At 49.1% G+C, this 56,186-nt stretch carries 58 protein-coding genes (2 of these 58 only partly in view); 28 read left to right on the top strand and 30 right to left on the bottom strand.

Features of this window, described 5'->3' with window-relative positions; genetic code table 11:
* Window positions 1-690 carry the 3' portion of a class I SAM-dependent methyltransferase gene (locus tag KXJ70_RS14000; protein ID WP_219044128.1) on the top strand. The gene continues 384 nt to the left of window position 1, outside the view, so only the last 690 of its 1,074 coding nucleotides appear in the window; its start codon lies off the left edge, out of view; the stop codon is at window positions 688-690.
* A 12-nt stretch (window positions 691-702) separates the two neighbouring features.
* Here KXJ70_RS14000 and KXJ70_RS13995 read toward each other — a convergent pair whose 3' ends face one another.
* Entirely contained in the window at window positions 703-3,390 is a 2,688-nt protein-coding gene (locus KXJ70_RS13995; protein ID WP_219044127.1) for an AsmA family protein, read from the bottom strand.
* 272 nt (window positions 3,391-3,662) lie between these two features.
* On the opposite strand from KXJ70_RS13995, the gene sfsA reads away from it, so the two are divergent.
* On the top strand, window positions 3,663-4,373 hold the full coding sequence (gene sfsA, locus KXJ70_RS13990) for a DNA/RNA nuclease SfsA (RefSeq protein ID WP_219044126.1): 711 nt from the start codon (window positions 3,663-3,665) through the stop codon (window positions 4,371-4,373).
* A gap of 42 nt (window positions 4,374-4,415) precedes the next feature.
* On the opposite strand, the gene KXJ70_RS13985 is transcribed toward sfsA, so the two are convergent.
* Together KXJ70_RS13985 and KXJ70_RS13980 are read right to left on the bottom strand one after the other, a co-directional pair.
* Window positions 4,416-4,742, bottom strand: a complete 327-nt coding sequence (locus tag KXJ70_RS13985; RefSeq protein ID WP_219044125.1) for a Rieske (2Fe-2S) protein — start codon at window positions 4,740-4,742, stop codon at window positions 4,416-4,418.
* Window positions 4,743-4,809: 67 nt separating this feature from the next.
* Entirely contained in the window at window positions 4,810-5,838 is a 1,029-nt protein-coding gene (locus KXJ70_RS13980) for a patatin-like phospholipase family protein (RefSeq protein WP_219044124.1), read from the bottom strand.
* Window positions 5,839-5,934: 96 nt separating this feature from the next.
* On the opposite strand from KXJ70_RS13980, the gene KXJ70_RS13975 reads away from it, so the two are divergent.
* From KXJ70_RS13975 to KXJ70_RS13960, 4 genes are all read left to right on the top strand, one after another.
* Window positions 5,935-6,684 carry a M15 family metallopeptidase gene (locus tag KXJ70_RS13975; RefSeq protein WP_219044123.1) on the top strand — a complete coding sequence of 250 codons (750 nt, stop codon included), beginning with the start codon at window positions 5,935-5,937 and terminating at the stop codon, window positions 6,682-6,684.
* Window positions 6,681-7,472, top strand: coding sequence for a serine O-acetyltransferase (cysE, locus tag KXJ70_RS13970; RefSeq protein ID WP_219044122.1), 792 nt, complete (start codon window positions 6,681-6,683; stop codon window positions 7,470-7,472). The genes KXJ70_RS13975 and cysE overlap by 4 nt, the downstream gene beginning before the upstream one ends.
* Window positions 7,473-7,559: 87 nt before the next feature.
* A complete protein-coding gene (locus KXJ70_RS13965) occupies window positions 7,560-8,036 on the top strand; it encodes a hypothetical protein (RefSeq protein ID WP_219044121.1) in 477 nt (158 codons plus the stop codon).
* Window positions 8,037-8,535: 499 nt separating this feature from the next.
* Window positions 8,536-10,011: a capsule assembly Wzi family protein gene (locus KXJ70_RS13960; RefSeq protein WP_219044120.1), complete on the top strand. Its 1,476-nt coding sequence runs from the start codon at window positions 8,536-8,538 to the stop codon at window positions 10,009-10,011.
* 345 nt (window positions 10,012-10,356) lie between these two features.
* On the opposite strand, the gene ppa is transcribed toward KXJ70_RS13960, so the two are convergent.
* The 6 genes from ppa to KXJ70_RS13935 form a co-directional block, all read right to left on the bottom strand.
* Window positions 10,357-10,884 (bottom strand): inorganic diphosphatase, encoded by a 528-nt coding sequence (ppa, locus tag KXJ70_RS13955; protein ID WP_219044119.1) that lies wholly within the window; start codon window positions 10,882-10,884, stop codon window positions 10,357-10,359.
* A gap of 151 nt (window positions 10,885-11,035) precedes the next feature.
* Complete coding sequence (locus KXJ70_RS13950; RefSeq protein WP_219044118.1) at window positions 11,036-11,356, bottom strand: 2Fe-2S iron-sulfur cluster-binding protein; 321 nt, start codon at window positions 11,354-11,356, stop codon at window positions 11,036-11,038.
* A gap of 23 nt (window positions 11,357-11,379) precedes the next feature.
* Entirely contained in the window at window positions 11,380-12,600 is a 1,221-nt protein-coding gene (locus KXJ70_RS13945) for an NAD(P)/FAD-dependent oxidoreductase (protein WP_219044117.1), read from the bottom strand.
* 118 nt (window positions 12,601-12,718) lie between these two features.
* Window positions 12,719-13,396: an enoyl-CoA hydratase-related protein gene (locus tag KXJ70_RS13940; protein WP_255558466.1), complete on the bottom strand. Its 678-nt coding sequence runs from the start codon at window positions 13,394-13,396 to the stop codon at window positions 12,719-12,721.
* The gene (locus KXJ70_RS19425) at window positions 13,323-13,619 is read right to left on the bottom strand and encodes an enoyl-CoA hydratase-related protein (RefSeq protein ID WP_255558465.1); all 297 of its coding nucleotides are present in this window, start codon (window positions 13,617-13,619) and stop codon (window positions 13,323-13,325) included. Before KXJ70_RS19425 ends, KXJ70_RS13940 begins: the two co-directional genes overlap by 74 nt.
* Window positions 13,620-13,645: 26 nt before the next feature.
* Complete coding sequence (locus KXJ70_RS13935; protein ID WP_219044116.1) at window positions 13,646-14,443, bottom strand: enoyl-CoA hydratase-related protein; 798 nt, start codon at window positions 14,441-14,443, stop codon at window positions 13,646-13,648.
* A 358-nt stretch (window positions 14,444-14,801) separates the two neighbouring features.
* Between KXJ70_RS13935 and KXJ70_RS13930 the strand changes: the two genes are divergently transcribed.
* A complete protein-coding gene (locus tag KXJ70_RS13930) occupies window positions 14,802-17,234 on the top strand; it encodes an ATP-dependent helicase (protein ID WP_219044115.1) in 2,433 nt (810 codons plus the stop codon).
* Window positions 17,235-17,328: 94 nt separating this feature from the next.
* Window positions 17,329-17,721: a DUF6491 family protein gene (locus KXJ70_RS13925; protein WP_219044114.1), complete on the top strand. Its 393-nt coding sequence runs from the start codon at window positions 17,329-17,331 to the stop codon at window positions 17,719-17,721.
* 6 nt (window positions 17,722-17,727) lie between these two features.
* Here KXJ70_RS13925 and mtnC read toward each other — a convergent pair whose 3' ends face one another.
* The 4 genes from mtnC to mtnA are packed head-to-tail and all read right to left on the bottom strand — an operon-like array spanning window position 17,728 to window position 20,678.
* Entirely contained in the window at window positions 17,728-18,414 is a 687-nt protein-coding gene (gene mtnC / locus KXJ70_RS13920; protein WP_219044113.1) for an acireductone synthase, read from the bottom strand.
* Window positions 18,415-18,435: 21 nt separating this feature from the next.
* Window positions 18,436-18,981: a 1,2-dihydroxy-3-keto-5-methylthiopentene dioxygenase gene (locus KXJ70_RS13915; protein ID WP_219044112.1), complete on the bottom strand. Its 546-nt coding sequence runs from the start codon at window positions 18,979-18,981 to the stop codon at window positions 18,436-18,438.
* 9 nt (window positions 18,982-18,990) lie between these two features.
* Window positions 18,991-19,614, bottom strand: coding sequence for a methylthioribulose 1-phosphate dehydratase (locus tag KXJ70_RS13910; RefSeq protein WP_219044111.1), 624 nt, complete (start codon window positions 19,612-19,614; stop codon window positions 18,991-18,993).
* 11 nt (window positions 19,615-19,625) lie between these two features.
* Window positions 19,626-20,678, bottom strand: coding sequence for an S-methyl-5-thioribose-1-phosphate isomerase (mtnA, locus tag KXJ70_RS13905; RefSeq protein ID WP_219044110.1), 1,053 nt, complete (start codon window positions 20,676-20,678; stop codon window positions 19,626-19,628).
* A gap of 224 nt (window positions 20,679-20,902) precedes the next feature.
* On the opposite strand from mtnA, the gene KXJ70_RS13900 reads away from it, so the two are divergent.
* Window positions 20,903-21,355, top strand: a complete 453-nt coding sequence (locus tag KXJ70_RS13900) for a DUF2489 domain-containing protein (protein ID WP_219044109.1) — start codon at window positions 20,903-20,905, stop codon at window positions 21,353-21,355.
* A gap of 26 nt (window positions 21,356-21,381) precedes the next feature.
* Here KXJ70_RS13900 and KXJ70_RS13895 read toward each other — a convergent pair whose 3' ends face one another.
* The 5 genes from KXJ70_RS13895 to KXJ70_RS13875 all read right to left on the bottom strand — a co-directional run bounded on the left by KXJ70_RS13895 (window position 21,382) and on the right by KXJ70_RS13875 (window position 25,859).
* Window positions 21,382-21,987, bottom strand: coding sequence for a TetR/AcrR family transcriptional regulator (locus KXJ70_RS13895; protein ID WP_219044108.1), 606 nt, complete (start codon window positions 21,985-21,987; stop codon window positions 21,382-21,384).
* A gap of 34 nt (window positions 21,988-22,021) precedes the next feature.
* Window positions 22,022-22,894 (bottom strand): GIDE domain-containing protein, encoded by an 873-nt coding sequence (locus KXJ70_RS13890; protein ID WP_219044107.1) that lies wholly within the window; start codon window positions 22,892-22,894, stop codon window positions 22,022-22,024.
* A gap of 17 nt (window positions 22,895-22,911) precedes the next feature.
* A complete protein-coding gene (locus tag KXJ70_RS13885; RefSeq protein WP_219044106.1) occupies window positions 22,912-23,484 on the bottom strand; it encodes a LemA family protein in 573 nt (190 codons plus the stop codon).
* 65 nt (window positions 23,485-23,549) lie between these two features.
* The gene (locus KXJ70_RS13880; protein ID WP_369409789.1) at window positions 23,550-24,728 is read right to left on the bottom strand and encodes a cytochrome P450; all 1,179 of its coding nucleotides are present in this window, start codon (window positions 24,726-24,728) and stop codon (window positions 23,550-23,552) included.
* A 120-nt stretch (window positions 24,729-24,848) separates the two neighbouring features.
* Window positions 24,849-25,859 carry a cysteine synthase A gene (locus tag KXJ70_RS13875; RefSeq protein ID WP_219044104.1) on the bottom strand — a complete coding sequence of 337 codons (1,011 nt, stop codon included), beginning with the start codon at window positions 25,857-25,859 and terminating at the stop codon, window positions 24,849-24,851.
* Between the two features lie 186 nt (window positions 25,860-26,045).
* Here KXJ70_RS13875 and KXJ70_RS13870 point away from each other — a divergent pair, with 186 nt between their 5' ends.
* From KXJ70_RS13870 to KXJ70_RS13860, 3 genes are read left to right on the top strand one after another with little or no spacing between them, the layout of a single operon-like run.
* A complete protein-coding gene (locus KXJ70_RS13870) occupies window positions 26,046-26,450 on the top strand; it encodes a DoxX family protein (protein ID WP_219044103.1) in 405 nt (134 codons plus the stop codon).
* 22 nt (window positions 26,451-26,472) lie between these two features.
* The gene (locus KXJ70_RS13865) at window positions 26,473-27,036 is read left to right on the top strand and encodes a sigma-70 family RNA polymerase sigma factor (RefSeq protein WP_219044102.1); all 564 of its coding nucleotides are present in this window, start codon (window positions 26,473-26,475) and stop codon (window positions 27,034-27,036) included.
* On the top strand, window positions 27,033-27,719 hold the full coding sequence (locus KXJ70_RS13860; protein WP_219044101.1) for a ChrR family anti-sigma-E factor: 687 nt from the start codon (window positions 27,033-27,035) through the stop codon (window positions 27,717-27,719). The genes KXJ70_RS13865 and KXJ70_RS13860 overlap by 4 nt, the downstream gene beginning before the upstream one ends.
* 88 nt (window positions 27,720-27,807) lie before the next feature.
* On the opposite strand, the gene KXJ70_RS13855 is transcribed toward KXJ70_RS13860, so the two are convergent.
* From KXJ70_RS13855 to KXJ70_RS13835, 5 genes are all read right to left on the bottom strand, one after another.
* Window positions 27,808-30,348 (bottom strand): TonB-dependent receptor, encoded by a 2,541-nt coding sequence (locus KXJ70_RS13855; protein ID WP_219044100.1) that lies wholly within the window; start codon window positions 30,346-30,348, stop codon window positions 27,808-27,810.
* Window positions 30,349-30,636: 288 nt separating this feature from the next.
* Window positions 30,637-31,392, bottom strand: a complete 756-nt coding sequence (locus tag KXJ70_RS13850) for an esterase/lipase family protein (RefSeq protein ID WP_219044099.1) — start codon at window positions 31,390-31,392, stop codon at window positions 30,637-30,639.
* Window positions 31,393-31,472: 80 nt separating this feature from the next.
* Window positions 31,473-32,363: a diguanylate cyclase gene (locus tag KXJ70_RS13845; protein WP_219044098.1), complete on the bottom strand. Its 891-nt coding sequence runs from the start codon at window positions 32,361-32,363 to the stop codon at window positions 31,473-31,475.
* 7 nt (window positions 32,364-32,370) lie between these two features.
* On the bottom strand, window positions 32,371-32,721 hold the full coding sequence (locus tag KXJ70_RS13840; RefSeq protein ID WP_219044097.1) for an Hpt domain-containing protein: 351 nt from the start codon (window positions 32,719-32,721) through the stop codon (window positions 32,371-32,373).
* A gap of 199 nt (window positions 32,722-32,920) precedes the next feature.
* Window positions 32,921-33,079: a hypothetical protein gene (locus KXJ70_RS13835; RefSeq protein ID WP_219044096.1), complete on the bottom strand. Its 159-nt coding sequence runs from the start codon at window positions 33,077-33,079 to the stop codon at window positions 32,921-32,923.
* 213 nt (window positions 33,080-33,292) lie between these two features.
* Between KXJ70_RS13835 and KXJ70_RS13830 the strand changes: the two genes are divergently transcribed.
* The 7 genes from KXJ70_RS13830 (at window position 33,293) to cheD (ending at window position 38,740) form a co-directional block, all read left to right on the top strand.
* A complete protein-coding gene (locus KXJ70_RS13830) occupies window positions 33,293-34,075 on the top strand; it encodes a sulfite exporter TauE/SafE family protein (RefSeq protein ID WP_369409788.1) in 783 nt (260 codons plus the stop codon).
* 153 nt (window positions 34,076-34,228) lie between these two features.
* The gene (locus KXJ70_RS13825) at window positions 34,229-34,603 is read left to right on the top strand and encodes a response regulator (protein WP_219044095.1); all 375 of its coding nucleotides are present in this window, start codon (window positions 34,229-34,231) and stop codon (window positions 34,601-34,603) included.
* 1 nt (window position 34,604) lies between these two features.
* Window positions 34,605-36,671, top strand: coding sequence for a chemotaxis protein CheA (locus tag KXJ70_RS13820; protein ID WP_219044094.1), 2,067 nt, complete (start codon window positions 34,605-34,607; stop codon window positions 36,669-36,671).
* Between the two features lie 20 nt (window positions 36,672-36,691).
* Entirely contained in the window at window positions 36,692-37,195 is a 504-nt protein-coding gene (locus KXJ70_RS13815) for a chemotaxis protein CheW (protein ID WP_219044093.1), read from the top strand.
* 50 nt (window positions 37,196-37,245) lie between these two features.
* Window positions 37,246-37,671, top strand: a complete 426-nt coding sequence (locus KXJ70_RS13810) for an STAS domain-containing protein (RefSeq protein ID WP_219044092.1) — start codon at window positions 37,246-37,248, stop codon at window positions 37,669-37,671.
* Window positions 37,672-37,680: 9 nt separating this feature from the next.
* The gene (locus tag KXJ70_RS13805) at window positions 37,681-38,118 is read left to right on the top strand and encodes a hypothetical protein (RefSeq protein ID WP_219044091.1); all 438 of its coding nucleotides are present in this window, start codon (window positions 37,681-37,683) and stop codon (window positions 38,116-38,118) included.
* A 10-nt stretch (window positions 38,119-38,128) separates the two neighbouring features.
* On the top strand, window positions 38,129-38,740 hold the full coding sequence (cheD, locus tag KXJ70_RS13800) for a chemoreceptor glutamine deamidase CheD (RefSeq protein ID WP_219044090.1): 612 nt from the start codon (window positions 38,129-38,131) through the stop codon (window positions 38,738-38,740).
* A 60-nt stretch (window positions 38,741-38,800) separates the two neighbouring features.
* Here the strand turns inward: cheD and KXJ70_RS13795 are convergent, their stop codons facing one another.
* Window positions 38,801-39,652, bottom strand: a complete 852-nt coding sequence (locus KXJ70_RS13795) for an HDOD domain-containing protein (protein ID WP_219044089.1) — start codon at window positions 39,650-39,652, stop codon at window positions 38,801-38,803.
* Between the two features lie 179 nt (window positions 39,653-39,831).
* Here KXJ70_RS13795 and KXJ70_RS13790 point away from each other — a divergent pair, with 179 nt between their 5' ends.
* From KXJ70_RS13790 to KXJ70_RS13765, 6 genes are all read left to right on the top strand, one after another.
* Window positions 39,832-40,191, top strand: a complete 360-nt coding sequence (locus tag KXJ70_RS13790; RefSeq protein ID WP_219044088.1) for a response regulator — start codon at window positions 39,832-39,834, stop codon at window positions 40,189-40,191.
* 14 nt (window positions 40,192-40,205) lie between these two features.
* Window positions 40,206-40,673 (top strand): hypothetical protein, encoded by a 468-nt coding sequence (locus KXJ70_RS13785; RefSeq protein ID WP_219044087.1) that lies wholly within the window; start codon window positions 40,206-40,208, stop codon window positions 40,671-40,673.
* 36 nt (window positions 40,674-40,709) lie between these two features.
* On the top strand, window positions 40,710-41,108 hold the full coding sequence (locus KXJ70_RS19595; protein WP_219044086.1) for a YbaN family protein: 399 nt from the start codon (window positions 40,710-40,712) through the stop codon (window positions 41,106-41,108).
* A gap of 63 nt (window positions 41,109-41,171) precedes the next feature.
* Window positions 41,172-42,014: a CheR family methyltransferase gene (locus KXJ70_RS13775; protein ID WP_219044085.1), complete on the top strand. Its 843-nt coding sequence runs from the start codon at window positions 41,172-41,174 to the stop codon at window positions 42,012-42,014.
* Window positions 42,015-42,077: 63 nt separating this feature from the next.
* A complete protein-coding gene (locus tag KXJ70_RS19475) occupies window positions 42,078-45,080 on the top strand; it encodes a methyl-accepting chemotaxis protein (RefSeq protein ID WP_219044084.1) in 3,003 nt (1,000 codons plus the stop codon).
* 146 nt (window positions 45,081-45,226) lie between these two features.
* Window positions 45,227-46,336, top strand: coding sequence for a protein-glutamate methylesterase/protein-glutamine glutaminase (locus KXJ70_RS13765; protein WP_219044083.1), 1,110 nt, complete (start codon window positions 45,227-45,229; stop codon window positions 46,334-46,336).
* Window positions 46,337-46,417: 81 nt separating this feature from the next.
* Here the strand turns inward: KXJ70_RS13765 and KXJ70_RS13760 are convergent, their stop codons facing one another.
* Window positions 46,418-47,218, bottom strand: a complete 801-nt coding sequence (locus KXJ70_RS13760; RefSeq protein WP_219044082.1) for an SDR family oxidoreductase — start codon at window positions 47,216-47,218, stop codon at window positions 46,418-46,420.
* Window positions 47,219-47,508: 290 nt separating this feature from the next.
* On the opposite strand from KXJ70_RS13760, the gene KXJ70_RS13755 reads away from it, so the two are divergent.
* Complete coding sequence (locus KXJ70_RS13755; protein ID WP_219044081.1) at window positions 47,509-49,644, top strand: acetyl-CoA hydrolase/transferase C-terminal domain-containing protein; 2,136 nt, start codon at window positions 47,509-47,511, stop codon at window positions 49,642-49,644.
* Window positions 49,645-49,926: 282 nt separating this feature from the next.
* Window positions 49,927-50,283, top strand: a complete 357-nt coding sequence (locus KXJ70_RS13750; RefSeq protein ID WP_219044080.1) for a hypothetical protein — start codon at window positions 49,927-49,929, stop codon at window positions 50,281-50,283.
* Between the two features lie 134 nt (window positions 50,284-50,417).
* Here KXJ70_RS13750 and KXJ70_RS13745 read toward each other — a convergent pair whose 3' ends face one another.
* Window positions 50,418-52,220: an acyl-CoA dehydrogenase C-terminal domain-containing protein gene (locus KXJ70_RS13745; protein WP_219044079.1), complete on the bottom strand. Its 1,803-nt coding sequence runs from the start codon at window positions 52,218-52,220 to the stop codon at window positions 50,418-50,420.
* 242 nt (window positions 52,221-52,462) lie between these two features.
* Between KXJ70_RS13745 and KXJ70_RS13740 the strand changes: the two genes are divergently transcribed.
* Entirely contained in the window at window positions 52,463-53,590 is a 1,128-nt protein-coding gene (locus KXJ70_RS13740) for an enoyl-CoA hydratase/isomerase family protein (RefSeq protein ID WP_219044078.1), read from the top strand.
* Here KXJ70_RS13740 and KXJ70_RS13735 read toward each other — a convergent pair.
* The 4 genes in view from KXJ70_RS13735 to KXJ70_RS13720 are tightly spaced (at most 55 nt apart) and all read right to left on the bottom strand, a layout consistent with a single transcriptional unit that may run on beyond the window.
* On the bottom strand, window positions 53,587-54,204 hold the full coding sequence (locus KXJ70_RS13735) for a DUF2238 domain-containing protein (protein WP_219044077.1): 618 nt from the start codon (window positions 54,202-54,204) through the stop codon (window positions 53,587-53,589). The two genes, KXJ70_RS13740 and KXJ70_RS13735, sit on opposite strands and share 4 nt — an antisense overlap.
* 12 nt (window positions 54,205-54,216) lie before the next feature.
* Window positions 54,217-54,438 carry a hypothetical protein gene (locus tag KXJ70_RS13730; protein ID WP_219044076.1) on the bottom strand — a complete coding sequence of 74 codons (222 nt, stop codon included), beginning with the start codon at window positions 54,436-54,438 and terminating at the stop codon, window positions 54,217-54,219.
* Between the two features lie 55 nt (window positions 54,439-54,493).
* Window positions 54,494-55,123 carry a hypothetical protein gene (locus KXJ70_RS13725; RefSeq protein ID WP_219044075.1) on the bottom strand — a complete coding sequence of 210 codons (630 nt, stop codon included), beginning with the start codon at window positions 55,121-55,123 and terminating at the stop codon, window positions 54,494-54,496.
* On the bottom strand, window positions 55,120-56,186 hold the 3' portion of the coding sequence (locus KXJ70_RS13720) for an ammonium transporter (protein WP_219044074.1). 247 nt of this gene lie beyond the right edge of the window; 1,067 of the gene's 1,314 nt are visible here — the last part of the coding sequence; its start codon lies off the right edge, out of view; it ends in the stop codon at window positions 55,120-55,122. The genes KXJ70_RS13725 and KXJ70_RS13720 overlap by 4 nt, the downstream gene beginning before the upstream one ends.

The raw sequence follows: 56,186 nt of genomic DNA, 5'->3' as shown, positions 1-56,186 counted from the left end.
CATAGCTATGCAAAAAAGGCAGCGAGCGTAGTAGGCGCACAGGCACATATTAAAAAGTGGGACGGAGGAGCCTATCTAGCGACTGTCGTGAAATTACAGGAGCCTACTGAGTCGTTGGATGATAGCCAGTACCCGGTAATTCGAGAAATTGCGTCTGCGCCCCAATTATTTAGTAAGCCGGGGGTATTTGGTTGGCAGAAGCAGGATCGCGGTAGTGCATTGCTTATAGAGCATCTGCCCGCATTTTTGAGCTTGTTTAGCACGCCACCCAAGCGAGTTGCCGATATTGGCTGTGGTTATGGCTATATCTCAGTGCGGGCGGCTGAGTTGCTGACGGATGTCGAGTGGCTGTTAACGGATAATAACGCCAGCGCCATCTTGGCTGCGCGGAAAAATTGCGAAGTGCATCAGCTAAAACACGAGCTGGTGCTGGCCGATTGTGCGATGGGCATTTACGGCCCTGTTGACATGGTGCTATGTAATCCTCCTTTTCACCAGGGCTTTGCGGTCGCGGGGTCGTTAACAGATCGCTTTTTGGCTGCGGCTCATCGCTTGCTCGCAAGTCGGGGGAGAGCAATGTTTGTGGTAAACCAGTTTATCCCCCTTGAGCGTAAAGCCCTCGGCTTATTTCGAGAGGCCACCGTACTTGTAGAACAAGATGGTTTTAAACTGGTGGCCTTGCAAAAATAGGCTGGTGGAAATTTAATTTGTCGCAGCTTGAGTTTGTGCGCCACCCTGCTGTGCGCCTTGGGGTTGACTGTCCACGGGTGGCGCTACCGGATTTAGTATTTCTTCAGGTAACTCTTCTACAGTCGGAATTTCATCGATATTACCGTCGCAGGCGCTGCCAGAGTAGATGGCGCGTTTTATCAAACCCTGCGCCAACATAGACAAGCCCCCAGTGTAGATCGCTGCGCCGGTAGATAAGCCAGAGGTAAACATTCCCGCTGGATCGGCAACAATTTTCGGTTTGCTAAAGGTGCCACCTAGGCGCACTAGGCTGGCGGCGGCGCCGACATTAATGCCAACCCCGGTGCGAGCAATGGGCGAAACCCCGAGTAAAAACTCTTCATTGCCGATATCAATGTTGCCGGTGCCGATTATTTTCGTTTGTTTGGTTTCTAAGGCAATACCGTCGTCGCTGATAAATTTGCCATTGCTACCTTTAAAGTGAACGGCAATGCATTCTATTGCCGTGCTGGTTTTCTTTTCGGAAAAGGGATTCAGTTTGTCGATTGTCTCACTTAGCACATCAGAGCCGATGAGGTTCAGAGCATTGCCTTGGGCGACTAGATCAGTGATTTTTATATCTAATTTTGCGTTCATATTGGCGGCTAATTGATGAGGCGTGCTGCCTTTGCTGTCGGCGTCTAAACGAATGCGACCGTTGCCTTGGTTGATACCTGCCGCTTTATCCAGTCCCAGTTTGCCGTAGTCTTCGGCATCGACACTGAGCCGCATATCCAGCTCGGGGATGGTTTTACTGGCATCAAGATTGAGTGCGATTTTCGCCTCACCGCCTTCAAAATTGACGGTAGTGTTTTTTAATTTTAGTAGGCCACCCTGCAGCGTGGGTTTAAGCGTTGCCTTGTTGATAAAATTGTAACCGGTGTCGATGTTTTCGAGTTTAATTTGCAGTTTGGCATTGATAGATTTCAGAGCATCGAGGGGAATTGTGTCGTCATTGATAAGTTTTTTACTCGATGATTTCTTTTGTGGCACGGCATCAGCACTAATTTCGCTTGCGGGTGGGCTTAGAAAGGCAAGATCGATTTTATGCAATGACAGGGTGCCGTTTAGTGAGGGTATGTCTTCTGCTGTGGCAGCCGGTGTAAAACTAAGATCGAGCTCAGTGCTTTGTTCACCTAGTTGACTTGTTCCTTTAACAGCATAGCTGTCTTCGCCGGCGTTAATATTGGCTTTTACCACCAGTTTACCGGCGCCTTGCCAGGGAAGTTGGGCTAGTGTCCAAACGTCCTTGCTGTTATCGGCTTTGGCATTTACTTGTAGCTCAGTTCCCGCTACACCATTTAAATTAAGCTTGCCGGTGGCGTCCGCCTCGATACCTTGTTGCTTGGCTTTTAAGGACAGCTTAACGTCGGCCCCGCTCGTGTTTTTAGATAAAGGCTCTAGGCTGATATCGGCAGAAAAGTCATTTATATCGCGCTGGGTCGCAAGCTCGGATATCTGCGCTGCACTGACGGTGGCCTTTATCGATGATTTAATTTGCACATCAGATTTCAGTTTATTTACTTGCCAACCCATTGCGCTGAGTTTTTCGATATTGAGTTTAAGAGCGACATCTAAGCCCTCGATCCAGGCCCAGTCTATCGCCGCTTCATCATCTTCAGCTGAAATGCTCGGTGCCGTATTGCCCGTGGCGGTATTTTTTTTCTCGATCGTGTCGGCAGAGGGGGGGAGTAAACTATCTATATCTAACGCCGCCGATTGGATACTCGCATTAATTGCAGTGGTTTCGGAATTGATGGTGACCTTGCCTTTGATTTCATTGTCGTTGAGCTGGAGAAGAATATCGCTAAATTCATAGTTTGGTGTCACCGCGATATTTGTCGAAAGTTTGGTCTTTGGTAATTTAGGAATGTCGGTATTTGCTAGTTTCGATAGGGCGCTGGCGCTGCGCAAATCAAGATCAAGCGACAGCGTGCTGCCGTTTAATGTAGGGTTGAGAAACAATTTGCCTTTACTCTTGATATCGATGTCTTGGTGATGAACTGATAAATCGTAGCCGAGTATGCCTTTTTGAGGATCGAATAGTGTAATAGCGCTGTTTAGCTCTACATGTTGATCGAGATAATCAAGACCAATATAGAAGTCACCGTTGCCTGCCTCGATGCGTTCACCACGTACTTCAGGCAAGTAAATTGTATTTTCACCGCCGCGACGATTTCGCCAGGTCAGGGAAACCTCGCTGATTGCGATGCGATTGAAATTGAAATCACCGGGCAGCAGTGGGCCTGTATCGATTTCTTCCGGAGTCGGAACCTCGGGTTCGGCTTTTAATTTACTGCTTATCCAATTAATTTCACCGGCATCATTTTGTTCTACATTGACGTGTAATTTTTGGGCGCTCAGTTCCCAAAATGCCTTATGACTGAATGGACTCTCGGTGAGTGCAATAGTGATGTCACCTAAGGAAAGTAATTCCGAGCGTGGCCATTCTGGATTGCTGATGCGCAAACCGCTGATTTCAAAACGAAGGGGCTTAATATGAGATTGAATGTCTGAAATTTCAACCTCAAGCCCAGCGAAACGTTGCGCGCTACTGCCAATTAGGCCTCGTAAAAGCTGCGGTTGAATTAAGGCTATACTCACCGTGAGTAGGATAAGGACGAGCAGTAGGCCTAGGCCAAGTAAAAATTTCTTAATCACAATAAATACTCTGTTACGGTGTCAATCTGCCGCGACGCTGAAAAGCAGGTTTGCGGCTGGTGCAGAATTTTCGGCGGAAATTCGCTGATTTCCGATGTAGTAGCGCGAATGGCAGTGGGTCTTACATTAACATCGCTGCGCTTTGGATGGTACCTGCACAACTTTGCCGGCTGTGCCTTGGTGGTGTTAAGTCACCTTCGCGTGGCGTATTTGCATGACGAATGTCGCTGCGCCCGTATTATTAATAGAATAGCAATCCAGTGGAGGTTTTGTTGAAGTGGTCTGAAAAGCTGGTGCGCGGTCGTCTGCTTAAACGATATAAGCGTTTTTTGGCTGATGTAGTTCTAGATAGCGGCGAGCACGTTACAGTACATTGCCCAAATACTGGTGCTATGACGGGATGCGCATTAGCCGGTAGTCGAGTTTTTCTGCTCGATAGTCACAATCCCAAGCGGAAATACGCCTATACATGGGAGCTTGTCGAAAGCGAATTCGGCGGTATGATTTGTATTCATTCGGCTAGAGCGAATGGCTTACTTGCGGAGGCTCTGCAGCGGGGGAATATTGAACCCTTGTCCAGCTATTCTCATATACAGCGTGAAAAGACATTGGCATCCGGAAGTCGTATTGATTTCTTTTTGTCGTCTGATGATGTCGAACTGTCTGACTGCTACGTTGAGGTGAAGTCGGTGACTCTTCATTGTGGGGGTGGCATAGGCGCGTTTCCCGACGCAGTCAGTGCGCGAGCCGTGCGCCATATTGAGGAATTGCTTCGCCTGCGGCAAGCGGGCGCGAGGGTGGTATTACTCTTTGCCGTCTTACATGAAGATATTCACAGTGTTAGACCCGCGGAGGAAATCGACCCGCATTACGCTCGAGTTCTCAGTGATGCGGTGCAGCAAGGTCTTGAGGTGCTAGCGTACAAAGCGCGAATAAACGAGGACGAGATCTACTTGGCTGATGCGCTTCCGGTAATTTTATAGTGATACTAGTGTCCTGGTATCGCGGAATTGCCAGTTTGCCCTCTAAGTAAAGTCGTCGTTCAGAACGACATAGCCGTCTTCAACACAACTGGCGACGGCCTCCAGTTTCTTGCCGTGACAGGGTCCCGCGATGCACTCCCCGGATTCAATAATAAACAGTGCACCGTGGGTGGAGCATTGAATTAGTGAATCGTCGAAATCTAGAAATTGATCCTCTTGCCAATTTAGTTCGATCCCAATATGGGGGCAGCGGTTTTGATAGACAAAGACCTCTCCGCGCTGGCGAACCGCAAAAAGTGATTTATCCGAAAATTTAAACCCCTTGGAACCGGGGTCAGCAATCTCGTTTAGTCGGCATAGTTTGAGCATAGTGTATTAAACAATTATTGGGTGACATTGTTGGGTACGGAGCTTCGACGGGTTGGCGGAACCCTGCTTACAATCCAGTTTCTAGCATGCGATCGTCGCCTTCACTTTTGAATGCGTGACGGATGGCGGGTAGCATGCGATCAACAGCATCGCGACCTTCTACGATGGCCTCAGCCGCGCTGCTAAATTCCAGTAGACCAATATGCCCCAGTCTCGGCCAGAGCATTATATCGGCGGGTTCACCCGCGAGCCTGCTGCGTGTGATTCTATCCTGCATAATATTGATTGCACTCATCATTACGCTCATCGTGCCGGGTGGTTCGGCTCTTTTGGGGGTGTCGTTGCTGCGGAAGTTGCTGGCGGCTTCTCGTACGGAGCTTGCAAATCGGCTGAATGCGGCACCTAGGAATGGATCATCCTCCGCTGAATCTTCGGGAAGTAATTCCTCGTCTTCTGACTCTTCCTCTTCTATTGTTTCTTCGTTGGCGGGTGCTTTTGCATCGGTAAGTATTTTTTGGCGGCCAACTAAGTCGCTGTTGAGGTCTACACCAATGATAATATGTGCCCCGAGGGCCCGGCAAACAGACACCGGTACGGGGTTTACTAAGCCACCGTCAACGAGCCACGAATTGCCAAACTTCACCGGCGTTAGGATTCCTGGTATCGCCATGGATGCGCGCACCGCATCCCAAAGAGGCCCCCGTTGTAGCCATACTTCGCGGCCGCGCATTAGGTCGGTTGCGACTGCGGCGAAGGGGATGTTTAAATCTTCAATGTTGGGGGTGCCATACTCGTTTATAAAAAATTCAATTAGGCGGGTTGCGTGGGCTACGCCGCCGGTTGCTGTCAGGCTCACGCTCATATAATGGAGCACTTGTGTGGTGCTTAGGGATTGGATCCAATCCGTAAAGTGGTCTAATTTGCCGGTAAGGTAGCAAGCGGCGATGACGGAGCCAATCGATGTCCCACAGATAATGTCGGGCTGTATTCCGAGTTCACCTAGACGTTGAATAACGCCAATGTGGGCCATGCCCCGAGCCGAACCGCTGCCCAGTGCCAGGGCGACTTTCTTATTGCCTAATGAAACATCTTCCACGACGCTTACTCCGGAATTTCAACAACGATCAATTACCGGTAGTATGATGCCAGGCTTAGTGTTTACTCAACTGCACGGACAATTTGTACCTAAATTATGTCAAATCAGAACCGCCAAAATATTGGAGAAGCTTTATTGCTTGGCTGTGATGAGTCAGCGATGACATTGGTGGACGGAATTCCTGTTCATCAAGATATCATTGCGCCGCTCAGCGCTCTTAAAGCTGACGCCGCCAAGGCAGGTTTCGATCTGCGGGTGTTAAGTGGATTTCGTAGTTTCGACCGGCAACTGGCAATTTGGAATGCCAAAGCGGCGGGCCAGCGAGCGCTGTTAAACGACGCTGGGCAAGTGTTGGATTGGGCATCTTTGTCGGAGTCCGAGTTGATCGCGGCAATTTTGCGGTGGTCAGCCTTACCTGGCGCGTCACGGCATCATTGGGGAAGCGATATTGATGTATACGACGCAGCGGCAGTGCCCGCGGATTATCGAGTACAATTAACACCTGCCGAAGTGGCCGATAATGGCGTATTTGGGCCCTTTCATATGTGGCTTGATGGTGAGTTTGCCGCCGGTCGCGGCCGTGATTTTTTTAGGCCCTATAATGAGGACCGCGGTGGTATTGCCCCAGAGCGCTGGCATTTAAGTTACGCGCCATTGGCGGTGGACTGTGATTGGGCTTTGCGGAGTGAGGTAATTCAAGAGGCCTTAGCCAAGCGGGAAGATTTGTGTTTGAAAGACGCTATTTTAAGAGAGCTACCGACTATATATCGGCGTTATGTTGCGGTGCCAGCGAGTTGCTACCCACCGGTATTTGCGCAAGCCCTGCTGGGTGAGGAAGTCTTATGAGTTTGACTGTCACTGAACTTTGGTCTGCGATGATCGCTGAGGCCCGACAGTATGGTAAAAATGAGCCGGTTTTGGCGAGCTTTTATCATGCGAGTATCCTAAATCACGCCAGTTTCGCCAATGCCTTGAGTTTTCATATCGCAGCTAAGCTAGATTGTGATTCAGTACCGGCAATGCTGATTCGAGACGTGTTTAATGAAGCGTTTGAAAATGATAAAGGTATTGTAGAAGCAGCTGCCTTGGATATTTGCGCGCATTTTGAACGTGATCCCGCGTGTGATCATTACGGAATGCCGTTTTTGTATTTCAAAGGCTTTCAGGCAATTCAAGCTTATCGGATTGCGCATTGGCTTTGGCAGCAGGGGCGTGTGTCATTAGCCTTATTTTTACAAAACCGTATTGCCAGCGTATTCGACGTAGATATACATCCCGCTGCAGTTATTGGTCACGGCATCATGATTGATCACGCAACGGGTTTGGTGATTGGTGAAACCTCGGTGGTTGGTAACAATGTGTCGATGCTGCATTCGGTGACCTTGGGTGGCTGCGGCAGTGGGCCAGGGCCTCGTCATCCGCGAATTTCAGATGGTGTATTGGTAAGTGCTGGAGCAAAGTTGTTAGGCCCGATACTGGTTGGTGAGGGTGCAAAAATTGCCGCCGGAAGCGTGGTCTTGAGTGATGTTGCTGCGCACTCTACCGTAGCTGGTGTACCCGCGAAGCAGGTTGGTGCGTTATCTGCGGAACTTCCTGCCTTAAATATGGATCAATACATCAGCGAAGATATTTAGCGCGGCTAGATGGTTGCGTCAGATTTATTAAATTACATGTGCTATATTTTGGGCTATAGTGGCGAAATATAGAAGAGCGAGGTTAATGTGAGCGTTAAACTACTGGATAACAAAGCATTCTATGGCTACAGAGTGCGTCGAACCGTGGCGGGTAAGTTGTATCAGGAGTATTTCTCGCTGAAAACTGGAGGCGCTCGCCTCGAAGGTAAGCAAAAGCTTGAGACCGAGAAGCAGGCGCTAGCCCGCGATGCGGTGTTGGAAGCTGAGCAGCAACGCTATTTGAACGAGACCAAAGAGGATCGTTGCTTCAAGAGTGACGGTACCGTCCGTGGCATCAGCTATTTGCTTAAGACTGAGAAAAGTGGCAATTTAACGCCGATTTTTCAGGTTGGCGTGGCGTCTAAAGTGGAAAATAAAACCGTCTGTACGAGTTTTTCACTAAATGCCCACGGCAGTGATGATGCTTGGCACCGCGCGGTTGATGCCTATGCAAAACATAAATCGATCCGCAAGAATACCAAGTTATATCAACGTTTGTTGAAGGCGATGCCGAAAGTTTCTTAATAAAGAAGCTTAACTTTGTCGGATAGCGTTAGCAGTCATATCTATTTTGGCTGCTAGCCCGGGCTGTCACCGCCTAATTGCTGTGACTTAGCTTCGTTAGTGTGTACTCCAATTCCAGTTGATCAATTTGTAGTTATCTGCGGGTAGTTATTTATTGGTGGGGCCTGGGTCGCTGGAAGTAGTAGCTTTTTCAAATTACCTATTCCTCGGCTGAATGTGCCGCAATTCCGATCAATTTTTCCAAGGCCCGTATTTGCCTTGATGGCCGCCGCGATGACGGTGCATGCTTAAGCGTCATCCGCACTTGGCGAGATGTATTCACAGCTTGGTGTTTAGCTTGTTGAGTTTGCTTAGGTGGTGATATTTATTACTCATCAAGCACTTAAGCTAGCATCCATTGGCTAGGGATCGTATCATTGTGACGCCGCACCTATGTGCTTAAATGGCGACATCGGAACTCTCCGAATGATGCTCAAATAACCACTCTCACGGAAGATATATGTTCAAATCGCGTTTTCGTCACTGCCTAGCCGTATTTTTTCTATTAGCACCGTCATTGAACTACGCAGCGCCGTGGATACAAGCTACCGATATTGCAGCTCGGCAGCATATCGAGTTTCTTGCTAGTGCTGGAATCATTCGCGCGCCAATAAGCCAATGGCCGCTAATGTGGGGCGGCATCTTGCCTGATCTTCGCCAGTCGCAGTACCGCAAACTTACCACACCACAAAAACACGCTGTCGATAGCTTGTTAGCTCAATTCGAGGAAGATAGTGCACCAACTCGTGTGGAGGTAAATGCTGGCTGGGCAGATCAAGATACGACTGTTTTTGGTGGGTTTGGTAGTCGCAACGATGCGCCGCAATTTGCTGGTGTATCGGCGAGCTTTGTTGGTCAACGCTGGGCTGGGGAGTTAAATATTTCCTATGATATCCCTGACCGGCCGAGAGAGCACCGCAAGTTAGATCAGAGTTATTTGGCCGGGGCCTTTGGCAACTGGGGAGTCACAATTGGCGCGGTAGATCGTTGGTGGGGGCCAGGTTGGCAATCTAGCGCTATCTTGTCGAATAATGCTCGACCTGTTCCCGGTCTGTCCCTGCAGCGCAACAAGGCAATCCCTTTCGAAACTCCCTTATTGTCGTGGCTCGGCCCATGGCAATTACAAGCGTTTATGGGGCAGTTAGAATCAGAGCGTTTTATTCCAGATGCCAAACTTTTAGGCCTTCGCTTTGCGGTCAAGCCCTGGCATTGGCTGGAATTAGCGGCCAGCCGCACAGCCCAATGGGGCGGTGATGGTAGACCGGAAGACTTTAGTACCTTCTCAGATTTGATTTTGGGTAAAGACAATCGCGGCGACAGTGGCATAACGCAAGAAAACGAACCCGGCAATCAGCTGGGTGGCGTCGATATGAAAATCCTTTTCGCGGTGCCCTGGGGTAGCCAAGGTGCTTATGCACAATTTATTGGTGAGGATGAAAGTGGTTATGTTCCCTCACGATATATTTACACCGCGGGTTTAGATGGTGTGGTATCGCTTAGTGACAATAAAAGAATTCACTGGTTTGTTGAGCGTAGCGATACTCGGGCAGGTACATTAAGCGAAAAGCGGTTTAATTATGCCTATGAGCATGGGACTTACAAAACGGGCTATCGTCATAAGGGCCGTGTAATGGGGGTGAGTGTCGATAGCGACAGCACCATTGACACCCTGGGTCTGAGTTTGGTGTTGCCCTCGCAGAGCCAGCTAGCATTCAAATGGTCTGCAGTGGACCTCAACACAGATGGCATGAGTAGAGGAGGTGTGAGACCAACAGGCTTTAGTGGTAGTGGCGATATTTTAGAACTCAGTTATCGTTTTGCCTGGTTGCAAAATAATACCACGGTAGGTTATCGCTGGATTGACGACGGCATAGACGTGCGCGGTCTAGACGATGGTACCGAGACTTTGTTTATCGAAACGGCGTGGCGATGGTAGGGTGGTCGCCGCCTCGTATTTCGGATAAAAACTACAAGGTATTTTTGCCCGTGATTGGTGTCTTTTCTTGTGAGAGTACAGGCACTATCGCTATCTTCCCGCAGCTGTGAACGGTTGAACGAACACAGCTCGCTCTTGTTTTCCTTTCAGAATAATCCTTGGTTATTTGTGCACGAAAAATGCCGTTTAACGATATCTGTATTGCTTTGTTAGTCACAGATACTTGGCGATTGGTATATTCGAGATTTTGCTGCAGCGGTGTTTGAGTCAGAAAAGTAAGCGATGTGCTTTGAGGGGATTGAAGGGGGAGGCGAAACTGCGATAGTGCAGCTTCGCCCTTGGCACTTAGCCTTTGTAGGCCGCTGCCGCTTTCATGATTTCAGCTTTGGCTTCTTCGCTGCCAGCCCAACCATCAACTTTAACCCATTTGCCTTTTTCCAGATCTTTGTAGTTTTCAAAGAAATGTTCAATTTGCTTGATTAGTAATTCAGGCAGGTCAGATGGCTCTTTCACGTTTTGGTAAAGAACAGTTAGCTTGTCGTGGGGAACGGCTAACAATTTAGCATCTTTACCCGCTTCGTCGCTCATGTTCAGAATACCGATGGGACGAGCACGGATAACAGAGCCTGGAACGACAGGGTATGGCGTAACAACCAATACATCTAATGCATCGCCGTCTTCAGATAGTGTGTTTGGAATGTAGCCGTAGTTTGCTGGGTAAAACATCGGCGTTGCCATAAAGCGATCGACCATCAGCGCGTCAAATTCTTTTTCAATTTCGTATTTGATCGGGCTGCTATTTGCCGGGATTTCGATAGCGACGTAGATGTCATTTGGCAGGTCTTTGCCAGCTGGAATTTGGTTGTAGCTCATTGTAGGCTTCCATTTCAGATTGCGTTTGGGGTTGATAAATCTGCGCAGATTATAAACTGTGTGGGGGCGGATTGCCAAAGTGCTGTGGCGTTTGCTTTCGGGTGAGGCGGGGGGGCGGATAGGGCTAGAAGGCCCTATCCGCAATCGCTAATCAGTACTGCGACTTAGGCATGGCGATGATGATACCGTCCATTTCATCTGTAATCACAATTTGGCAGCTTAAGCGGCTAGTGTCCTGAGGGTCTAATACGCAGTCGAGCATGTCTTTTTCTGTGCTGTCAGGCTCGCCCGCTTTAGCAACCCAAGCGGGGTCCACGTAGCAGTGACAGGTCGCGCAGCTGCAGCAGCCGCCACATTCCCCCAAGATACCGTCGATGCCGTTATCAACCGCGGCCTGCATAATACTGGTGCCAACTTCCGCGTGAACTTCCTGCGTGTTGCCATCGTGAGATTTGTAAATAATTAAAGGCATTGTCTATATTCTCGTACTTGAAATTAGTTAAAGACGTCTTTGATTTCGATAGACTCGTCGGCGAGCTTCAGCGGATCAGCGGTTTGACCTGATGTTAAGGCGCGCTTGCTCATCATGAATTCTTTAGGCCGGTTAATCGCGTCGACGGCAATAAATCGGCCTTTACTGAAATAAAATGCGGCGAAACTGCGGCCTTGCTCGCTATTGCCGCGGATGATTACCTGGTCAAAGCCCTGTGACAGTCCGGCAATTTGTAGTTTAAGGTCGTATTGATCTGACCAAAACCAAGGTAGGGCGTTATATGCCTCCGGTTTACCACATATACTTTTGGCCGCAATTTTAGCTTGATCGGTTGCATTCTGTACCGATTCTAGGCGTAGTTTGCGGTCATAAATGGGGTTGTAGTGGTTGGTACAGTCACCTGCGGCAACGATGTCGGGGTCATTGGTAGTGGCAAACTCGTTTACCGCAATGCCATTGTCAATGGTAAGTCCCGCTTCTTTAGCTAGTTCAATATTGGGGATTACACCAACGCCAATAATGACCAGATCGGCAGGCACTGTAGTGCCGTCGGCAAGGCGGACGCCTGTTACATGTTTTTCGCCAACGATGGCGTCAACGCCCGCTTGAGTGCGAATATCGACGCCTTCTTCAGTGTGTACGCGGGTGTAAAATGCAGAAACTTCGGGGGCGGTAACACGCTGTAAAACACGTTCCATCGCTTCTATTACGATAACGTTCATGCCAATCTTACGCAGCGACGCTGCCGTTTCGAGCCCTATATAGCCGCCGCCAATAATGACTGCAGATTTGCCGGGACCGGTAAATTTATGGGTCTGTTTAACGTCATTAAGATCGCGCATATAGAAAACACCGGCAAGTTCGCAGCCAGTGAAGGGGATTTTGCGAACCCGGGCGCCCGTCGTGAGGGCAAGCTTGGTATAGGCGATTTCGGCGCCGTCTTCCAGGGTGATTTTCTTGGCGTCGCGATCAATTTTTGTTACTCGCGAACCCAGCAGCAAATCGACATTATTTTTGTCGTAAAAATCAGCGGCGCGAATTAGTAGCTCATCCTCTGTTTTTTCGCCGACAAAAAAGGCTTTTGACAAGGGCGGGCGGTGGTAGGGTAGATTTGGTTCATCGCCAATTAAGGAAATTTTACCTTCCCAGCCCTCTTGGCGGAGGCTGGATACTAACTGGGCAGCCGCGTGACTGGCCCCAATAATAATGCAGTGTTCACTCATAACTAATTTTCCAGGAGGCTCGTGTTCAGTTTCATGCTGTCTTGCGGGCTGCCGTAAGATTCATGGATTATATTTTATAGGTACATAGCTTTTAGGTACTTAATTTAAAGGTACTAAATTAAAAGTACTTAGGCTCGTCCCACCACGGGTAAAAATCGGGCATGTCTTTCGACACTTGATTCTTAAACTCCGGTGGACGTTTTTCTATGAATGATACAACACCTTCGGCGGCATCGCTGCTGCGTCCTCGGCTGAGTATTACCCTGCTATCTAGCTTGTGGGCATCCATAGGATGGTGCATATCCAGTCCGCGCCACAGCATTTGTCTACTCAGGGCTACGGAAACCGGTGCAGTATTGTCTACGATTTCACGTGCAATTGCATAGGCTTCGACAAGTAATTCTTGCTCAGAGCACACTTTTCTGATCAATCCACTGTCCCTAATCTCTGAAATTGGGTAAACGCGCCCGCTAAAGCACCATTCCAGTGCGCGTGAAATGCCCACAATGCGGGGAAGAAAGAAGGATGATGCGGCTTCCGGGGCAATGCCACGGCGAGTAAAAACAAAACCGACTTTGGCGTTTTCGCTGGCAAGGCGGATGTCCATGGCTAATGTCATGGTTATGCCGACCCCGACTGCGGGGCCATTGATAGCGGCAATAACAGGTTTTAGGCAGCGATAAAGTCGCAGGGTGATAAGGCCGCCAATATCTCGCACCGATTCATCGCACCGATTCATCGCTGTAATCAAGAGTATTGCCTGCGCGAACTGCAGATTCGCCGTTACCTTCGCCATTAAAGGTGTCTTTGCCAGATGATAGGTCGGCGCCGGCGCAAAATGCACGACCTGCGCCAGTAATCACTACGGCCTTGACCTTGTCGTCTTCGTCGATGTGATCTAGCACGGCGATTAGCTCATCGGCCATGGTTGGGGTGAAGGCATTGAGCTTATCGGGGCGGTTAAAGGTAATCGTCGCAATGCCGTCTTCAAGTTTATAAAGTAGAAACTGGAGGTTCATCAAGGGCGTCCTGACAAGATAGTGAGCTATTGGCCAGTAAAATTGGCTGCACGTTTTTCAACAAAGGCCGTAACTCCTTCGTCAAAATCAGCGGTTTGACCGGCTATTTTTTGCATTTCGCGTTCAGTTTCCAGGCTGGCTTCCCAATTTGAATCGACGGCTGCCCATACTGCCTTTCGGATCAGACTTAGTGCGACGGTCGGGCCCCTGGCAAGTGACAGGGCGGTATTGAAGGCCTCTTCTTCCAGGCTCTCGTCTGCAACAACACGATTAATTAGTGCCCACTCTAAGGCTTTTTCGGCACTTAGGCGGTCGCCCGTTAACATTAATTCCATGGTGCGGGCGCGGCCAATTGTGCGGCTGAGCAAGTGGGTGGCGCCACCGTCGGGAACAAGTCCGATTTTTGAAAAAATTTGAATAAACGTCGCATTTTCACTGGCGACGATCATGTCGCCTGCAAGTGCTAGTGAGGCACCGAACCCCGCGGCGCTGCCACGAACCGCGCTGATCCACGGGATTGGCAGGTTCTTGAGTTTGAGCATAATGGGGTTGAGGTATTTCTCAAGAATTAAGCCGATATCGCGTTGGCTTCGATCAGCAGGTAAAGGGGTGAGGGGGTTGCTGGGGTTAAGGGACGCACCTGAGCAAAACCCGCGCCCAGCTCCGCAGAGGATCATTGCACGGGCATTTTTGGCTAGGTAATCAATGGCTTCATCAATCTCTTTGACCATGACCGGCGTAAGCGCATTTAGGGTAGATGGTGCGTTCAGGGTAAGAATGCCGACGGAATCGCGGATCTCTACTTTGATTTCCTGGAAGTTCATTTTTTAATCCTTTGCTCGTTGCGTCGAGACCTGCTGTGGTCGCTTAGTAGCGGTAACACGCCTTAGGTTTTATTATAAGATCGCTGCCAAGGGCTTTTACCTGCGGGCCTTATGGTGACCCAATCAATCTTGATTTGGTACTCCTTGTTAATGTTAATCCAGCTTGCGAGATAAAAATCGCTAGAACGGTAATCGTCAGATATGGGGAGTAAGTCTAAATTTGAGTGGTAGCTTAATCGCATGAATCATCGTGGACGCAGACGTTAGTTCGGAAATCTCTCTCATTCCTTGTTATTCTTCGTCGCCGCAGAAATAAGGACATTCACACTGTCGCCATGAAATCGCTATCCATTTGCCTATGCTAACTGACGAACAAATTCTGGTTACCCGCCACACCCGTGGTCATGCTCGGGTGACTGCAGTTGCCGGCGCCGGTAAAACCACCACAATGGTGCAATACCTACTCGAACAGCTGCGAGCGGGTATGGATCCTCGCTTAGTTAGAGTCGTTATGTTTAATAAGGCCGCGCAGGAAGATTTCAGTCGGAAACTGCTGCTGGCCTCCGCTTCCTCAGTCAGTTTGCCGCCGGTGCGTACCTTTCATGCGATGGGGCGGAACCTTGCCATAGCATTGGCAAAGGAGGGCCATTTAGCGCCGTTTGACCCTGCACCATTGAGTGAAGCACAGCTTCGAATTGAAATGCTGCGAGCATTGCAAATATCGGCGGGTACGTCGGCTCAGCGGGCGGCAATTGCCGATGAACAGCAGCAATGGTTAGATGCCTTCGCGGGCTTCGTCGATTTGGCAAAGTCTAATTTACAAACACCAGAAACGACCTTTTTCGCCGCGGCTTATCCTGATCAATACCAATTATTCATAGAGGCTTTCGCTCGCTTTGAACAGTGGCGCAAAGCAGCTGCTAGGGTGACTTTCGCCGATTATCTTTACGATCCCTGTTGCGCACTGCTTGCAGATCCCAAATTGGGTGAGTTTCTTGCGAATCGTGTCGACTTGTTTGTTGTCGACGAGTTTCAGGATATCAACGACATCCAGTTCTTTCTGTTGAAAACGCTCGCAGGTGATCGCGCGCGCCTGCAAGTGGTTGGCGATGCCGATCAATGTATTTACGAATTTAGGGGCGCGCGACCCGATTATATGCTCAAGCATTTTGGCGATAGTTATCCCCATAGCAGCTATCAAATGTCGCGCACATTTCGCTACGGTCATCAGTTAGCTCTAGCCGCAGCACATCTTATTGCCAATAACCAACGACGGGAGCCGGTACTGTGTATCAGCGCTGATACTGCGCCTGCCACTAAAATTGAACTTTGCCTGCAAACAGATGATGGCGACACATTGGCGGAAGTGTGTTTGAGCGAACATGCCAATGGTCGGCCATTTAAAGATATGGTGTTTCTCTGTCGCACATGGGCGCAGGCCGCGCCGGTTGAATTGGTGTTATTGCAGCGGGGAATTCCCAATCGTATAAGTGGCGGTAGCCGGGTGCTAGAGCGGCAAGAAATTAAAGTGTTGCTGATTTTGCTGCGTATCATGGCGGGGCGATTTTACGAGCAAAATCCGGCGGATTGCGAGCAACAGCTTTTCGACTGTTTGCGTTTCTGCGAGTTAAAAATTAAGCACGATGTGTTACGGCGTTATGTCCAAAAGGCATTGCGAGATGGTCAGGGCTTCAGCGCCTTAAATTTATCTGACGACGATTTATCAATTTATCAAGAGCAGCGACTTCAGCGCTTAGCCGCGGCGCTAGTGAAGCTGGAAAGATCATCTAGTGCGAGTGTTGGTCTGAATGAATTTTTAGCACGACTGGATTTACTGAAACTGATTCGCGACAACGCGCTCAGCAAGGAAGAGGGCGAGAATAGAGCGGCAACAATCAGCGCTTTTGTCAGTTTTATTACCATGCAAACCGATCAAGCTCCTGTGGCGATCGTAAATTTGATTCAGGGAATGGGCATGGCGGGGGGCGCGCCGAGTGATCGCGACGCCTTGGTCGATGCCGTTACCATCACAACGATGCACCGTAGCAAAGGCTTGGAGTGGCCAGTGGTTATTTTGCCGGGCTTAAGTGCGCATTATATGCCGTATCAGGCCGGTAACCGTCGGCGTCCTGATGCGGATCAACAAGAGTCAGAGCGGCGCTTGATGTATGTTGCCATGACACGAGCCATTGATGCCTTGTATCTCTTTGCCCCCGGTATTGACTGCCGCAATGGCTGGCTTGGCGGCCTGCGGCCAGAGCTGAATTTACTGCCAAGTCCTTTTTTGCAGGAAATGAATATACCGTTGGCAAAGGCGATTGGCGCTGCGCTTGATACCAGGGAGACACCTTTCGCGGCGTCAAGCCTAGAGAACACTGCTATTGGCGCGGCATATCTGGAAGCACTGGGTCTAGGGATTAAATTTACACTTGGGGCGTCCGGCGCCAAATTTGACTATGGCGTTTGTGTGCGTCATAGCGAGCATGGAGATGGTCGTATTACCGCAATCGATGAGCACGGGCTGACGGCTCATTTTGCAAACCAACAGGTGTATTTTTCGTCGTTGCTTGTTGAACATGTGCTGCAAGTTATTGATACCACAAACGAGATAGGGCCTGAAATAGAAAATGCCGCAGAATTCACTAGCGGCGATGTATTGGCTCATTCCAAGTTTGGTCGCGGTGTCGTGTCGTCGATTGACGCCCGCTTTATTCACGTGCAGTTTCGAGAGGGGGCCAAAACCTTCCGTCGTGATCTATTCCGTGCAACCCGCGTCAGTTCGCGCAGTTAAGCGTTTCGCTAGCGGCCAAGCAGAACCTTATCGCCGGCAAAGTGTCAGACACAGAATAAGGCGGTTTTCCGCACTTATTTCTCCCGAGGTGGATATGAACATAACAAGCTTAAAAGTCGGTCTGACGATATTCTTGAGTTTTTCTTTACTAGCCTGCGGTGGTGTTAAAGACGAGCAGATGGGTTTGGATGAACGCATCGCGGAGTATGGCTATCGTCCCGGTGAGAATATTGATCAAATTCAAGCGTATAGGATCAGCGATTGGACGTATTTAGACGATCATCATTTGATGTTTAGCAATGGGCTGTCGGATCACTATCTTATCAGTCTGAAAAACGCCTGCAGCGAATTGCGCAGTTCTGAAACGCTGGCGTTTAAAACTCGGACGAGCACATTAACGAAATTTGACGTAGTGATCGTGCCCCAGTCCGGCGTCAATAAGCGTTGCAGTATCGAGTCAATATCGAGGTTGACCCCGACCGACTAAATGGGCTTATTGCGGTACTTGAATATCGGCAAAATTGCTGACGCACTGGTGTTGTGGGTGCGTCGCAACGTTTTCTGACTCGCGTTGAACCCACGCGGTTTGCATACCTGCTTCGGCGGCTGCATTTACCTCCTCAACAATATCCGACAAAAAGAGAATTTCAGAGGCGGGCAGGTTTATCTGCTGCTGTATCCGCCGGTAAGATTCCCAGTCTCGCTTTGCCCCGCTTGTGGTGTCGAAGTAGTTTTTAAATAAATATCGTAAATCCCCGCCTTCGTTAAAGCCGAAGAATAATTTTTGTGCGTGAATGGAGCCGGAAGAATACACATACAACTCCATTCCCTGTTTATGCCATGCAATGAGTTTTTCAAGCGCGTCTGGATAGATGTGTGCCTGGAAGTCGCCGTTGCGATAACCGTACTCCCAAATCATTCCCTGTAATGATTTTAGGGTGGTAATTTTCTTGTCTTCCGCTATCCAGTCGAGCAGTTGAGCAATTAAGGCTTCGGTGTCTGCGATATCGATTTTCGCGTCAGTCGCAACATCGCGTAAGGCGACTTCGACCGCATCTTCACCGCGTTGCTGGCGCATAAAATCAGCTAGGTTTTGAGCGGCGTAGGGAAACAGCACTTGGTGTACAAACTGAATTGAACTGGTAGTGCCTTCTATATCGGTAACAATAGCCTTGATCACAAAAAATTCCTTTTAACGGCGCTATGCGTCAAGTCGTGAATAGCGACTGGCGATGTCTTCGCCGGTGTAATTGGCGACCCAGCCATCGGGATTGTTAAAAAAGCGAATGGCAACCAGGTTTGGCTCAGGGCCGAGATCAAACCAGTGTTTGGTATTGGCCGGTACACTCAATAGATCACCTTTTTCACACAAGACTTCATAGATTTTGTTGTCGATGTGGAGTGCAAATAAACCTTGGCCCTCAACAAAGAAACGCACCTCGTCTTCACTGTGGGTGTGCTCGTCTAAAAACTTTAAGCGCAGCGCGTCTTTCTGCGGATTACTGCTGGCGATGCTAATGACATCGACGCTTTGATAACCCTGCTCGCTGACGAGTCGTTTGACGTCGCTATGGTAGGCGGACAAAACGGATTCTTGATTGTCACCGGCTGCGATATCGTCGCGGGTTTGCCATTGTTCAAAGCGCACACCGACGCTGTGAAGCTGTTGGTGAATGTGTTCGGGTGTGCGTGTCGTCGATAGCGATTGGCTGGCATCGGTGTCGAGGAAGATAGTTAATTGGCTCATCGTCGCTCCCTAGCGCGCAAGGCGCAGCAGTTCTAATTCACAGTGCAACAGAAAGTCTAAAGCCTCCAGATTGCGCATGCAGCTATTGAGATCTTTACCCCAGCAGTACACGCCGTGACCGCGTATTAGATAGCCGGGACAATGTGCTTGTGCCGTTAAATAGCGATCACTTTCAGCGGCGAGGGCGGTGATGTCCTGGGTGTTTTCAAAGATCGGAATATCAAGGCTGCTGGCGTGGGTGTCGAAGCCATCGAAGGCTTTTATCAATTCATAATCCGCGAGGGTAATTGCCTGAGCTTGTGGCAGTGCCTTCGAGATGACGGTCACGACCGGCGAGTGGCAGTGCAATACCGCACCAATCTCAGGGAAGCGCTGATATAACCGGGTGTGTAGTTCGGTTTCTGCCGACGGCTTGCCGTCGCTAATAGGCTTGCCCGTCAGATCGACGGCAATAAAATCTGTCGGGCTAAGCTGGCCCTTGTGTTTCCCCGATGCGGTAACAATTGCAGAGTTGGCGTTTAGGCGGGCAGAGAAATTCCCGCTGGTGGCAGGAACCCAGCCGCGCTGGTAAATATCTTCGCCGACCGCGGCAAGTGCAATCGCTTGCTGATAAAAGAACTTACTATCGATCATAAGCCTATCTGCTATTTCCGTTTATTCGAGTTTAGGTGCGCTATTACCTTGGCGCGATCAGGTTGGTGAATAATCCCGTACTCGGTAACGATAGCATCGATCAATTGCGCGGGGGTAACGTCAAAAGCAGGGTTGTTGGTAAGGACATTTTCTGGCGCCACGCGCTGGCCGAAACTGTGGGTTATTTCGTCTGCCGGCCGCTGTTCGATTGGGATTTGTGGGCCGTCGAGTAATGCATCAAAGGTGCTGGTTGGTGCGGCAACCATGACTTTGACGCCGTGGTGTTTGGCGATAATGGCAAGATTGTAGGTGCCGATTTTATTGGCGGCATCGCCATTTGCCGCAACGCGGTCAGCGCCGACAATCACCCAGCTGGGTTTGTGTTCTCGCATTAAGTGGGCAGCTGCACCCTCTATTGCCAAGGTTACCGGAATGTCGTCTTGCATTAACTCCCAGCTTGTTAGGCGCGCGCCCTGCAGCCACGGCCGTGTTTCGCCGGCAAAGACCCCACGGATTTTTCCGTCGCGATGAGCAGAGCGGATAACGCCCAAGGCGGTGCCATAGCCCCCGGTAGCCAGCGCGCCAGCATTGCAGTGGGTGTAAACAATGCTGTCAGCCGGAATTAAGCTGGCGCCAAAGTCACCAATGCGTTGATTGATTTCAATGTCTTCAGCGTGGATATGCACCGCTAATTTAGTAAGCGCTGGAATTAGCGCGTCGCCATTGCCGTGTTCGGCAATGACCTGGTCACAGCGCTCCAATGCCCAGAATAAATTTACTGCTGTGGGCCGTGAATTGGCTAGTGCGTCACGTGCTGGGCGCAGTGCGTTTTGCCAGGCATCCGCGCTGGTGGGCGAGGTAGTGAGCTTTTGCGCCGCCAGTAATATTCCGTATGCAGCGGTAATGCCTATCGCGGGCGCGCCGCGAACGACCATCGCGCGAATTGCATCTGCGACGGCGAAGGGATCGTCATACTGGCGGTATTCGCAGCGTGTAGGTAAAACACGCTGATCCAGTAATTGCAGTTGATTATTTGACCAGATGATAGCGCTGGGAGTAGACACTGATTACCTCCACGTTTCGGGGCCCGAATTATAAGGCAGTGAGGGCTCGGCTACACTACCCGAGGGATGCTTTTCTCTTGCGGTATTTAAAAACCGTCGACAACAGGGCTTAATTGCGGGCTTATTCGCTGTAAACTGCTTTGCTATTTGATGCTCAAGATTGTCGATGGTGATCCAATAACTCGATGGTTTTATGATGCTTACGTGGAGTTTGGGAGTTCGATATGTCTGATTACTGGGTCTGGCTATCTGTTGGCGCACTCATTGTGGCGGTGCTAGCGGTGATTGCCGGTCGCTTGATGTGGCGTTTGCAGCGCCAAACTCGCGCTGAAAACATGGGCTTGCAGCGCGCGCAACAGGAGGCAATGGCAGAACAAGCTGAAGCGCAAGGCGGTATTAATATTCTGGCACGCTGTTATTTGGGCGGCCAACTCGGCGGCAGCGAGCTCGCACTTCGTATTGCGGTGTTGGCGGAGACCGCAAACCTAGACTCGAATTACAATAAGGATACGCTGGTCTTTACTGAGATGGCGGCGGCTCTGGCTCATATACCGACCCATCAAGATTGGAAGCGGTTAAGTGCTGAACAGCGCGCTAAATACGGCGCGGAGATGGCGTTGTTAGAGGGAAAATACAGCGAACAACTGCGAGCCGCCGCGCAAGCGCTTGTGAATTAGTAAGCTTCTCAGCGCCGGAGTCGCACTCACTTTTGGGGGGCCTGGCGCTGCACTAAACTACTTAAGCCATCGACCATATCTTGTTGAAATTGTAGCTGCGCTTCGAGCTGGTCTGGATGCAATGGATCGACACCAAATATGGCTTTATGAAGCGGTGCTAAAGTCACGTAGCCCAGAATCATGCAGTGGAAGGCCATGGCGGTGGGCACGTTGATCCACTCTTTATCAGGATTACTTGCTGGGTCGCTAATGGTGGAAAAGAACTTTCGATACCAGCGGTCACTTAACAGGTCTAGTGTTTCATCCCTCGCAAGGGTTGCGTGCTGGACGATTCGCGCGGTGTTTGGCTTGTTGGCAAGTAGCGACATAACCTGATGAATTTGTTGGCGGGTATCAGCGAAGTCAGCATCGGCTGCCAGTCCGCGAGTCGCGTCCGCAAGTGGCGCAAATAGACGCTGGCAAACCTGCTCATAAATATCGAGTTTATTGTTGAAATGCTTGTAAATACCAGGACTACTAATGCCCACCTGAAGGGCAATTTCGCTGACCGACGTAGCGCCAAAACCCTGTTGGGCAAATAGATCTTCCGCGATATCGAGAATGCGTTCTTTGGTATTGCGGCGGCTAGCCATAATGTTGTCCTATTCTTACTTTTTAGTATGCGTTCTATTGTTGCACAATCAGCCAAGCCAATGCGGTGGCGCTGCCCAAGCTGACTAGCAGCATGCCGACGGCTTGCCAGCGATAGCGTTTGCTCAGCGATTCTGGCTCCGAACTCGCAATGATATAGGGTTGTCGGCGGCTGGGCGAATAGCTAATGGTATGAACCGGGTTTAGTGGTGCCTGTTTGCTGACGTTGCGTTCCGCTTTACGCAGGGCTTCTGCTCTCGCTAATTCCCACTCTTGCAGATCAATTTCCCCGTCACCATTACGATCAAAACGGGCAGTTAGTTTATCGTAATCTTGTTTCCATTCATTAAGAACCTTTGCCATTTCGGCATCGCGGGCGGCGTTTGGATTAGGTGGGTGGCGGGTTTCGAACAGGCCGATGATATATAAAAGGTCGTCAGCGCACAGCATTTCTTCGGTGTAGCGGTAGCGTTTTCCGAATAGGTTCATCCCGCTCGTTCGGCTGGGGTGACGTGAATTGCCATGCCAAGTTCTTTTGCGCTGAGTGCTCACGTCGGCGCGGCTGGGCATGACATAACAGTCGCCGCTGCCGTCGTTCAAAGTGAAGGCCTGTGTGCTGGTGTGTTTCTCAATGCTGCGCCAGCTACTGTTTTTGCCAGAGGATTCATAGCGTTCGATATTGTAGCGAAACCACAGGCAGGGTGTTTTGCTAAGACCACTTAATAGCAGCGGCTCTGGACCTATCTTTGCAAAGCCAATCAGCTCAACATAGCCCTGGTGGGCCGAGCGAATTTTAGAGGTGGGGGTATCTTCAATAATTCTGGCAGCCATTAGGCTTTTGATACTGGCGATGGCACTGACGAGAGCGATAATCCCGCAAATCGTCAGTGCTAAATAGTCTATTTCCATCTTGAGCGCGTCTAAGGCTAGCTAAATAAAGATTTTACATCGACATCGCTTAATTCTTCTTTTCTAAATTGCAGCAAGTCAAAGGCGCCAAAGCGAAACCAGCGGGCAACAATCACATCGGGAAATTGCTCAATACGGACGTTGTTGTTATTTACAGCCTCATTATAAACCTCACGACGATCAGCGATGGCATTTTCCAGCGCAGAGATCCGGTTTTGCAAGGCGGTGAAAGTACTGTCCGCTTTTAGTTCTGGATAATTTTCTGCCAGTGCAAATAATTGCCCCATCGACGTGCGCAATCCGGTTTCGGCTTGCCCTAGGGCCTTTATGTCATGGCTGGACTGGGCGTCAGCTACTTGCTGTCTGGCGGCAATGACCTTGGTGAGGGTGTCCTGCTCGTGGCGCATATACTGTTTGCAGGTTTCGATCAGTTTGGGTAATTCGTCGTGGCGCTGTTTAAGGAGTACATCGATATTCGCCAGATGCTTGGCAACATTGTGTTTGAGGTTGACTAGGCCATTATACAGCGTGACCAAATACACAATGCCAAATCCGAGTATGCAGAGGAAGACTATAAATCCGATTTCCATGTCGCGATTCCTTATTAGTGTGTGGTACTGAGTAATCAGCCATTGATCTTAGTACAAAGTTAATTTCAGGTATCAAAGCGGATACGCATGTTTTTGATACCGTTAACGAAATAGGAGCGAATATAGGCAATTTCGCCCTGCAAGCTTGGGTTGCGCAGTCTGGTGATAATTTCTTCGAACATAACCTGCAGTTCAAGTCTCGCCAGATGGGAGCCGATACAAAAGTGCTGGCCGATACCGAAAGAGCGCAGTTGCTGGCCAAGTTTTGGCATGCGCTCGCTGCGGCGGACATCGAAGCGCATGGCATCCTCACCGAAAACCGCTTCGGAGTGATTCACCGCGTGATAGTGAAGAATGACCTTGTCGCCAGCGCGGAGCTGCTGGCCACCAAGCTCAATGTCTTCGGTTGCGGTTCGGCGCATTTGAATAAAGGCCGTGTTGTAACGCAGTATCTCATCGATGGCATCGACTATTTTGTCAGGGTTTTGAACAAGGAATTCTAACTGGTCGGGGTGCTCCATTAACAAGCGCATCCCCTGTGATATTACTGTGCGGGTCGATTCATTGCCGCCGACAAGAATAAGTATGAACATCCACGCGAAATCTTCTTCGGTAATCGGCTCGCCATCTACATTGCCGTCGAGTAGTGCACCGGTAATATTGTTCATGGGTTGTTGACGGTGTTGGGCTGCCAGCGCGAGTGCGTAATTAATACATTCGCCGGCGGCGATTTGGCCATCTTCAATGCTGGTTGCCATGTCAGGATCGTCGGCAAACATCATGGTATTTGTCCACTCGAAGAATTGATTGCGGTCTTCTAGGGGAACGCCGAGTAATTCTAAGATGGCGATCAGGGGAAGTTCGGCGGCAACTTCTTCGACAAACTCACATTCACCGCGGAGCACAATGCGGTCAATAATCTGCTTTGCGTGTGCTCTAAATGCCGGTTCGTAGGAGTTTACCCGCTTTGGTGTGAACGCTTCACGCACGATACGTCGCACTTTCTGATGACGCGGCGGATCCATATTAATGATGGTGTGACAGTGAATAAAATCAACTTCGTCCTGGGGGATCTCCATGGGGAAAGCAGTTCGCTTCGCGGAGGAGAAGAGTGCGGGATTTTTACTGACAAAATCTAATTCTTGCTGACCGACTACCGCCCAGTAGGGAACGTCGGTCAGCGGGTCCTCTATTTTCACAACCGGGCCGTGTTGGCGTATGTCCTTAAGGCTCTTATAGGGCATACCTTGTGCGTACGTGTCTGGGTTTAACAAGTTAGCAAAGGGACATTGCGACATAGAATAGATAGCTCTTTGACAATAGGGAGTGTCGTTTAGCTGCTGTAACCGCAGCCTTGCGGGTGTCTAATTTCGCATCCAGTCGGGCGCTGGCAGCCCCATATTTTCTAGAAAAACGGGATTGAATAATTTGCTTTTATAGCGGTCACCATAATCGCAAAGGATCGTCACTATGGTGTGGCCGGGACCAAGCTTGCGCGCAAGTTTTACCGCTCCGGCGATATTGATTGCCGATGAGCCGCCTAGGCAGAGCCCTTCGTGGCGGAGCATATCGAAAATATATGGCAGCGCTTCTGCATCACTAATTTCAAATGCCTCGTCGACTGATGCTCGTCGCAGATTGTCGGTGACCAAGCTGATACCTATGCCTTCGGCTATGGAGCGGCCTTCGCTGCGGAGTTCACCATTGGTAAAGTAGTTGTATAGCGACGAACCCATTGGGTCGGCAATGCCGATAGTGACGTCAGGCTTGTGTGCTTTCAGGGCTCGGCTGACACCGGCAAGTGTGCCGCCGGTGCCTACCGCGCATATAAAACCGTCAATTTGGCCGCCGGTTTGCTCCCAAATTTCTTGGCCGGTGGTGGTCTCGTGAATGTCACAATTCGCGATATTGTCAAATTGACGAGCCCACACCGCGCCGTGGGGTTCGGTCTCATTTAAGCTTTCGGCAAGACGTCGCGCCGTGTGAATATAGTGATTGGGGTCGCTGTAACTGGTGGCTGCAACGAGACGCAGGTCGGCGCCGTATAAGTCGAGTAATTCTATTTTCTCGCGGCTTTGGCTATGGGGCATAACCACCACGCTGCGATAGCCCAGGGCGTTGGCAATTAAGCTTAGGCCGATGCCAGTGTTGCCGGCTGTTCCTTCCACAATGGTTCCGCCGGGGCGCAATGTGCCTTTTTTTTCTGCATCGCGGATAATGCCCAGCGCGGTGCGGTCTTTCACGGAACCGCCGGGGTTGAGAAATTCTGCTTTACCTAGAATGGTACAGCCGGTGAGTTCAGACACTTGTTTCAGATGCAGCAAGGGGGTGTTGCCGATGAGGTCGGGCATTGATTTAGCGCTAGGCAAAAGCATGTTTTTCTCCGTATTTTTCAACCCTAATGGTATAGCTGGTAGCGGATGGCAGCAATGCTAATTATCTGTCTGACTGTGCTAATCTTGTTCGCGCGTGACGATAATGACAATTGCACGGGTTTTCTTAGTGAAAGTCTCTGAGTAATCGTCGTTAGCGAATGCTCGGGGCGCGGTTAGGGGTTGTTTATGTTAAAAATAATAATTCGGGGTTTAGTTTGCGCGGTGTTTTCTTTCGGCGGCGTGGCACATTTTGTCTTTGCAGAAGATTTTGCGGGTATTGTGCCTCCCTTGTTGCCGTGGCCCTTAGCAATTGTTTGGGCAACAGGTATTATGGAGTTCGGCTTGGTACTCGGTATTTTAATGCCCAAATTGCGGGTATTAACGGGTAAATTAGCCGCCATTTATTGCTTGTTAGTGCTGCCAGCTAATATTTATCAAGCGATGAACGACGTGCCAATATTTGGAGCACACGTCACGCCGGAACTACTTTTTTTGCGTATTCCACTGCAATTTGTATTGATAGCCGCGATCTTATGGTCTACCAATGATAGTGATAGAAGAGTGATCCAAAAGTCTACCGGGGCCGTATAGGCGCCGAATTAAGGGGTTTTCAATGGCAGAGATTGCCACCGAGCAGGAACGCAGTGGCGAGTTTTGGGCCGATTGTATGGCTCGCATTGCAGAAAGTCGTGATAAAGACAGTTTTATGTTGTTGTTTGACCATTTCTCGCCCCGAGTGAATGCGTATTTATTGGGGCAGGGGGCGGCGGCGTCGATAGCGGAAGATCTCGCGCAGGAGGCGATGCTGGCGCTATGGAATAAGGCTCACCTTTACCATAGAGACAAGGCAGCAGTTAGCACCTGGTTATTTAGGGTGGCCAGAAATCTATGGATCGACAAATTACGTAAGCAGAGAGGCATAGCTTATGAGTCCGACGATAACTTAGAGGAGACTGTTGATGCCGATGTTCGCTTGAATGCGGACGGTGAACGCCTGAAAGCGGTGCTAGATACCTTGCCAGTCAATCAGGCTCAGGTAGTTTATAAATCGTATTATGAAGGCAAAAGTCACAGTGAAATTGCGGAAGAAACAGGAATGCCTCTAGGTAGTGTGAAGTCGAGTTTACGGCTGGCGATTAAAGCTTTCCGTCAGTATTTTGGAGAAAATGGCGTATGAGCCAGATAGAACACCACCCTCAAGATGATACTTTGTTTAGTTACGCCGCAGGTTCCCTGCCGGCGGCGCTAGCCTTGGTAGTAGGGTGCCATTTACAGGTTTGTTCGACGTGTCGGTCGCAAGTGCGCTCAGGCGAAAGCTTGGGTGGTGAGTTAATGACAGCGCTTGCACCTAAAACGCTGTCTGATCGTGCTAGAGCGAATGTTTTGCAACGTTTAGATATGCAGCAATCTCAGTCTGATTGCGAGAAGGTGAGTGTTGGATCGGAAGCTATTGTTAGTCCGATCGCGCCAGTTACAGGTGCTATGCCGTCATTGCTACAGAAAATTTTGAAAGAGCAGGATTTTGACGCCTTACCTTGGAAGAAAACGATTGCGCCTGGCTTAAAACAAATTGTTATCGATTGCGGCGAAGGGCAGGCACGCCTCTTGCGAATTACCGCCGGTCAAAAAATGCCGGTGCATAGCCATCGTGGTAGTGAACTGACACTGATTCTCAGTGGTGGCTACAGCGATACGCTCGGTCAATTTAATGCCGGTGACGTAGCTGACCTGGACGGCAGTATTGAGCATCAGCCTTTGGCAGACGACGATATGGATTGTATCTGCCTAGCTGGGATGGATGCACCACTGCTATTTAAAGGTTGGCTGGCGAAGTTAATTCAGCCGTTTGTCGGTATGTAATAGCGGGCATGTATTCGGTGCTTTAAACGCGAGAAAGACGTTAAAAACAAAAAAGGCAGCCTAAGCTGCCTTTTTTATTGTCCCGCGCTTAGTACTGATAAATAACATCAACACCATAACTTCTTGGGTCGCCCCAAATAACGGTTCTGTCGCTGTGGGGGAGGTTGTCAACGGCGGTAATTTCAAACTCCTCGTCAGCTAGGTTTTTACCCCATAGACCGACATAAAGCGTGCCGTATTTACTGACTGGGATTTCGCTGAAGCTAATACGGCCATTGATTAAGCCGTAGTCGCCGATATAGGTGTTTACCGCATTGCTGCTTCTTACACCGCCGCGGCGCCTATCCATGAAATTGTAACTTAGATTGACGGCTAATTGCCCCCAATCGTACTGGCCGACCGTATAGTCTGCTGCAGCGGTATACGAATTTCCCGGGGAAGAATAAAAGCCGAAAGAATCGGTAACGTCGTTGCCGAACTCGTCTATCGCTTTTGTCACTTCCGCGTCTAGGAATGCGTAATTGAGCATCAGCATCAGGTTTTCGGTAGCGAGGAAGGTGATATCGGTTTCCAGGCCGCGCATTTCTGCTTCGCCGGCGTTGGTGACTTTGGTGTCCGCCACGGTGCCGCCTAGAATAAAGTTGAGCTGAATATCCGTGTATTCACTGAAGAATATATTGGCGTTTATCCGCAGGCGACGATCCATTAATTCGCTTTTAATACCGGCTTCTAAAGAGGCAACGCGCTCCTCGTCAAATCCGTCGGCAAAGCCGAAACCATAGACATTGCCATCACCCGCAGCGACGGCAGTGTCATCACCTTTGCCAGGTGTGCCTGGCGCAAAACCGGTACTACCGCGCTGTGGATCACGGGTGTTAAAGCCGCCAGATTTATATGCCTGAACAAATTTACCGTAGATGTTAACGTCGTCAGTCAGGTCAAACTCACCAATAAAACTGAATGAGGTATCGTCAAAGTCTTTTTGGCCAAGCACATTATCAAAACTGCGATCGCCTGGGAGTAAAAATCCGGCTTGAGCAAGTACGGGCGACAGTGGACCGAGGTCTTCGGTGTCAATGGCAAGATCTAGGCTCCGGACTTCAATATAGGTTTTGTCAGTTTGATTTTTCAGCGCTTCGCGTGAGTCTTCCGAGTAGCGCGCACCTAGTGTTAAGTGCATGCGTTTATCAAATATATCTGGAGTCCAAGTAAATTGACCGAAGATCGCCTTGGCTTCATTTTTGATATCGTAGCGCTGGGACAGCATATTCATTAAATGCACGTCCCCAGCACCGATAAGGACGCCACCCAAAATCTCGCCCAAAACTGGAATTGGTATAATACCGTCGCTGATTTTTGCGCTAAATTGATGGTGAAGCGGTGAGTTGTTCTCGGTAGCCTCTTCTTCGAAATAATAAGCGCCAACAATGTAGTCTAAGCTATTGTCAAATAGTGAACCGCTGAGCTGAAATTCGTGGGAAAACTGCTCCTGGGTAATAACGGGGATTACCAAAGGTAGGCAGTCGGAACCGGTTTCCGCCGCTACTGATGGACCACAGTATTCATGTGAATCAACGCGATAATCTTCTGAGCCAAGACCGCCGCCCAAATCGGCGTAGGAGGCGTCTCGTAGCTCTCGGTAGGCGCCAATATACTTGAACTGCGTATTTTCAAAGTCTTTGGTCAGAATAAATGAGTGGCCTTCAATTTCAGTGGTGGATGCCTCAAAATTTCTCGCTGTGGCCATACTGCTGAATCTATCGGGACTGTGTTTAGATTCACTTACTGCGAACTCGCGAATCGGCTCTGCTTGACCTTTGTTCTGTATCGCCGGATTAATCGACTGATACATATAGTTGTAATATTCAAAGTCTGAATTGTCGTAGGCGTAGTCGAGGGACATGCTACTGCTGATATCCCAGCGCAGATCTATTCGGTAGCCAGACACTTCTTTGTCGCCAAAGTCACCGCCTGGGCCGGTGTTTTCGATAAAACCATCTGACTGGGTGGTGAGATATGCCACTTTGGCTGCGAGGGTATCGCCTAGCGGGATATTGGCCGAGGTTTTAGAGGTAAATAGGCCGCGATTACCCACAGTGAATTTTTGCTTGAATTCAAAGGCATCGGTAGTGGGGCGCTTGGTAATTAAGTTGATGGCACCGCCAGTGGTGTTGCGCCCGTACAGGGTTCCTTGTGGTCCCCGCAATACTTCTATTCGCTGTAGTTCGGCAACGTCTAGCGCGGTGCCGGTAGAGCGAGCGATATAAACACCGTCGACATAAATGCCCACTGGTGGATCTTGGGTGACCTGTACATCGGCAATACCAATACCCCGGATAAATATACGCAAGGTGGCATTGTTAATGGGGAAGGGTTCGATCGTTAAGCTTGGTACTTTCGAACCGATATCGCCAAGGTTGCTGATACCGTCGATTTCGAGTCGCTCTTCACCAAAAGCGGTAAGCGATATGGGGGTATCCTGTAGTGATTCTGCTTTCTTTTGGGCGGTAACAATCACTTCCTCTAGGGCGTAACCCGATTTTTTTACCTCGGTTTGGGAAAAAGCTGGGCTACTCATTGAGACGGTGAATGCACACAGTCCTGATACTATCGGCGTTAATTTTTTCACGTAAGAGCTCCGTTTCGGGTCTTTATTGTTATTAATGCAGTGCATTAGTTAAAGCATATTAACCATTAAATCGCAACGCAGGCATAATCCGCTTGAAGTAGTTTTTCTTCGATACTATCCGCGGTAGCAGTTGGCACGGCGTCTGCGTTCTGAAAATGAGACTATTAACGTTTGTTAATGTTTGGGCTGCGTTATTATTACTGTTAAACATTACGCATAATTGAATGATTATTGCCCTTGATTCACTTTATGCAATTTATAGGCGGTAGGGTGTTGTGCTGATCACGACTACGCCTTGCTACAGTATAGCTCCGGTTTTGCTAAAATTTCGGCGACAACGCGATAAACTTTGGGATTGATAGCAAAGCCGATATGGCTTGATTGAACCGCAATATTGCAGGTGTTTGCAGCGCTTAATTTCGCTATTTGGGGCGAGACAATGCCATCGACCGGGCTGTAAATAGCGGTTGTGGGTACCTCGCGGCTTCCGTTGCTACTTGTTGACCACGCGTCTGTATCTTGCGACTCGTCAGATTTTGTGCCGCGATTTAAGCGCTTTAATACATTCCAGGCTGCGGTGCCGCGAGGATCTCCATAGGGAGTGCCCAGGGTAATCACTTGTCTTATTAGGTTTGGATGTTTCTGGGCGAGCAAGTTTGCGTAATTGCCACCTAGGCTCCACCCGACCAAACTGACCTTTTGGCCGGTCGCATTGTGTACGTTGCAGATTTTGTCGTGCAGGCGCTCGAGTATTTCTGTTTGAAAGTTGTTCATTTCCTCCAAGCTGGTGATACGTGTCGGCGGTATGTTTCTACCCAGTCCCCAGCCGTAGGTGGCGTATCCTCGACTTTGTAGAAAATATCGCAGTGGTGCCATGCAGCCGTCGGCGCCACCATAGCCGGGAAGGGTCAAGACGGGATGGCCGTCGCCTTTTGGGGTGTTTTTCAGTGAGGTGCCGCCGAGGGCGAGCATTGAAAGCTCGGCACTGGCGCGCCAGAGCTCACTGAGTGAAAGTAAAAGTGGGGGTGGGGCTATTGTGTCCACGGTGCCGTTTTCCGCTGTAATTTTTTATTTTACGTGTTTTATCATTTACGGATGTTGAGTGGCGCTATTATTAAGGCGAATTAATCTGAGCTTACTATCCGGTTTCGCCCGGTTTGTTTAGCGGTATATAGTGCTTTATCCGCTCGTTCAAAGAACGCACTCTGATTCGCATCGCGATTGCGATCAAATTCCGCAATACCGATACTCACCGTTAAATCTATTTTTCTGTCGTCGCCGAGAATCGTTGGCTGGAACTGGATTGCCGATCGAATTCGCTCGGCGACACCCCAGGCTTCATTTTGGTCGGTGGCGGGTAGGAGTACCACAAACTCTTCGCCACCGTAGCGACCGACTTGATCGTACTCTCTAAGATTGATGTTTAAAATATTGACCACATGCTTTAGAGCGTTATCCCCTGCGGCGTGACCGTAGGTATCATTGACGGCTTTGAAATGGTCTATATCTATTACCATTAGTGAAAATATGCTGTGCTTTCGTGTTGATTCGGCAATGCTGTTGGCAAATAGCTCGTCGATCATGCGCCGGTTCCAGCACTGGGTGAGTGCGTCCCGCGATGCCAGCTGGTTGAGGGTTTGTTCTAGGCGAACAATACGGCTGCCTGCGGCGATCCGTACTTTTAAAACGCGGTGATCAAAAGGCTTGCTCAGGAAGTCGTCTGCCCCGGCCTCCATGGCTTCAATAATCGCCTCGTTGCCTTCTTTGCCGGTCAGCATAAGGATGTAAAAAAATTGGCCGTCTTCTCGCTCGCGGATGTGCTTACATAAATCTGGGCCACTCATCCCGGGCATTGACCAGTCGATGATGAGTAAGTGAGGTGTGGTTTCGGTGGCAAGTTTTTCTAGAGCCTGATCGGCGTTTTCTGCAACAACAGGTATAAAGCCCCATTCCTCTAAGGCAGAGCAGAGCGCAAAGCGGGTTACTGCGTCATCGTCGACAATTAATACATCCATGGATTGTCTATATTCCTGCCATCTCTTTAAGGTCTACAACCAGTGTTTCTAAATCTAATTTAGCCTTCTCCCACTGACTCAGCCATTCGTTTAGGTGGATTACAGGGGCGGTCATGCCGCTGGCTGAGGCTTCAAGTTGCGAAAACTCTTTGTAGTACTCGCTGTTCACGAAGTTTCCCAAGGCGCTTTTTAAGCGATGTATCGCCTTTGCTATGCTTTGCCGATCGTTTTGCTGGTACGCAGTGTCAACTGCTTTGATCATATCAGGAAGTTCGTTGAGAAACAGTTGTGATATTGATTTAAGTAATTTGCTGTTGTTTCGAGTAATCTCGTTCACCCGATGGTGGTCGATTATCATATCATCCTCATGTTCGCTGCTTCGCTCATGCATCAATCGCGGTCAAGCAGACTTTCTGCCTAGCTGTAGCGCGATAATACACGTTTTGCTGCGCATGATTACTAGGATGAGATGGTTTTTTACTTTTGATAAACCGAAAGGGCCATGCCGAAGCCCAAGTGCAATTTACAGCTGCCATGGGCTTGATGCAGCGCTGAGCTTAGTTGCTTAGCGCGGTAGCGCTGAGTATTAAGGCAATGACGAGTGCAATAGCCGGTAATGTGCCCATGCTAAGTTGACTTGCTGCACCGGAGGCGCCAATTAGAACGACATTGGCAGCGACCGGAATGCCTATGCTGATTGCCTTAGAATTTGTCATTGTGACCTCCTTTTATTAGATAAAGAGAAGTATTATTACGTGTTAGAAAATGACTAAATGATAGGTGGTAGTATAGACAAGCCATTTTGAGTTTCGATGCGAAGTTGTACTTATCTGGATGCGTGTTATGCATATTTGTACGGTATTCTGCGCCATTGGATCTTAGCTGTACTGGCGAGCTATCACTGAGTTTTAGTTCAACGGAGTTGGCAGGTGTTTGAGTTAAATTCAGGCTATGCTGTAAGCCCCATCTTTGCGGCCATGCTAGTGTTTGTAGGACTTATTGCCGGAATTATCAACACCCTTGCCGGAGGTGGGTCTAATTTAACATTGCCAGCCTTGATGCTGATGGGCTTGCCGGCGGACGTCGCCAATGCAACAAATCGCCTAGGCGTGCTCGCTCAATCGGTAACAGGTGCCAAGGACTTTGATCGGCATGGCCAGCTCGTACGTCACGACCTTCTAGGTATTTTAAAGCCAACCCTGTTGGGGTCCTTGCTAGGTGCTGTTGTCGCTGCTTTCGCACCCAGCGAATGGTTAAAGCCGGCATTGCTATTTGCGATGGTATCGATGGCGTTGGTCATTTTAATTCGTCCGAATGTAGTTGCTCCACCGCTAGGTACCCCGGCTTTATCGATGGCGGATTCGCCTAATGCCAAATGGACACTCTTCTTTGCCGGAGTTTACGGCGGCTTTGTTCAAGCAGGGGTAGGTTTTATTCTTATCGCCGCGCTTGCCGGTAGCTTGCGTTATGACCTTGTTAAAACCAACGCTATAAAAATGGTCTGCACTGCGGCGTTAACGGTTGCTGCGCTGGCGGTTTTTATCTGGCAAGGGTTGGTGGCGTGGCTTCCTGGCCTGATACTCGCTTTGGGTACCGTGGTGGGCGCAAAAATAGGTGTCCGTATAGCAATTAAGGCGAGTCCCAAAGGCCTTAAATGGTTTTTATTCATCATGACGCTTGTCGCTAGTGCCGCAGCTTTGCTGAAGGATTGACCGCAACGGTCAGTACAATTACGAATATCTAGTCGAGCACTGAATTAGTCTACTGCGATCATAAGATCTGTCTGTCATGCGGCCTTTGCAAACACCGGCTGCTTAGCGTGATTGCAATTTAAGCCCAACAGAATAAGAGGGTGTGACTTATTTATGGCCAGCATACTTGCGGTTGACGATTCTCCATCCATGCGCCAATTGGTGTCAATGACGCTGCGTAAGGCGGGCCATGATGTCCATTCAGCTGAAGACGGCACCGATGCTTTGTCCTTTGCTAAGGAACATGGGGTAGATGTTGTTCTAACCGATGTCCATATGCCCAAAATGGATGGTATTACCCTGACAGCTGAGTTACGGCGCCTGCCATCATACCGCTTTACACCAATTCTGGTGCTGACAACCGAATCTGCGCAGGAAATGAAAATGCGTGGTAAAGACGCGGGGGCGACCGGCTGGATTGTGAAGCCGTTTGATGCTGAAGCACTGCTGCGCATCCTTGATCGTGTCCTAGAACCGAAAAGGAACTGATATGTCCCTCGACCTTGATATGGCGGAAATTCATGCGATTTTCTTTGAGGAAAGCGCAGAGGGTGTTGATGTAATGGAGTCGGGTTTACTAAATCTGACACCTGAAAATACCGACATAGAAACCATTAATAATATATTTCGAGCCGCTCACTCAATGAAGGGCGGTGCAGCCACTTTCGGCTTCCTCAATATTTCAAGTTTTACTCATGGTGTAGAGACTATTCTCGATGAGATGCGCTCGGGGCAGCGCGATGCGACTGAAGAGGTTATCGAGGTTTTACTGGCATCCGTTGATTGTATTCGCGATATGCTCGCGGCGAGTCAAAACCAGACTGAGGCGGATCAAGGGAATATCGATTCTGTTCAGCAAAAGATCGATGCATTATTAAATAATAAGGCGCCGGCCGGGATTAAATCTCAGCCTGTTAAAAAGCCTGTGTCTGCCTCGTCTGCAGTGCCTTCGCGGGGTTGGAAAATTCACTACGCGCCAGAGTCAAATATATTTAAAACCGGCAATGAGCCTAAACGTTTGCTGCGGGAATTAGCCGCCATGGGAGATATGTCAATTGTGTCTTCCCTAGGCGATGACGCTGATTTTGATAGCATGGATCCGGAATCGTGCTACACCAGCTGGGACATAGAGCTGCGTGGCGATATAGAAAAGGCGGCTGTCGTAGATGTCTTTGAGTGGGTTAGCAATCAAAGTGAAATTCGCATTGAGGCTTTACAGAAAGAAGACGCGGACGTGCCCGAAAATAAGTTGGCGGAATCCACTGAGCAAACCGATGCGCCGAGCGCACAAGTTGTTGCGGCGCCGAAGCAAGCCGCTACTCAGTCAGCTCCTAAAGACAGTGGGTCGATTCGAGTTAGCATCGATAAAATAGACATGTTACTTAATCTCGTCGGCGAACTTGTGATCACTCAGTCGATGCTTGCTCGTTTTGGCGATAAAGAAAATGCTGGCGGCGACGCGCAGGGCTTACGCGATGGTTTGCTGGTGCTTGAACGCCACACCCGTGAGTTACAAGAAAGTGCAATGCAAATTCGAATGCTGCCTATTGGTGCCAGCTTTAGCCGTTTTAAGCGCTTGGTGCGTGATATGAGTACTAAGCTAGGCAAAAAAGTAGAGTTGAAGTTGTCGGGTGAGAACACCGAGCTTGATAAAACCGTATTAGAAAAAATGAGTGATCCACTAGTGCATTTAGTGCGAAATTCCCTTGATCATGGCATTGAAATGCCAGCTGATAGAATCGCGGCGGGTAAGCCAGAAACAGGCGTCTTACACCTAAGTGCCTACCATGAAGGCGGTAATATCGTCATTAAAGTAAGTGACGATGGCGCGGGGTTGAATCGCAGTAAAATTCTGCAAAAAGCGATCGAGCGCGGGATTGTCGCGGCTGGTGAAGTGCTAAGCGATGATCAAATTAATAACCTGATATTTCAACCTGGCTTTTCGACCGCGGATCAGGTCAGCGACTTGTCTGGGCGTGGTGTCGGTATGGATGTGGTGCGCCGTAATATTTTAGATTTAGGCGGCCGAATAGATTTGCAATCAACACTGGGGCAGGGCTCTACGCTAAAGATTCGACTGCCGTTGACCCTGGCGATTTTGGATGGGCAATTGGTGCGGGTAGGCGACCAAGTTTACATCTTCTCGCTGCTATCGATAGTTGAGACCGTACTCGTTTCAAAGGGGCAAATCAGCAAGGTTGTGGGTACTGGCAATGTCTACCGTTTGCGAGACGATTATATTCCCGTCATCAGGCTGCATGAAGCATTCAATATGTCATCTGAAACCCTCTTTAGTGATTCCGAAGAGAAAAAGGGCGAGTTGCTCGTTGTAGTCGAGAGCGATGGCAAGAAAATGGGCTTGTTCGTTGATGAGCTAATGGAACAGCAGCAGGTAGTGATTAAAAGTTTAGAAGAAAATTATTTGCCTGTAAAAGGCCTTGCCGGAGCCACTATTCTCGGTGATGGCAATGTTGCGCTAATTATTGATGTGCCGGGTTTAGTGCACAGCATAGATATGCGCCAGCTAGAGAATGCACCGCAATCAAGTGCGGCTTGATGACAAGCGAGGAAATGTAAATGAGTACTGAGAACTTACAGCTATCTCCTGCAGACATGCTTCACGCAGACACAAACCAATATCTTACGTTTATGCTAAATGGTGAAGAATACGGTGTGGAAATTCTTCGCGTACAGGGTATTCAAGGGTGGGATACCGTCACTCCCATACCGAGTTCGCCTAGCTATGTGCTCGGCGTGATGAATTTGCGTGGCGCGATCGTGCCAATTATTGACCTGCGTAAACGTTTTGCAATGCAATCAATTGAGTTTGGCCCTACCACAGTGATTATTGTCGTCCGTGTAGAGAATGCGGATAAGGCGCGCACCATTGGCATGGTCGTCGATGCGGTGTCAGAAGTTTATCGCGTTGACGAGCAAACCGTTCAGGCGATGCCGGACTTCGGTGGAAATGTGCGCGCAGATTTTATCAAGGGCTTATCGACGGTAGATGACAAGATGCTGATTTTGTTGGATATCGACAAACTCCTGACAATAAAGGATGTCACCGTCGCTGCAGCGTAGTTTGATTTTCTAAACGCGCGTGTTGGCATCGAATGTATTAAAGGGGATGTATGACAGACTCTGCTGAATTTGTAATTTTGCTTGATGAACCGAACTCGGAGAAAGTCAGTCCGAAATCAAATGAATTTGTTTATTTGCTTGATAACGAAGCGGTCGCAGACGACGGTGCGGAGCTTGAAAAAGCCAGCTCTCACTTAGCTTTGCCCACATTTTCTACCGTAGACGGCGTAGTGGCGTTATATCAAGACTTGGCAGAATTGGCTGCGAGTAGTGAATCTTCGATTGTCGTAGATGCATCGGCGGTAACGGATGCAGATACTGCCGTGTTGCAATTGCTGGCGGTATTTGTTGCTAATTCCGAACGCAGCGGTAGATCGGTAACGTGGTATAAGCCGTCTTCCTATTTTTGTGAGCTAGCTGAACAGTTGGACTACGCGAAATACTTAAAATTAGACTCTGCGGTCGCATCCCTTTAGGGGGAATCTATGAGAGTCGTCAAGCTAAATAATCGCGATACGTCGCCAAAACCTTTACTCGGAGTTCTTTCCCTGCAAGTAGAGGCCGCTGTTGTCGAGGCCAGCGTCGATATAGACGGCATGATGGCCAAGTTTGGCGACTTAAATGCGCAGTTAAATTCCCTTGTGAGTGCAGGTCAGCTTGACGATGATGCCGGAGCAAAGCTGGAAAATACGCTTGGTGAGATGGTCGTTCACATGCAGTGCTTTGATCTGCTTGCCCAGAAATTGTCCCATGTTCAGCAAGCGTTGGCATTGCTAGAGGCGGAAATACCCTCAGATGTTTGCAGAGACCTAAGTCGCAAGCTAGATGAAAAAGTGAAAGGTTTGTACTCCTGCGCAGATGAATTAAAAATTCATGTCGGTGCTGACGTTGAAGCATCGTGCGCCTCGCCCGAGCTGTTTTAGGGGTGAGTCTGTGCCGCATACCATAACCGCAGTAAACGCCAAATACCCTGACATTCAACGGCATTGGGATGGTACTCACAGTGTTTATGCGGCGAGGGTGTTACCTGGGCAATACTACGTGTCCGACAGTGAAGATGAAATGATCACCACCGTTTTAGGCTCATGTATTTCGGCGTGTATACGGGAGCGAGTTCTTAAGCTAGGCGGCATGAATCATTTTATGCTTCCCGAAGGTGATTCGAAAATGGACGGTATGGCTGCCCGTTATGGCGCTTATGCTATGGAACACTTGATCAACGATATCCTTAAAGTAGGCGGGCGACGGGAAAATCTCGAAGTCAAAATCTTCGGTGGTGGCCGAATGATGCGAGGTTTAAGTGATGTTGGCGGAAAGAATATTGCCTTCGTTCGCGCCTTTCTTGAGTTGGAAGGAATTGCAATCGTGGCGGAAGATGTTGGTCTGGAGTTCTCGAGAAAAATTAACTACTTTCCGACTACCGGCAGGGTGCTTGTTAAACGTTTGCGTTCACTACACGCCAATATGGTTATTCATGAAGAAGAAGTATACGGGCGTAAACTGCATGACAAGCCAGTATCGAATGATATTGAGCTATTCGATTGATCGGAAATAGTGTAAGTGCTGCAACGTCTCAAGCGAGATGACGAGGTAGCTAAGATAAATTCAATGACTAGTAAATATATTGAGCAAGTCGCTAACTTCTTCGTTGATTCCGTCTAATAACGCGGGAATATGATCGCTGTTGAGTTTTAATTGCGTCCACGCGCTTGCTTCAATGTCTGGCGCATCGTCAAGGCTGCTGCTTTTAAGCTCAGCGAGTACCGCTAGACTGTTTGCAATGTGAACGATCATCACAAGATCAGGGGTAGGTTGGATCTTGTTGGGCTCGTGATGCGCAAATAGACATTGCTGAAGCGATAACGGCAGCTTCCAGCGCATTGCTAATTCTAGGCCGACATTGCTGTGATCGTAGCCGAGCACCTGCTTCTCACTGATGTAAGTGCTTAGTCCATCGAAGTCGGAAATGGATTTAGAGAGAAATTCCTCCGATTCTTCGGCTAAACGGCTAAAAATAATAAGTTGGCCAATGTCGTGCAGTAATCCGGCAGTGAATGCAGCACCTGCATCGACTCCCTTGCACAGTTTTGCAATACGTTTGGCAATCGACGCGCAATATAGCGAATGCTGCCAAAAGTCTTCAATTGTGATTAGGTCATTGCTAAGACCATTGAAGGATCTGGCAACCTCGATACCTAGCACAAGTTCGTTTATTTGGCGGTAGCCTAGGCGCGAAACAGCGCGAGACACCGTGTTTATCTCCACGCCAGTATTCATGGCCGCACTATTTGATATGCGCAGTACCGCGGCGGTTAAGGCGGGGTCGCGCTCAATAATTTCAGTGACGGTTTTACTTGAGTTGTCACCATTGCTCAGTGCGCTATTTAGAGCGATAGCAACATCGGGGAATGATATTAATGAGGTGGTTTTAGCCACCAATTCGTGCGCATTGGACATGATAATTTTGCTCAGTATTTAAATGTCATATAGCGGCCATCTTTATACAACTATTTATTCATATAGATTCGGCTTACTTGAATCGTTACTCAATAAGTATCATCACTAATAGGGGAGTTGTAATACTTGTGATGAACTACTCACAATTCTCGTAATCTGCTTAAAAGGAAAATGGAAATATGAATATTATGGTTGTTGATGACAGCGCTGCGATGCGTAACATGATCATACGCACATTACGGCAAGCAGGGTTTGGCGGCAACGATATTTCTCAAGCAGAGGATGGCCTTGTGGCACTCGAGTCAATTAAGAAGAGCGTACCTGATTTGGTGCTGGCTGATTGGAATATGCCAAATATGACGGGAATTGAATTGTTAGAGGCTATGAACGAAGAAGGAATTAAAACGAAGTTCGGTTTTATAACAACAGAAGCAACAGCTGATATGCGAGCAAAAGCGTCAGCGGGTGGAGCAAAATTCCTTATCTCCAAGCCTTTCTCAGTGGAATCCTTTGAGAAGGTTCTTAGCGCTATTATGTAATCGGAAATAATAATATGACTAAAAGATTCGTCGTACCAAGCACTGAAAGTGTCGCTGATATGTTGTCGATGTTATATGGCAATGATGTAGAGGCAACAGAGGTGCCAGATAAAACTATTTCCGGTGCATTTGCGGCTAGCTTTGTTTGCGATGACGGCGATCTTGTCGCCGTATGCGTCTGTGACCCGGCTTTTGTTGCGTACTCAGGAGCGGCGCTATCGATGATGCCGGTTGGCGGTGCTGAAGATATGCTGGAGAGTGGCGAATTTACTAAAACGTCTGTCGATAACTTTTATGAAGTTATCAACGTGTGCTCTCGTTTACTTATGTCAGATTCCTCTGCCCACTTGAAGCTGGATAAGGTTTATAGGCCCGAGGATGCGGCCGCAGTTGTAGGTGGGTTTAGCGCCAGGGTAACTGTCGGATTTAAACTAAAAATACCACGATACGGTGTTGGTAAAATGATATTCAGTATTGTTTAAGTAATTAACAACATCAATACATTTGGATTATGCCGTATGAGGATGTACACGCTACTGGGGTTTGCATTTATTACGCTGGGCGCAGTTGGCGCTGTATTGCCTTTGCTGCCAACGACACCTTTTATACTGCTGGCGGCGGCTTGTTTTTCACGGTCTTCCGAGAGATGGCATAACTGGCTGCTAGGTAATAAGTTCTTTGGTCCTTGTATACATCGTTGGGAGAGCCAGCGCTGCGTTAACTGTAAGACCAAGATTTTTTCCCTAGTTTCGATGGCCATAATGGGTGGCGCTTCTCTGGGCTTTGCGAACCACGGAATTGTTTTTAAAAGCGCCGCTGCAGCGCTTATGCTGGTTGGTGCGTTGTGCATTATTAGAATTAATACCTGTGTGACCTCAACAGAGTTTTCTAAATCAAACAAAAATGCAGTTGTGTAGCGGAAGATTTAGTGATGCAAATTACGAGTTATGCCTTATGAACTTTTATGGGTGGGATAATAATTGAATGTTGGTGTAGAAGTTGTAGACCAAAGATTCGAATTTCCTTTTCAAAATGAGCATTTTGAAAAGCTGCGCGGTCTCGTCTTTGAGCATACCGGTATTACACTTGGGAATGAGAAAAAGCAGTTAACTTACAGTCGGTATTCTAAACGACTGCGAGCTTTAGGTATCACGGATTTTAATGATTACATCGATATTATTCGTTCCGGCGATGAATCTGAAATCCCAATGTTCGTGAGCGCAATTACCACAAACTTCACCAGTTTTTTCCGCGAGAATCATCATTTTGAATTTTTGGTAGAAGAAGTGGCCCGCTTGCTAAAGACAAAACAGTCAATTCGAATATGGTCGGCAGGCTGCTCAAGCGGTGAAGAACCCTATTCAATGGCTATGTCACTGCTTCATGCAATACCTGGGGTAGAAACAGCCGATGTTAGGATATTAGCCACGGATCTGGACACTGAGATACTGGCGAAAGCTGCTCGTGGCGTCTACACCGATGAGCGTTTTGATGGCGCGGATAAACAAATAATAAGCCCTTGGATTAAGCGCGGCCGCGGCGACAACACCGGCTTAGTGTTGATGCATCCGGCGGTGCGAAAGATGATTACTTACCGACAGCTTAATCTTTTGGGGCCTTGGCCGATGAAGTCTCCATTCGACATAATTTTTTGTCGCAACGTAGTTATTTATTTCAGTAAAGATGTTCAGAAGACCTTATTCAACCGGTTTTCGGCAAATCAACAAAAAGGCGCAAAGCTGATGATTGGTCATTCCGAGAATTTGGCGGGTGTCTGTGATTCTTACCGCCTAATTGGCAGGACCATCTACGAAAAAATGTAGATAGATGTAAATTTTTTGGGACGCGAGCGCGAAAGCGAAAGCGGCCAGTACCGGAGATTGGCAATGGAAACAAAAATAAAGGCAACTACCAAGGGGCGGAATTCAGCAGTAGCGACTAAGCCGGCTGTGAAGGCGCGTGTTCAGCGCAAGGCGCCCGCAAAGGCCAAGGTTGTTGCTAAGGCACCGGCGGCAAAATCTGGGCTGGCGTTGCAAAAGCAGCTTAATCAGTGGTTGGCACTGATAGGCGGTATAAACACCGCAATAATGCTAGTTGATAAAGATTTTGTTGTTACATTCGCGAATAAAGCGGCCGTTAATCTGATGGCAACGCATGCCGATGAAATCCAGTCTGTGTATGTTCGCTTCAATTCTGAAAGCCTCACAGGGCTCTCTGTCAACAGCTTGCTTTCTAATGACCCGAGCTACCAAACCGAAAATTTGAGTGATAATTCCAGTGAAGCGCAGTTACTGGACGTTGCCATTGGTGCCTTGATTTTCAGTATTCGCTCAAGCGCACTATGCGATGACGCAGGGAATCAGGTTGGCAGCGTTTTAGAGTGGTCTAATGTGACCGAACAGCGCGTGAAAGATGAATGTGTTGTGCGCTTGCAGACTTCCATTGATAGGGCAATGACCGCGATTATGATGATCGATCGCGATCTAGTCGTTACCTATGTCAACGATGCCACTCGGAAGCTGCTGGCGGGATATAGCGATGAGCTTCGCGCCGAGTACCCAGGGTTTGATGTCGAAAATATTATTGGCACCTGTATTGATATATTTCATAAAGATCCGGCGCATCAGCGCGGTTTATTAAGCGATCCAGCCAATCTGCCGCATTCAGCAGATATCAAGGTGGGGCGTTTGATTTTTAATATTAATGTGACTTCACAAATAGGCACCGACGGCACTTATATAGGCAATACCTTAGAGTGGCTGGATGTGACTGAGACCCGCGCGAAGGAAACTGAGGTAGCGAGGTTACAAACCGCCGTTGGCAGCGCAATGACCGCAATTATGATGGTAGATCGAGATTTGACGGTAACCTATGTCAATGAATCGACGAAGTCTCTGTTGGGGCGTCATCGCGATGCCATGGCCGCTGTCTATCCCGGATTTGATGTCGATAATATCGTGGGCACGTGCATCGATATTTTCCATAAAAATTCCGCCCACCAGCGTGGTATGTTGAGCGATCCGTCTAATCTGCCACATTCGGTAGATATCAATGTCGGTAAACTGATTTTTAATATTAATGTGACCGCGCAAGTTGATACCCGCGGTACTTATATTGGTAATACGCTTGAGTGGCTCGACGTGACAGAGCAGCGTGCCAAAGAGATTGAAATAGCGTGTCTGCAGTCGGCGGTTAACGGCGCGGAAGCTAATTTAATGATGTGTGATGCGGATTTGAATATCACTTACGCTAATCCAGCGGTTATTCAAATGTTGAGGAATCGAGAAGATGTTTTACGAGCGCGATTCCCCAGTTTTTCAGTTGATAACCTCGTCGGTCAATCGATAGATCAGTTCCACAAACATCCTGGCCATCAACGCGGTCTTCTTGCCAATGTTAGCGATTTACCCGCTCGCGCAGAAATTAAAATTGCCGATCTTGAGTTTGAGGTAAATGCCACTGCCATTCTCGGCGCCAACGGCGAGTATATGGGGAATATGGTCGAGTGGAAGGACATTACCGAGCAGAAAGACGCCGAGCGCCAAATAGCGTCACTGATAGAAGCTGCCTCACAAGGCGAACTTGACAAGCGTCTATCTGCCGAGCGCTATCAAGGTTTTATGCGTCGTTTGAGTGTGTCGGTAAATGGCCTAATGGATGCCATCGTCAGCGAGCAAAGCAACGCAGAGAAGCAAATCAATGAGCTGTTGGACAGCGCTATTGCCGGCAAGCTTGATAGCCGAATTAACGACAAAGAGACAGTCGGGTTTTTGCAGCGCTTGGCGATCAGCTTGAATCGTTTGATGGATGCTGTTGCCGCGCCGCTTGATGAAAGTGCCAGAGTGATGGCGGCCTTGTCAGAGGGCGATTTAGTTCAAGTAATGAACGGTGAGTACCATGGCCAATTTGCAGAGATGCAAGACGCCTTGAATCTGTCGGTCACTAATTTGCGAGATATGGTGACACAAATTCGCGAGGCGGCAACAGGGATCCAAAGTTCAGCATCAGAAATTGCCCAAGGCAACTTAGATCTGTCAAATAGAACAGAGGCGCAAGCGGCTTCTTTGGAAGAAACCGCATCAAGTGTGGAAGAGTTTACCGCGACCGTTAAACAAAACGCGGAGAACGCGTCACAGGCGAATAATCTCGCGGCGAGTGCCCGTGGTCAGGCAGAAAAAGGCGGCGAGGTGGTTGGTCGTGCCGTGAGCGCAATGCGCGAGATTAATTCTTCGTCCAAACGCATATCTGACATCATTGGTGTGATCGACGAAATCGCCTTCCAGACCAACTTGCTCGCTTTAAACGCAGCAGTAGAAGCGGCACGGGCTGGGGAGCAGGGCAGAGGCTTTGCGGTTGTCGCGTCTGAAGTACGAAATTTGGCACAGCGCAGTGCGCAAGCGGCTAAAGAGATAAAAACCCTGATTAAAGATAGCGTTGAGAAAGTTGATGAGGGTACCAAGCTTATCGATGAGTCGGGTTCTACCCTTGGCGAGATCGTGAGCAGTGTTAAAAAAGTGTCGGATATCATTGCCGAGATTGCGCTTGCGAGCCAAGAGCAATCTTCAGGTATCGAGCAGGTGAACAAAGCGATTGCAGAGATGGACAAAGTGACGCAGGAAAATGCGGCACTCGTTGAGCAGGCGGCGGCGGCTAGCCAATCGATGGACACCTTGTCGCGCGGTCTGGCAGATCAAATGACATACTTTAAAACGTCTGACAACGATGTTTCGCCGGTGATTTCAAAGTCTGCGCTAGCAAGCAAGCCTGTCGAAAGTCGCGGCGGTGATGTACATCGGATGGTGCCACGGACTAAGCCTGCACCAGCCAAATTGCCACCAGTTCGTAAAATGGCAAGCAATGACCATAGTGATGATTGGGAAGAATTTTAAGTACTAGTCAGTAGCAGCGTAGCCAGACAAAGTGGGGTCGCTGCTGCCTTTGTGCTCCCGTTATTGAATGCGCATTTTCGAACGTAATTGACTCAGATTCGTTTTTTGGTCTCTCAGATACGTAGGCTGTGTGTTCTGGAGGATCTATGTTGAGCTCAGTTACGCCAAGTGACGGCGAAAAGCCGCGTATTAAAGTCTTAGTGATCGACGACTCGGCGCTAATGCGTCATGTCTTGTCAGAGATTCTAAGTTCCGACCCTGAAATTGAGGTCGTCGGCGTTGCGTCTGACCCCTATATCGCACGTGAAAAAATTAAGCTTCTCAACCCTGATGTGCTCACCTTAGACGTTGAAATGCCAAAGATGGACGGCCTGCAGTTTTTGCGTAATTTAATGCGCTTACGGCCGATGCCGGTCGTGATGGTGTCGTCGCTTACGCAAAAAAATGCCTCGGTTACATTAGAGGCACTGGAGTTAGGTGCGGTCGACTTTGTTAGTAAACCCGAAATTGATATAGCGAGTAAATTAAAGGAATACGCCAGCGAAATTATCGAGAAAGTTAAGGTCGCTCGCTTTGCCACGGTCACTAAATTGGTGGATAGCAAAGCAAGGCGCTGCAGCGAAACCTTTATTTCGCCTGTGGGCGCACCGAATATTGCAAGTAACTTACATTTTAAAACCACCGATCAGATCATTGCGATAGGCGCATCAACCGGCGGCACCGAAGCTATTCGTGAAGTATTGGAACGTCTGCCAATTGACACACCCGGTACGGTAATTGTTCAACATATTCCCGGCATGTTTAGCGGCCCGTTTGCAGAGCGGATGAATAAGTGTAGCGCGATGACCGTCTGCGAGGCCCAAGATGGACAGCGGGTATTGCATGGCCACGCCTATATTGCACCGGGTGATTTTCACTTAAGTCTTCGCCGAGATGGCGCGCGTTATTACTGTGTTTTGAGTGATCACGATCCGGTAAACCGCCACCGTCCTTCGGTAGACGTGCTATTTCACTCAGTAGCCAAGTATGTTGGTAAAAATGCGGTAGGTGTAATTCTCACTGGGATGGGGAAGGATGGCGCAGAGGGAATGCGAGCGATGCACGAAGCCGGTGCGAGCACGCTGGTACAAGATGAAGCGTCTTCTGTGGTATGGGGGATGCCGGGAGCTGCTGTTGCTGTGGGCGCTGTTGATGAGGTGCTCACCTTACCCAAAATCGCCGCGCGAATCATTAGTCTTTATGAGCCGCATCGTTGAGCACACGCTTTTTTTGTGGCTGTTGTGATTGCTTATAAGCAATTGTGATACCGCACTTTAGGAAGTTTAGGTTGATTTCCGCTAACGATACTCTGTCTTAGCCGAAATACGATTGAATAAACCTGGGAAAAACCGCTTTATAGTCGGCGCGAGCCCACTGAAACCTTTACCAATAACGACTTCGTCACGTTCATTGATCATTGCCTTGATAATGTCTCGCACACATTCTTCTACGGCCATGCCATTGATAATGGAATCATCATTTTTATTCTGTGCATCGCCACTGGCATTGAGGGCGTTAATGGCGATATTGGTTTGAATGGAGCCTGGGCAGATTGTCAGGCAGTGAACACCGTGTTCCGCCGTTTCGGCCCGCAGGCAATCCATAAATCCTACCACTGCGAACTTAGCACCTGAATAGCCACTGCGTAACTTTGTGCCGACTTTGCCGGCCACGCTGCTTATACTGACAATCATGCCATTTTGCCGAGATAGCATGCTCGGCAGTAAGGCCTTTGTCATGGCAACCGATCCCATATAGTTCACTTCCATCAGTTTCCGATACACCGATAAGTCGGTATCAATAAATAGTGAACGCTGGGAGATACCGCCATTATTGATCAGTATATGGACCGGCCCGATCTCGGCTAATTGGCCTTGCACAAATGTGACAAGAGTGTCATCAGCGACCGCTAAATCCAGGGGCACAACCCAGTGCCGGGTTAAGCCGCCCGGCAGAGATTTTGCAATTTCAACGAGAGTATCTTTGCGCCTTGCAGATAAAACAATCCGCGCGCCTTTTGCCGCTAGCTGTCGGCAGAGCTCAAGGCCAATCCCCGAACTTGCGCCAGTAATCCAAACGGTTTTATTGTCTATTTCCATTTCAATTCCCTGCGGTAATTCCTGATTCTAGGTTTTTCGCGAATTAGTAAATTTCATGTTGCGTCTGCAGTGAGGTTAGAAACTAAGTTTAGCGCGCCTATTCTTTAATGTATTGCAGCAAATCGAGAGCGATTCGTTAACAGTTCAATGGGCATTAATGCGGAACGTACCGCATGCGGATGCTTGGACTATGTTTTGGTAGCCCTTATAAATCACTGCCTAGCCGTGTCTTGACGTATATTAAGCTGGCTGCGTATCGTGCAGCAAACACTCAGCGCTAAGGAGCTTGAATGTCTCAGTCGAGAGCCGAACTTAATATGGTCGAAATCGACCATTGTGTTGAGCAAATTATTGCTCGATTAGGGAATGATCTGCGCGTTGCTATGCCTTTGGGTCTGGGAAAGCCGGTAGAGCTGATAGATGCGCTATATCGGCGGGCGTGCGCTGAGCCGAGTATTTCCTTAACAATTTTAACTGCTCTTAGTTTAGAGCGGCCTAGCGAGGCGGATGCCATTCGGGGCCGTTTACTCAACCCTGTGTTCGACCGCCTATATGCGAATTATCGTGAGCCTCTGTATTTGCAAGCTGAGCGCAGCGGAGAAACACCAGCCAACATAAAGGTCTGTGAATTCTATTTTAAGGCAGGCAGCCGCTTAGGGCATCTCTCGGCGCAGCGACATTATATAAGCTCTAACTACACTCATGCCGCAAGAGATGTCGTGGCGCGTGGCTGTAATGTGGTTATTCAAATGTTGGCGCAGGAGGGTGATGCGCTGAGTATGAGCTGTAATCCAGATACCTCTGCAGAAGTTGTTTCTCGACTTAAAAAAGAGGAGCGGCCCTATATCGCAATTGGTGTTGTGCACCCCGACTTGCCTTTCATGTATGGCGATGCGGAAGTGAATGCGTCGCAGTTTGATTTTCTTGCGATAACAAACAGCGAGTGCCACGGCCTGTTTCAGGTGCCGCGATTACCACCTATCCCGGACACCGACTATGCCATTGGTTTGCGCGCCAGCGCCCTGATTGCCGACGGCGGAACGCTGCAGTTGGGTATCGGTGCGATGGGTGACGCGATTGTGCAGTCGGCGCTGCTAAGGCATCAGCAAAATGCCAGTTATCTCGAATTGCTGCAACGATTTGGTGTCGATGAATACAGCGCAGATCTGGTGGATGCCATTGGTGGTCGTGAACCATTTGAAGAAGGCTTGTACGGTGCCACAGAAATGTTTGTAGAGGGCTTTCTTCACCTTTTCGAAGCCGGTGTATTGAAGCGACCTGTCTATGACTTTTGGGCCTTGCAACAGCTTATTAATATTGGCGGCTGCGACCCGTTAGCACTGAGTTCTGAGTGTTTGCCCGCCTTGGCGGAGCTGGGCGTAAGAGAGTTGCGGGGCAAGGATTTCGATACACTGCAATACCATGGTTTCTTCAACGAGAGTTGCCGATACAGCGAAGGTAAGCTGTATACGCCACAGGGTGATCATTGTTCTGCCAATATGGCCAATCCTGACAGCCAGCAGTTTATGGCGAGATACTGCATAGGGACGCATTTGCGCAATGGCAAAGTGATGCACGGTGGCTTCTTTCTTGGCAGTGGTGACTTTTATCGTAGCTTGCGCGATATGCCTGAAACGGAACGTCGCAAACTAGCGATGTGCGGCGTCGAAAAGATTAATCAATTAGATCAAAACCCGCGTTTATATAAAGCACAACGACAGTCAGCACGCTTTATTAACACCGGTTTAAATGTCAGCCTTAATGGTGCGGTCGCGTCGGACACACTTGAAAACGGCCAGGTGTTATCTGGTGTCGGAGGACAATACAATTTTGTGGCGATGGCGCACCAACTGGATAATGGACGATCAGTGCTGATGATTCGCGCGAGCCGCTCACAGGGTGGTAAGGCGGTATCAAATATTGTTAGCCACTATGGAGCGTGTACCATTCCCCGCCATTTGCGCGATATTGTCGTTACCGAATACGGCATTGCCGACCTGCGTTCTAAAACTGATGAGGAAGTTTGCATCGCTCTAATTAATATCGCCGACTCGCGGTTTCAAGCTGAATTAGTTGCCGAGGCAAAGGCGGCGGGTAAATTGTCGGCTAGCTTTGACGTGCCCACTGTATTTCGCCAAAACTTCCCCCATGTAATTCGTGCCAATGTTGCGTGGGCGCGTGTAAAGGGGATGATGCCCGCATATCCATTTGGCTGTGACTTTAGCGAAGATGAATTAACGGCGGCGAAGACCTTAAAATCATTGGCGCAGTTGTCCACAATGCAGAAAATGCGCACCTTACTGCGCGGCGGCAAAAATACAGACTCTGTAAATCGTGTTTTAGAGGTGCTGGGTTTGAGCGGCTCCTTAAGTGGCAAAGACCGTGTATTAAAACGTTTGATACAAGGCTCAATGAATAAAAAGTAGAGTGTTCCACCTCTAACGGTTTAGATTAATTGCGATGGGCGTCACAAATCTAAACCTTTGTTAGAGCTGAAAATACGCTATTAAATAAGCGTAAGCTTTTGATTTTTATAAAAATAAATAGAATGTCAATGTGTGCTTAGTGGCTTATACGCACTCCCAATTGGGCTCAAGATTAACTATTGTACATGTCAGGATCTTTGTTATTACCGCTTAGGGAATATTTCGAAAGAAAATTTGAGCATAAGTTAGGTAGTAACGTTTTAAGCCCAGTAGGTGTTTATCGTGAATAATAAATTAGCAAGCTATGTACTCTGCTCATTTTTCAGTGTGTCGGCTATGTCGGTATTTGCCGAACCAGAAAGTTGTTTAGATTGGAATGTGCAGGAGTTTCCGGCGACATCCGAACAATCGAGTTGTTCCTATTTTAATCATCACAAAGTCTCTACGCGTTTCACTGTTCACAATGTGTGTGACACTAAAGTGAGTGGCGTTTTTAGTTATTATAAAGAAGACCTAAACAATAAATCGGTGATGAGTGTGCAATCTTTTGTGGTCAGCCCCGGAGCAAGTCAGGAGATAGCTAATCCCTGTGGGATGCAAAGCAGTGCCGCTTACCAGGTGTCGCAAGTGACCTTTTAAACGTTCAAAATGAAATGCCGGCCTACAAAAAAGCCCTGATAGCGATATCAGGGCTTTTTTGCATTAAGTGATTAACCTTTGTGGCCCCACAGCTTTGCCTGCAAGCAAAGAGTGGGGGGATTAGGTCATGCGCCTCAGCGTGTAGTGAAGCGGTCTAATGTCATAGCCATGACACTGTCGGTGCTGCTGTTCATGCAGCCAGCGTGACCTTTGGCGCGGGGTAGTAGGCGTGAGAAATAAAACTCTGCCGTTTCCAGCTTTGCTTCATAAAATGCCTTGTCGTCACCGCCTTCGGCTAATTTACTAGCTGCAACTTCGGCCATCATTGCCCAGTAGTAAGCCATTGACAAGTAACCGCTATACATCAAAAAGTCGTAAGACGCTGCACCTACTGCATCTCTGTTTCTAGATGCACGGGCAACCATTTTAATGGTGTGCCAGTTCCATGACAGGGTATAGCCGATAAGCTTTGCCGAGTAGCAGCGGCGTTTACCGCTAATTAAATTTTTGAAACCAAATTTATATAATTTCTTGCAGAATCCGCCGTAAAGTTTAAAGCCGTCGAGTACAACTTTTCTGCCGATAAGGTCCATGGCTTGAATGCCGGTGGTGCCTTCATACATGGTCGCAATGCGGGCGTCGCGATAAATTTGCTCCATACCGTGTTCTTTAATAAAACCGTGGCCGCCAAATACCTGCATGGCATTGCTGGCAGATTCCAAACCGGTTTCCGTTAAAAATGCTTTCAATATCGGTGTTAAAAAGCCCAGCTCATTTTCAGCTTCGTCGCGATCTGCCTGCGTTTCTGCCTGTACCATTCGGTCAGAGTATTTTGCCGCGTCGTAAATCATGGCGCGACCACCTTCCGCAAAGGCTCTTGCGGTTAGCAACATGCGGCGCACATCGGGGTGGTGAATAATCGCATCGCCCGCTTTGTCAGGATTTTTAACGCCGGACAAAGAGCGCATTGAATAGCGGTCTAGGGCGTAAGGTAGTGCATTTTGGTAAGCCAGCTCAGATGCGGCTAAACCTTGAATAGCAGTGCCTATCCGGGCGGTATTCATAAAGGTGAACATGGCATTCAGACCTTCGTTCTCTTGGCCCAGCATATAGCCGGTGGCGGAGTCGAAGTTAATAACGCAGGTGGCGTTGCCGTGGATACCCATTTTATGCTCGATGCTGCCACACCTCACGCCGTTGCGATCAGTGATGGTGCCATCTTCAGTGGTATTAAATTTAGGCACGATGAAGAGCGAAATACCTTTAGTGCCTTCTGGTGCGCCAGGTGTGCGCGCCAACACAATGTGAATGATATTTTCTGCAAAGTCGTGTTCACCCGCAGAGATAAAAATTTTAGTGCCAGTAATGCGATAGCTGCCGTCTTCCTGTGGCTCTGCTTTGCTGCGCATTTGACCGAGGTCCGAACCACAATGAGCTTCAGTCAAGCACATGGTGCCTGTCCAAGTGCCTTCGCACAGCTTGCTCAAATACAGTTGCTTTTGCTCTTCGGTACCGTGCACGTAGAGTGTATTCATTGCTCCCAGGCTTAATCCGGGATACATGCCCCAGGACCAGTTTGCTGTGCCTACTAACTCGGATTTAATCAGTCCCATCGACATGGGTAGGCCTTGACCGCCGTACTCCACCGGGTGGGACAGGCCTTGCCAGCCACCTTCAACCCACAGTTTATAAGCTTCTTTGAATCCTTCTGGTGTAGTTACTTCGCCATCGTTCCATTGACAACCTTGCTCGTCACCAATTTGATTCAGCGGAGAGAGCACTTCTTCTGCGAATTTCGCCGCCTCGTTGGTGATGGCTTCTACCATGTCTGGGGTTGCTTCTGCGCCAGCTGGAATAGTTTGGTAGTGGGCGTTGAAGTCCAGTAATTCATTGATTACGAAATTGATGTCGCGTACTGGCGCTTTATAAACGGTCATATTTTGCCTCTTCTGTTCCCAGGGGTGGGGGATCATTAACGGAGTGGAGCATAGCCGATGGAGCAAGGGGGGAAATTGGCCGCTTTCTGCTAGCAAGATGACGCTTGGGTCAATGCCAGTATCCCCGATAATACAGGGTTAAAGCCCCGTTGGAAGTACGACGTTAGCAGTGATCATAGCAAGGGCTTGAGACGTTAGGCATATGACGCGATACTTGATCAATTCCGCAAGGAGAGATGTAAATGCAAGTTGAATACTCGGTGTGTTTTGAACGTCACCCATTACCGGCGGGTGGTTATCTGGCGCAACTTACACTCAATGCCCCGGCGCGATTAAACGCATTGACGCCGGAAATGGTGACATTGCTTCATAAGTTACTTCTCGAAATACGCGACGATCAAGAAGCAGTCGCCGTGTTCTTAGATGGCGCTGGGGAGCGCGCTTTCTGTGTAGGTGCCGATACCTTGCGAATTCGTGAGTCAGCTCTAGCTAATCCCGGCGGCACGGCCGTTGAAGCCGATGCGTTTTTTAGTTGCGAATACGCGGCGGCACATTTAATACACCGTTTTCCCAAACCGGTTATTTGCTGGGGAAGTGGCATCGTTATGGGGGCGGGGCTCGGCTTGATGGTAGGCGGTAGTCATCGAATAGTGACTAATAAGAGCACGCTGGCAATGCCGGAGATCAGCATAGGTCTTTTTCCCAATGTGGGAGCCAGCTGGTTCTTGGGGCAAATGCCTGGAGCCACCGGGCTATTTACTGCTCTAACCAGCGCTTATTTGTCGCCAGCAGATGCCCTGTACGCCGGATTAGCAGATTATTGTTTACACGATAAAAATAAAACGGATGTTTTGCGCAAAATTATTAATCTCGATTGGTGCGATGATTCGGAATGGAACGCTGAGCAGTTAACTGAGTGTCTTACCGATATCGAGGCGGAGCAGGGCGTAGTCTTGCAGCAATCGTCGCTAAAAGATCATCGCGGATGGATTGATGATGTTTGCGCGCTGCCAAGCCCCGCTGCAGTCGAAATGAGGATTTGTGGATATACCGGCAATAGCGAGTGGCTGCAGTTGGCCGCACAGGGTTTAGCGCGCGGCGCATCGAGCACGGCAAAGTTGATCTTTCAACAGCTGCAGACGGGGCGTAACTTGAGTTTAGCAGACGTGTTCAAAATGGAATTAGTATTGTCGTCTAACCGCGTGCGCGATCCTGAATTCGCCGAGGGCGTGCGTGCGCGTTTAATTGACCGTGACCGCGATCCACGCTGGTGTTACAAGTCCATCGCGGAGGTGCCAGACTCCGAAATTGATGCCTTGTTTGAATCACCGTGGCCGATCAATCCGCTGAATAAATTGTTTGCGCTTTAGTGTGTTTGGCTGGCGCTAATGTCCAGTGCCTGCAATTGAGCTTGATGCGTTCGACTGAGTAACAGCAAAGCGAGAATTGCGCCGATCATTGCCATCGCCATATCTGATTGGGTATCCCATACATAGCCTTGAGTGCCCAAAAATGCCTCGGCAGATTCCCCAGTTAATTCCGCAACCCACCACTCGATGAGTTCATAAAGCGCACTTATACCCAGACAAATTAATACAATGATCACAGCTAACCAGCGCGGCTTTTCAATCACGTGATGCCGAATAAGCAGTTCTCGAGCGGCGATGGCGGGTACAAAGCCTTGCGCTAAATGGCCGAGTTTGTCGTAGTGATTTCTGTGCCAGTTAAATAGTTCTGCGAGGGTGTCAAAGGCAGGTACTTCAGCGTAAGTGTAGTGGCCGCCTATCATCAGAATGATGCTGTGTATCAAAATAAGTGCGTAGAGCAGCGATGTAAGAGGAAAGCGTTTCTGTGTTATCGCTAAGATCGCTAATACTATCAGCGCGGGGGCGACCTCAAGAAACCACGTGAAGCTATCTTTGGGATGAATGCCGGACCACAGTAAGATCGAAAAGAAGAGTACTAGCCAAAGTGTCTTTTGCATTGTTGATAGGCCTTAGATTCCTTGTTCGCGCATGTTTTGTTCGCGAGATTCAACATCTCTTTGGAGTATTTCTTCCATGTGTTTGGCGTTGTTCAGTGTGCGCTGCTGACTGTCAGAAATCACGGTTTGAGGTTTCTCAGAATCTGATATCGGGCTGGGCTCTTTGTTGCAGGCGCAAAGAATAGCGCTTAGTGCAATGACCATCAACGTAGAGGGGCTAAAAAGCTTGGGCATGAGAGGCTCCGCATTGCTATGTTGTTGCTTGGGCCAACGCAACAATGCGGTGGGTTTACAAGAGTTCGTCTAAGAATATATCAAGTTTAGGGTGTTCGTGCTGTACCCGAGCGACACCGCTTGCCAAGATTTTATCCGCACGTACGGGGCCAATATTCTCGCAGAGTAGCACGTAATATTGATTTAACAGTTTTTGCAGTAGTGCAGGCGGCGCATTGCCAAGTGTTAGTGCTTGGCGATTACCCAGCCAGCGCTGAAGCGCTTCAAGCGTGGCGTGCGGTAATTGCCGTTGGCGCAGTGCTGCGAACAATTCAATCCGTAGTTTATGCTGTAACTGATCGTCGAGCTGTCCCATCATTGCCAGCATTAATTCTGCAAAGGCTTGACTAGCTGAGACGGGGTTTTCGATTTGGTCTTCGGTGCCGTCGCCGCGGGGGTCTGCCAGCAGTTTGTTGCTGTCCTGTCCCATTGCCTGAATCAAGCTCCGTAGTATGGCGGAGCGCTGTTCTTTCAGCTCAGGCGTTTGGCAAATGTCGGCAACAAATCGTTGCAAGGCCAAGCTCGGCTGGTCGATATAACGATTTTCCCAATGGGCAACCGCTTTCAGCACCGCGGCTTCATCCATGAAATTCTGCAAACCGGTGTAAATGGCACGTCGACGATCACTGACGCTGCGCTTACTCATCGCTGCAGATCCATATTACCGGCGCGGTCAGCGGTATAGGCTATACTGCCGGTATTGAATTCCGGGTAGCCAATCTCAGCGTGTTCACTCAAGTCTAAGCCGCGTTGTTCATGCTGGGCAGGGGCGCGCAATCCCATCAGTATATCGATAGCAAAGTACATAATAATGGCGCAGCAGAAGGTCCAAACGAAGCAAGCTGCAATGCCAATCAGTTGAACGGTAATAATTTTGGCATCAAACATACTGTCGGCGTAAAAGATTCCAGCGGCTAAAGTCCCCCATGCGCCGGCAAAGCCGTGCACGGAGACCGCACCGACAACGTCGTCAAGGTGCATTTTTAGCATCAACTGTCCGCCTAGTACGCAGACAACACCGCCGATTGCCCCTGTCAGCACAGCGTAGGCAGGCAACATTGATGCGCAGCCTGCAGTAATGGCAACTAAACCCGCGAGACTGCCATTGACGGTGTCGGTGAGTAATATTGGCTTGCGCAGTGCAACCGCCAGAAGCATGCTTGCACTTGCGCCTGCTGCCGCAGCTAATTGAGTATTTAGATTGATTAGACCGATGTCAGCCGAGGCGCTTAGGGTGGAGCCGCCGTTAAAACCGAACCAGCCAAACCATAAAATAAAACCGCCCAAAGCCACCAGAGTAAGGTTGTGGCCACGCAATTCACGGGGCTTGCCACTCTTGTCGAATCGACCCAGTCGCGGACCAAGAATAATCACACCTGCAAGAGCACACCATGCGCCCACCGAGTGCACGACGGTTGAGCCTGCAAAATCGATGAAGCCCATTTTGGCTAGCCAGCCGTTGGCGTTCCATACCCAGCTCCCAAAGATGGGGTAGATGATGGCAGTAATAATGACTGCGCCCACTAAATAAGCATCAAAGCGCGTTCGTTCGGCCATGGCGCCACTGGCAATGGTGACTGCCGTCGCTGCGAACATCGTTTGGAACAGCAAGACACCGTAGCTTGTTGGATCGCTGTCGTTTATTAAAAACAGATCGCTACCCATAAAGCCGCTAGGGTTATTACCGAACATTAAGCCATAGCCCAGCG

Origin of the sequence: Zhongshania aquimaris, assembly GCF_019312595.1 — a bacterium.
Taxonomy (GTDB): Bacteria; Pseudomonadota; Gammaproteobacteria; order Pseudomonadales; family Spongiibacteraceae; genus Spongiibacter; species Spongiibacter aquimaris.
Note: the sequence above shows the minus strand (reverse complement) of the source record. Positions and strands in the feature narration are given on the sequence as shown.

What these genes read in the sequence shown, in the direction of transcription:
- KXJ70_RS13875 (WP_219044104.1), bottom strand. Translation starts at nt 25,859, where the DNA reads ATGCTTTTGCCTAGCGCTAAATCAATGCCCGACCTCATCGGCAACACC.
- KXJ70_RS13940 (WP_255558466.1), bottom strand. Translation starts at nt 13,396, where the DNA reads ATGGCGAAGGTAACGGCGAATCTGCAGTTCGCGCAGGCAATACTCTTG.
- KXJ70_RS13760 (WP_219044082.1), bottom strand. Translation starts at nt 47,218, where the DNA reads ATGGAAATAGACAATAAAACCGTTTGGATTACTGGCGCAAGTTCGGGG.
- KXJ70_RS13765 (WP_219044083.1), top strand. Translation starts at nt 45,227, where the DNA reads ATGTTGAGCTCAGTTACGCCAAGTGACGGCGAAAAGCCGCGTATTAAA.
- KXJ70_RS13890 (WP_219044107.1), bottom strand. Translation starts at nt 22,894, where the DNA reads ATGGAAATAGACTATTTAGCACTGACGATTTGCGGGATTATCGCTCTC.
- ppa (WP_219044119.1), bottom strand. Translation starts at nt 10,884, where the DNA reads ATGAGCTACAACCAAATTCCAGCTGGCAAAGACCTGCCAAATGACATC.
- KXJ70_RS13845 (WP_219044098.1), bottom strand. Translation starts at nt 32,363, where the DNA reads ATGGATGTATTAATTGTCGACGATGACGCAGTAACCCGCTTTGCGCTC.
- KXJ70_RS13820 (WP_219044094.1), top strand. Translation starts at nt 34,605, where the DNA reads ATGTCCCTCGACCTTGATATGGCGGAAATTCATGCGATTTTCTTTGAG.
- KXJ70_RS13785 (WP_219044087.1), top strand. Translation starts at nt 40,206, where the DNA reads ATGACTAAAAGATTCGTCGTACCAAGCACTGAAAGTGTCGCTGATATG.
- KXJ70_RS13835 (WP_219044096.1), bottom strand. Translation starts at nt 33,079, where the DNA reads ATGACAAATTCTAAGGCAATCAGCATAGGCATTCCGGTCGCTGCCAAT.
- KXJ70_RS13805 (WP_219044091.1), top strand. Translation starts at nt 37,681, where the DNA reads ATGAGAGTCGTCAAGCTAAATAATCGCGATACGTCGCCAAAACCTTTA.
- KXJ70_RS13915 (WP_219044112.1), bottom strand. Translation starts at nt 18,981, where the DNA reads ATGAGCCAATTAACTATCTTCCTCGACACCGATGCCAGCCAATCGCTA.
- KXJ70_RS13900 (WP_219044109.1), top strand. Translation starts at nt 20,903, where the DNA reads ATGTCTGATTACTGGGTCTGGCTATCTGTTGGCGCACTCATTGTGGCG.
- KXJ70_RS13885 (WP_219044106.1), bottom strand. Translation starts at nt 23,484, where the DNA reads ATGGAAATCGGATTTATAGTCTTCCTCTGCATACTCGGATTTGGCATT.
- KXJ70_RS13735 (WP_219044077.1), bottom strand. Translation starts at nt 54,204, where the DNA reads ATGCAAAAGACACTTTGGCTAGTACTCTTCTTTTCGATCTTACTGTGG.
- KXJ70_RS13790 (WP_219044088.1), top strand. Translation starts at nt 39,832, where the DNA reads ATGAATATTATGGTTGTTGATGACAGCGCTGCGATGCGTAACATGATC.
- KXJ70_RS19595 (WP_219044086.1), top strand. Translation starts at nt 40,710, where the DNA reads ATGAGGATGTACACGCTACTGGGGTTTGCATTTATTACGCTGGGCGCA.
- KXJ70_RS13950 (WP_219044118.1), bottom strand. Translation starts at nt 11,356, where the DNA reads ATGCCTTTAATTATTTACAAATCTCACGATGGCAACACGCAGGAAGTT.
- KXJ70_RS13985 (WP_219044125.1), bottom strand. Translation starts at nt 4,742, where the DNA reads ATGCTCAAACTATGCCGACTAAACGAGATTGCTGACCCCGGTTCCAAG.
- KXJ70_RS13880 (WP_369409789.1), bottom strand. Translation starts at nt 24,728, where the DNA reads ATGCCCTATAAGAGCCTTAAGGACATACGCCAACACGGCCCGGTTGTG.
- cysE (WP_219044122.1), top strand. Translation starts at nt 6,681, where the DNA reads ATGAGTTTGACTGTCACTGAACTTTGGTCTGCGATGATCGCTGAGGCC.
- KXJ70_RS19425 (WP_255558465.1), bottom strand. Translation starts at nt 13,619, where the DNA reads ATGAACCTCCAGTTTCTACTTTATAAACTTGAAGACGGCATTGCGACG.
- KXJ70_RS13810 (WP_219044092.1), top strand. Translation starts at nt 37,246, where the DNA reads ATGACAGACTCTGCTGAATTTGTAATTTTGCTTGATGAACCGAACTCG.
- KXJ70_RS13945 (WP_219044117.1), bottom strand. Translation starts at nt 12,600, where the DNA reads ATGAGTGAACACTGCATTATTATTGGGGCCAGTCACGCGGCTGCCCAG.
- KXJ70_RS13975 (WP_219044123.1), top strand. Translation starts at nt 5,935, where the DNA reads ATGTCAAATCAGAACCGCCAAAATATTGGAGAAGCTTTATTGCTTGGC.
- KXJ70_RS13925 (WP_219044114.1), top strand. Translation starts at nt 17,329, where the DNA reads ATGAACATAACAAGCTTAAAAGTCGGTCTGACGATATTCTTGAGTTTT.
- KXJ70_RS13795 (WP_219044089.1), bottom strand. Translation starts at nt 39,652, where the DNA reads ATGTCCAATGCGCACGAATTGGTGGCTAAAACCACCTCATTAATATCA.
- KXJ70_RS13895 (WP_219044108.1), bottom strand. Translation starts at nt 21,987, where the DNA reads ATGGCTAGCCGCCGCAATACCAAAGAACGCATTCTCGATATCGCGGAA.
- KXJ70_RS13930 (WP_219044115.1), top strand. Translation starts at nt 14,802, where the DNA reads ATGCTAACTGACGAACAAATTCTGGTTACCCGCCACACCCGTGGTCAT.
- KXJ70_RS13725 (WP_219044075.1), bottom strand. Translation starts at nt 55,123, where the DNA reads ATGAGTAAGCGCAGCGTCAGTGATCGTCGACGTGCCATTTACACCGGT.
- KXJ70_RS13740 (WP_219044078.1), top strand. Translation starts at nt 52,463, where the DNA reads ATGCAAGTTGAATACTCGGTGTGTTTTGAACGTCACCCATTACCGGCG.
- KXJ70_RS13840 (WP_219044097.1), bottom strand. Translation starts at nt 32,721, where the DNA reads ATGATAATCGACCACCATCGGGTGAACGAGATTACTCGAAACAACAGC.
- KXJ70_RS13935 (WP_219044116.1), bottom strand. Translation starts at nt 14,443, where the DNA reads ATGAACTTCCAGGAAATCAAAGTAGAGATCCGCGATTCCGTCGGCATT.
- KXJ70_RS13865 (WP_219044102.1), top strand. Translation starts at nt 26,473, where the DNA reads ATGGCAGAGATTGCCACCGAGCAGGAACGCAGTGGCGAGTTTTGGGCC.
- KXJ70_RS13960 (WP_219044120.1), top strand. Translation starts at nt 8,536, where the DNA reads ATGTTCAAATCGCGTTTTCGTCACTGCCTAGCCGTATTTTTTCTATTA.
- KXJ70_RS13745 (WP_219044079.1), bottom strand. Translation starts at nt 52,220, where the DNA reads ATGACCGTTTATAAAGCGCCAGTACGCGACATCAATTTCGTAATCAAT.
- KXJ70_RS13860 (WP_219044101.1), top strand. Translation starts at nt 27,033, where the DNA reads ATGAGCCAGATAGAACACCACCCTCAAGATGATACTTTGTTTAGTTAC.
- KXJ70_RS13815 (WP_219044093.1), top strand. Translation starts at nt 36,692, where the DNA reads ATGAGTACTGAGAACTTACAGCTATCTCCTGCAGACATGCTTCACGCA.
- KXJ70_RS13825 (WP_219044095.1), top strand. Translation starts at nt 34,229, where the DNA reads ATGGCCAGCATACTTGCGGTTGACGATTCTCCATCCATGCGCCAATTG.
- KXJ70_RS13755 (WP_219044081.1), top strand. Translation starts at nt 47,509, where the DNA reads ATGTCTCAGTCGAGAGCCGAACTTAATATGGTCGAAATCGACCATTGT.
- KXJ70_RS13910 (WP_219044111.1), bottom strand. Translation starts at nt 19,614, where the DNA reads ATGATCGATAGTAAGTTCTTTTATCAGCAAGCGATTGCACTTGCCGCG.
- KXJ70_RS19475 (WP_219044084.1), top strand. Translation starts at nt 42,078, where the DNA reads ATGGAAACAAAAATAAAGGCAACTACCAAGGGGCGGAATTCAGCAGTA.
- KXJ70_RS13730 (WP_219044076.1), bottom strand. Translation starts at nt 54,438, where the DNA reads ATGCCCAAGCTTTTTAGCCCCTCTACGTTGATGGTCATTGCACTAAGC.
- KXJ70_RS13870 (WP_219044103.1), top strand. Translation starts at nt 26,046, where the DNA reads ATGTTAAAAATAATAATTCGGGGTTTAGTTTGCGCGGTGTTTTCTTTC.